Raw genomic sequence first — 56839 nt, 5'->3', positions numbered from 1 at the left:
TTAATCCTGCCAGACCCCACTGACACTCAATCCGTGCCAGCACCCAACTAAGTAGCAGCAAATGCCGTATTGAGCCCTCAGAAAGGCATTTGCTGCTACTTAGTTGGGTGGGCGCAACAAAACGGCGGCCCCCACCAGAAGGTGAGGACCGCCGTCGTACTTGCTATGGGTGATGCAACAGAACAGGGGGCTTAGAAGCCGCCCATGCCGCCCATGTCGTCGCCGCCGGGAGCCGGAGCGTTCTTCTCGGGCTTGTCGGCAACTACGGCCTCGGTGGTCAGGAACAGACCAGCGATGGAAGCAGCGTTCTGGAGAGCCGAGCGGGTGACCTTTACGGGGTCGTTCACGCCGGCGGCCAGCAGGTCTTCGTAGACACCCGTGGCAGCGTTCAGGCCGTGGCCCGAAGGCAGGCCGCGAACCTTGTCCACTACTACGCCCGGCTCAAGGCCTGCGTTGAAGGCGATCTGCTTCAGCGGAGCATCGATGGCAACCTTGACGATGTTGGCACCCGTTGCCTCGTCACCTTGGAGGGTGAGGTTGGCGAATGCCTTGGCGCCGGCCTGGATGAGGGCAACGCCACCACCGGCAACGATGCCTTCTTCAACGGCAGCCTTTGCGTTGCGGACTGCGTCCTCAATGCGGTGCTTGCGTTCCTTGAGCTCAACTTCGGTTGCGGCACCGGCCTTGATGACTGCAACGCCGCCGGCCAGCTTGGCCAAGCGCTCCTGCAGCTTCTCGCGGTCGTAGTCGGAGTCGGAGTTCTCGATCTCAGCACGGATCTGGGCAACACGGCCCGCGATGGCGTCGGCGTCGCCGGCACCTTCAACGATGGTGGTCTCGTCCTTGGTGACAACAACCTTGCGGGCGGTGCCGAGGAGGTCAAGGCCGGCGTTTTCGAGCTTGAGGCCAACTTCTTCGGAGATGACCTGGCCACCGGTGAGGATGGCGATGTCGGCCAGCTGTGCCTTGCGGCGGTCACCGAAGCCCGGAGCCTTGACGGCAACGGACTTGAAGGTGCCACGGATCTTGTTGACGATCAGGGTGGCCAGGGCCTCGCCCTCGATGTCTTCGGCGATGATCAGCAGCGGCTTGTTGGACTGCATGACCTTCTCCAGAACCGTGACGAGTTCCTTCACGTTGGAGATCTTGGAGTTGACGATCAGGATGTACGGGTCTTCGAGGACCGTTTCCTGGCGCTCTGCGTCGGTGACGAAGTAAGCGGAGATGTAGCCCTTGTCGAAGCGCATGCCTTCGGTGAGCTCGAGTTCCAGACCGAAGGTGTTGGACTCTTCAACCGTGATGACGCCTTCCTTGCCCACCTTGTCCAGGGCTTCGGCGATCAGGCTGCCGATTTCCGGGTCGCCGGCGGAGATGGAAGCCGTGGCTGCGATCTCTTCCTTGGTTTCGATTTCCTTGGCGGAGGTCAGCAGTTCGCTGATGACTGCCTCAACAGCCTTCTCGATACCGCGCTTGAGGGACAGCGGGTCGGCGCCGGCGGCAACGTTGCGCAGGCCTTCCTTTACCAGTGCCTGGGCAAGAACGGTTGCAGTGGTGGTACCGTCGCCAGCGACGTCATCCGTCTTCTTGGCAACTTCCTTGACCAGCTCAGCACCGATCTTCTCGTAAGGGTCGTCCAGCTCGATCTCCTTGGCGATGGAAACGCCATCGTTGGTGATCGTGGGGGCGCCCCACTTCTTTTCGAGGACGACGTTGCGTCCACGCGGGCCGAGGGTGACCTTGACGGCGTCAGCGAGGGTGTTCAGGCCCCGCTCGAGGCCGCGGCGTGCCTCTTCATCAAATGCAATGATCTTGGCCATAACGGCGGTAGTCCTTTCGGGACAGTCGTTAAGAAGGTACCTGTCAGGTGGGATGCCCGCGACGGACGGTCCTTCGCGAGCAGCCTCTGTATGCCCCGCGCTCCGGACCTCACCCCACCAAGGTGTTTCTTGGTCCCCCAGCGGTTCCCCACCATTCCGCAACCGGCGTGAGCCGGGCCGGATTAGCAGTCGAACCGTAGGAGTGCTAAATCAATAATTAGCACTCGACCGGTGAGAGTGCAAGCAGAGGCGCCACTTTTCGCGCACACGAAGAGGCTTTCAGCCAAGAGCTGACCGGCCCCCGATAAGCACCGAGGCGTCAGGCGACGCGGACTCCTTCGGCTTGCGGGCCCTTCTGCCCCTCGCCCAGTTCGAATTCGACCCGCTGCCCTTCTTCCAGGGCGCGGAAGCCATCCATCTGGATAGCAGACCAATGCACGAAGACGTCGTCACCGGACTCATCCACAGTGATGAATCCGTAGCCCTTTTCGGCGTTGAACCATTTGACGGTTCCCAATGCCATGATGCCCACACTTTCGCAGTAGCCAAGACCGGTCGCCGGGATCTCCGGACCGGAATTAGTCCACTGTAACCACAGTCACTATCCCTGCGCTTCCTTCAATGGGCAGGGCACTGGTTTTGTTATTGAGGCTTAACCGAGTTTGGGTTTTTGGGCCGTGGAGCCGCGCGGTTACTGGTAGCCGGGTCCCGCTACTACAACCAGTGGTTGCTGCACATCAGGGGTCTCCACGATCGACTGGATCCCCAGGAGCGCGCCCAAAGCCTCGGCGTTGGCTTTCTGCGTGGGAGCGTTGTAGAAGATGACGGAGGTCTGCTGGGGAAGGCCTCCCCAGTTGGCTACCGTACTCAGGGTCCAACCGCCGCCCTGCACCAATCCGGCCACGCGGCCCGCCAGCCCTGCGGTGCCGGTTCCGTTGTAGACAGCGACCGGAACGCTCTTATCCACTGGCGCGGTGGACGGGGTGGACGACGGCGACGCTGACGGCGCGTTCGACGGCGTCGGCTGCGCGCTTGGCTCGCTTGAGGCGGACGGTGCGCTGCTCGATTCCGACGGCGCAGCCGAAGGCGACGTCGAGGCCTGCTGGGGCGCCGGCGTCGTGACGCTTGATGACGCGCTGGGGGCGACAATCCCGAGGTTCGGAAGGATGAGGAACGCCACCAGGCCGAGTACCAAAGCCACGGCTCCGACGGTCAGGACCGGCCACAATGTGGGACGAGTGGCGTCCTGGCTGTCGCGGTGAACGCCCTGCCGGGAGGTGTTCTGTGGGACCTGGTCGAATTCGTCCCTGGCATATTTGGTCATGGTGAAGCGTTGTCCTTGCTGGTTGCTGCTGACGGATCGCACCTGCGAATTACGCGTCCGACCCCAAGCGCCGCGCTGTCCGCGCCCGCTGGCGGGACGTACGTAGTCTACGCAATCTCTTCACGAGCATGGGATCGTGGGCCAACGCGTCCTCGGTATCGATCAGCGCGTTCAGGATCTGGTAGTAATGGGTAGCGGAAAGATCGAAGAGCTCCCTGATGGCCTGTTCCTTCGCCCCGGCGTACTTCCACCACTGCCGTTCAAGCGCCAACATCTGCTGGTCCCGCTCGCTCAAAGGCGGGTCGCTCCGGGTTTCGGCGGCGAGGTCTGCCAAGGCCAGTCCGTCAGCCTGCGGCGCCATTGGTTCCGGTGCTGGTTCTGCCACGGCACACTCCTTCGACGCTTGTTGGGGGAAAATGTCCTACCCCTATGTTACGGGCGAATAACATCGCTGTCATTCGCTCCACCTCCGCCACGCGGGAGACAATGGCCAGGTGACTGGCGAGGATGCTCTCTTTGATCTTGAACCTGCCGGCGAGGCAGAGCCGGGCTTCGCCGCGCTGATTGACCGCCCCCTTGAGGAGCTGATGGCTCCCGATTGGGCCGAGGCCATGCGTCCCGTGGAAGGGCAGCTTCGCGATGCCCTGGCGTATGTCGCGCGTCGGGCCGGGGACGGCAAACACATCCTTCCAGCCTCGGAAAACCTGCTCCGCGCTTTTCGGCAGCCGCTGGCAGAGGTCAAGGTACTGCTCCTGGGCCAGGACCCCTACCCGACGCCGGGACATGCGGTGGGGCTCTCCTTTTCCGTCTCACGACAAACCCGCCCCATACCCCGAAGCCTGGCCAACATCTACCGCGAGCTCCACGATGACCTGGGCCTCCCGCCGCGCGTCCACGGCGACCTCAGCGCGTGGACAGAGCAAGGCGTCCTGCTGCTGAACCGCGTACTCACCGTGGAGGCCCGCGACGCCGGCGCCCACCGCGGCAAAGGATGGGAGGCCATTACGACGGCGGCAGTCACCGCCGTCGTAAACCGTACGGACGGTGCCGGGCGCAGGAAGCCGTTGGTCGCCATCCTCTGGGGCAAGGACGCCGAGACTGTCGCGCCGCTGCTGGGGAACGCGCCGTCGATAGTTTCAGTGCACCCCAGCCCGTTGTCGGCGTCCCGGGGTTTCTTTGGGTCCAGGCCTTTCAGCCGGACCAATGAGCTGCTGGTCGAGCAGGGCGCGGAACCGGTGGACTGGGAACTCCCGGTCCTGTAGCCGCTGGACACGCTCACTCACGTCCCACCCGCTTGCGGCCAACCCTCACTCACGTCGAGCCCGAACATGACCGAGCGTCACGCTCAAACACCGGGAACGTGAGCGAGCGGGTGTAACCTTCGACGCATACCCACCAAGCACCCAGCCAATTAGCTTAGGCTTGCCTATATGACCGCTCTCCCCGTCACGTCGTCCGCCACACGCAACACCCGTCCTCAGGTCAACCTGACCGTCTTGCGGAGCGAGCGCCTTTCGCCGCACATGGTGCGGATTGTGGCCGGCGGACCGGGCTTCAGCGACTACGCGAACAACGATTACGTGGACCGCTACGTCAAGATCGTCTTTCCGCAGGACGGTGTGGACTACGAACAGCCCCTTGATCTCTGGACCATCCGCGAGACTATGCCACGTGAACAATGGCCGCACACCCGGACCTACACCATCCGGTGGGTGAACCTGGAGGCGCAGGAGTTGGCCATCGACTTCGTCGTCCATGGCGATGAAGGCCTCGCAGGCCCCTGGGCTGCTGCGGCCAAGCCCGGAGATTCCCTGATCTTCACCGGCCCCGGAGGTGGCTATAACCCCTCCCCCGACGCCGACTGGTACCTCTTCGCGGGAGATGACGCTGCGATTCCCGCCATCGCCGCCTGCGTTGAAGCCCTCGCGCCGGACGCCCGCGGAACTGTCTACTTTGAAGTCGACAATGAGGCCGATGCCCTTCCGATTACAGCCCCGGAGGGAGTGAAGATCCATTGGCTGTTGCGCAAGGGCACGCCTGCAGGGTCCAGCGACCTTCTCCTCGAAGCCCTCCGCAGCACCGAGTGGCTGCCCGGGCGGGTAGATGTCTTCGCACACGGGGAGCGGGGCTACATGAAGGGTCTCCGGGAGATCTTCTTTGTCCAGCGCGGCCTGGAACGCTCACAGGTTTCGTTGTCCGGTTACTGGGCGCAGGGGCGTGTCGAGGAAGTCTTCCAGGCGGAAAAGAAACTCCCCGTCGGCCAGATATAGCCGAGTTTTTGTACAGGTAATGCCCCTAAAAGGTCCTTTTAGGGGCATTACCTGTACAAAAACTCCGGAGGGGGAGGGGGCGTCTTAGCGCCTGCGGACCCTCCGGCGTTCGTTGCTGGACAGGCCCTTGGTCAGCGGCCGCGCAAGGTTGTCGCCGAGCACGATTCCCGCCGCCACACCGAGCACGATCGCGCCTGCATTGAGCATGCCGCCCGCGCCCAGCAGGATGTCTCCGCCTTCGACAGTCAGGGCATACATCGAGCGGAAAATCGTTAGCCCAGGGAGCAGGATCAGCGCCGCCGGCACGGCGACTACCAGCTGGGGAGCACCCAGCTTCAGCGCCACTACCCGGGCCAACAGGCCAATGACGACGGCTGCGACGGCGGGCGACAATCGGTCGCCGAGGCCGGCCTGGCCAACCCCCCACAAAACGAAGAAGCCCACCAACCCGACTGCCGCCGTCGGAAGCAGCAACCGCATTTGGGTCTGCTCGGTAACGCCAATCGCGACCACTGCGATGGCGATCAGGATGGCTTGGCCCCACAGGGGGTAGGCGTCGGGGAATGTTTGGGTGACGTCCAGGACTGTGCTGCCTATGAGCGTGCCCACCACGACGGCGACGCCGATGCCCGCGACGATAGCGCCAAAGGTCAGCAGCGTCGAAAGGAACCGGCCCGCGGCGGTTACCGGGAAGCCGTTGATCGCATCCTGGACCGATGACACCAGCCGGCCAGTCGGAAGCAGCAGCAGGATGCCGCCCGCCACCACAATGGATGGCGCTATCTCCACCCCCGCCCAGCGAAGCATCAAGGCAACAAAGGTGACGAAGAAGGCGCAGGCCATGGTGTTGAAGAAGTCGGCGGTGCGCCATCTCGCCAGCTGTCGGGATAGCAGGCTGATGACTATGTTGGAGGCGAAGGCCACCGCCGAGGCGCCGATTCCCCCACCCAGAACGCCAACGAAGACCGCGGCAAAGAAACCGAAGGCGATGGTCACCATCCACCGGGGGAAGGGTTTGGCGCTGCGGATAATCTCGTTCAGCCGCCGGACGGCCTCGTCACGGCCCACTCCCCCGGCCACGATGTCCGTGACGAGTTGATGGACCTGCGCCAAGCCTGCGTAGTTGTTGGTCCAGGAACGCACCACACGAAGCAGGGTGATGGGGGTCTGGTCCTTGGGGGCGTAGTTGATGGCCACCGACTGGTTGGTGATGTCCACTTCCACGTTCTTCAAACCGAGCGCAGCCGTGACAGCGATCATGCTCGTTTCGACTTCCAACGCACCTGCACCGTACCGGAACATGACTTCGGCCAAATGGAGCGCGAAATCGATGGTCTTACGGGCCGAGGCATCAACGCCCACCACTTGGATGGTGGGGTTCGCGTAAGGACTGCCCGCGAGACGATCCACGATATTCATGGGGGCCGTCGGCGGGCTATCACCCTGCACCAGGCGCATGAGCATGCGTTTGGCATTGACGTTCTGCCGTACCTGCGACGGGCGCAATGGCTGGGTCTTGGGCAACCCGTCGGTATGGGGCCTGCCGGTGGACCCATCGGGGCGTTCAGTCACGCGGTGATCCTCCTCTGGCTTGTTTGATTAGCGGTTCCCCCGGAGTCTTCCTACTACCGGCAATTTCTCAAGCGGCAATCGTCCCAGTACCGTCTGGGCGGCTCCTGCAAGCTTCCTGGCAACGCGGTACGCGTTGTACTTCACGGGGTTCACGGGAGCAACAAAGTCACCCAGCAACTGAACTACTTCACCGCCGAAGCCCTTCTTGAATTCGTACCCGCCGTGGCCGGTCTCGTCCTGGCCCTGGATTCCGAAAGTGCCGTAGAAGTTGTACCGGGAATATCCGTTGTTCAGCGCATGCAGCATCATGCCCCAGTAGAGGGACGTTGCACCGTTGAAGTAGATGTAGTCCTGGACCGTGCCGCCGATCACGCAGGTGAGTTCGTCGCCCGAGCAGGCAAAATGGATGGCGGCCACAGTTGCGACGCCCACCGAATCCGGGAAACGCTCAATGTCCTTGAGGCTGCGCTCGTAGCTGTCCACAAGGTCCTGGACCACTTTGACGCGGTTGGCCTTCTTCTTGCTGCCGGTTTCCTCGACCTCCCGCTTGAGCTCGGCCAAGGTTTTGGATTCGGCTTCCAGGCGCTCTGTGATCGACGCCCGGTACTCCGGGATATTGATTTTGGCCATCATGAGTTTGGTGAATTCATCGGAAGTGTTGCGGAGCAGTTGCTCGTAGTACTCGCGTTCGCGGTACGTGAAGCCCTTCTCATCGCCCGCGGTCCTTAGGGCGTTGTAGAAGTCGTCCAGAGTTTCCAGCGTGGCCTGCTCCAGGTACACGCCGTTCTTCTCGGCTTTCCTGATGGCCTTGCGGGTGCGATAGTTCATGCCCATGATGAGCTCTTCGGCATCGGCGACACCGTCCAAAGTCTTGATGAACATCCAGTTGATGTTCGCGAAGTTCATGTCGAAGCCCTGGTGCTGGAAGCCCAGGCCCTCGAGTTCCTTGAGCAACGGCCGGTTGTCCTCAACCTCGGGGTGCTCGGCGCCGTCCTCATCGCGCGCGATGTAGCGCAGGTTCGGCGAGATCCGCAGCTCCGCGGCCTTCTTCGAAACCGCGTGCTTTTTCAGCTGCTCGACGACGAAGCGAACCACAGCGGGGTCGCTATAGTCCATCAGTGGTCCCTTTGCGCAGTCGGCGGTTTTGTAGCCGACGCGGTTGGACGTGTAAGTAAGCTTGCCCGCTGCAATGAGGCTCCCCCCGCGGGTCACGCCAAAGAGTTCGACTTCCTGCCCGCGGGCGCGCTGGAAACGTGTCAGGTCCATGGACTGGATGAAACTGCCTTGCGGGTGTCCCTTGGCGAACGTCTCGAAATCAGCGTCGCTGAGCATGACGAATTCCATGTCGGTTCCAGCCTCGATCGGAGTCAAAGAAATTACCTCACCTAGATTAGATTTGCGCCCGTTGGTGGCCGGGGCGGGCCTGTTCGTTGGCTTGCTGGCTTGGGCTGCCGGTCAGTAGAACTGGCCGCCGGTACGCATGGTTTCGAGCCTTCTGAACACTTTCTCCGCACCCTTGAGCCACAGCTTGTACCGGATTGGACCCAGCACGTAGTCGTAGCAGCCCACAAAGTCGGTGACGGTCTTGGTGAAGCTCGTCTTGAAGGACCCAAGGCCGTACAACGGATGGGACTTGTCCTTGATGCTCGCGGCAGGGGGTGTGCCGCAGAAGTCGTACTCCACGCAGCCAAGTTCCTGCATCCGCTGGATGGCAGCCCACTGGACCAAATGCGAGTCACCATACTGCTTGCGGTTCTGGGTGGAGCCGCCGTCTTTATAGGTGGCCTTGGCCCCGTAGTTGATCACGAACGCACCGACGCTCGGCTGGCCGTCTTCGTATACGAAGAAAAACTGGCCTTGGCCCCTGCTGCTGAATTCGCCCCAGAACGCAGCGTAGTACTCATAGCTCCGCAGAGGCATGGCACCTTTGGCATTTACCGTGTTCTGCATGAGGGCATAAAGCTTGCGGTAGCTGTCCTCACCGGCTTCTTCCTGGATGACCTCGCAGCCTTCCCGCTCAGCGCGGCGGACGGCGTTGCGGGCACGGGAGGAGATGCTCCGCAGGACCTCGTTGGCGGGTGCAGAGATGTCCAGTACAGCTGTGAAGTCGTTGGACTGGATGTTCGGGGCCTTAACCAGGCCCGCCGCCTTCAGTTGCGCAGTCACCTCAGGTGACTCCACGACGTCGGGCTCTATCTTGATGGTGAAGACGTTCAGCCTCTGCTCGCTGGCCAAAGTGGCGACGGCGTCCAGCATCGGCTTGATGTCGTCGACGGACTCGGCGTCGGGGCCTTTGATCAGGTACCAGAGCCGGCCGAGTACGGGGAACTTTTTCTCCAGCAAAAGGTTGTAGCTGGAATAGTCGGCAGTCTCGACGACGAGCCGGCGGACCAGCCAGCCGTTGCCGTCCTTGACTGCCGCGTAGGCATCCGACTGCAGCATGTTGCCGCCGTTCGGGTTGGCAGTGACGTGCTTGTCCCAGTTATCGGTTTCCTCGGCAGTGGCAAAGCGGGCGGTAAATTCTCGCAAGGTGGCCGTGTCCAATCTCAGGGTTTGGTGCAGTGTTCAAAGCGGTGTTCAACAGAAGTGCGCATGCGGACATGCAGGATCAAGTCTATCGGGGGCACGTCAATACGCCCGATTCCTGCTGTTTTCCGAGGAGATTCCTGCCCTTTACGGTGCACTTACAGCCGGATCTGATCCATGCTCTCGAGCTGGATCGCCCTCGGGGCCTTACCCAGCTCGCGCTGGCCGCTGGCGAGCCGGTCGGCGTTCGTGAGGCGGTTGAGGCTAAGCCCGGTGAGGTCGGCAATCTCGCCGATGGGAACCTGGAACGTCCGGAAAGGACCCAACGGGGGTGGTTCGCCTCCAAGCAGTCGCTCGGTGATGGCTTTCTTGAGCTCTACTTTGCCCAGGAGCGGCGACTGGTCAAGGATGAAGCCGGCAGCTCCCAGTTTCGCGTCGTTGGTCCACACCGCGATCTTCCAGAACTTTCTCGGCACCTGAACGCCCCGGTAGGGAGGATCGTCATCCAGGAGGACCGGGCCGGTGAAGACGCTGAGCTTGGCATCGAAAGAGTCCGCGTGCTTCAGGACGTGGTCCTCCAGCCCGACCCACAGTTCCTTGCCCTGGTTGAAGTCATCAACCTGTGGTGCCGCGTTGGTGAAGGCAAACGTGTCCTGGTTGGCCTTCTTGGCCGTCGCTTGGTCGCCCCAGACCGGATCCAGGCGCCGAACCAGATGCCCACGATCGAAGGCGTTGTTTTTGTAGACGTCAGGGCCGGCCTGCTGCTCTTTGGGCAGCCGCTCGTCAAAATGCCAGGTTCCCTCGCGTGCCAGCGGGTTCAGTTCGCTGCCGCTGATGTTCACACCCACGATCGCCGCAAGCTTCCGGTTTGCCCGGAAGCGTACGGAGAAGTGGGTGTAATCCAACAGAATCGTCGTTGCCGACGGACTGGGCAGCTCGACGCGTGCCCGCAAAAAATCCCTGTCATATCCCCCGCTCATGCATACAGCATGGCACCAGGGACTGACAGCGAACAGAGACTATGCCTTGTTAGGCCCGATTTACGTGCTTCTCTTGGGTTTTAGGGCGCAGAGCAGGCCCCGCAAGACAGACCACAGGAATGCGAGGCCCGCTTTACGTGCTTCTCTTGGGTTTTAGGGCGCAGAGCAGGCCCCGCAAACGGGGGGGTGTCCTAGCATTCGACGACGTTGACGGCGAGGCCGCCCATCGCTGTTTCTTTGTACTTATGGGACATGTCCTTGCCCGTTTCCCGCATGGTCACGATGACCTCATCCAACGAGACCCGGTGCGTCCCATCACCCCACAACGCCATCTTCGCGGCGTTGATCGCCTTCGCCGCAGCAATCGCGTTCCGCTCAATACACGGAATCTGCACCAACCCCCCAATCGGATCACACGTCAACCCCAGGTTATGCTCCATCGCGATCTCCGCCGCGTTCTCCACCTGCGCCGGGGAACCACCCATCACCTCAGCCAACCCCGCAGCAGCCATCGACGACGCCGAACCCACCTCACCCTGGCACCCCACCTCAGCCCCCGAAATCGAAGCCTGCTCCTTATACAAAACCCCCACCGCACCCGCAGCGAGCAAGAACCGCACCACCACATCGTCCTTGTCCTGCTGCGTGGCCTTGTCCATGCCCGGCGCATAATTCAACGCGTAATACAAAACCGCAGGAATGATGCCCGCCGCACCATTGGTCGGAGCCGTCACCACCCGGCCCCCGGAAGCGTTCTCCTCATTGACCGCCAACGCGATCAGGTTCACCCACTCCTGCCAATACTTCGGATCGTTCCGGTCCTTGTCCTCCTTCAGGAGCCGCTCCAGCCAGTCAGGAGCACGACGACGGACCCGCAACCCGCCCGGCAGCACCCCCTCACGCTTCAGGGACGTTTCAACACAAGCCTCCATCACCGACCAAATATGCAACAGCCCTTCCCGGATCTCCTCCTCCGACCGGGACGCCCGCTCATTGATCAACATGATCCCGCTGATGGCCAGGCCCTTCGACGAGCACCGGCCCAACAACTCAGCCGCCGTCCTAAACGGCAACGGCAACTCCTTCTTGGACTCCTCCAACTCAGCCTGCGCCGCGTTCTCCTCACCCTCACGGACAATGAAACCGCCACCCACCGAGAAAAACGTCGCCTCCTTCAGCACCGCCCCCTCAGCATCAGAGACCACGAACTTCATCCCGTTCGTATGCCGCGGCAACACCGTCAACGGATGCAACACCATATCCTCCACCGCATACGGCAACTCCACGCCATCGCCGGAAGCACCTGCAAGGTTCAGCACCCCTGTCTCGGCGATCGCGGCCAGGCGTTCCTCCACTTCCTCGGGAAGGATCAACTCAGGGTGAAAGCCCTCCAGGCCCAACAGCGTGGCAGTCATCGTCCCGTGACCACGGCCCGTCGCGGCCAACGACCCATACAGGTCCACCCGCAACGACGCCACCGAGCCCAGGACACCACTGTCCCTCAACTCGCCGGCAAACACCGCACCCGCCCGCATCGGCCCCACGGTATGCGAGCTCGACGGGCCAATACCCACGGAAAACAAATCGAAAACACCAACAGCCATAGCCGGGATCCCTTAAATACAGCTTGAAAACGGTCCGGCAGATGGTCCTGCCGGATGGCCTCCCCCGCTTGTGGCGAAAGACGACCGAAGCGCGACGCCGGATGGCCCCCAAAGGCGGCAACCCGGCGTCGCAAATTATTCAGTTACTACAACCACGCTACGCCCGTATGTCCAGTCCGGAACCCGGGCAACTGGCAACTAGGCCAAGTCTCCGCCGTTCTTGGAGGCGTATTCCTCGGCCGAGAGCAGCGGGCCGTCGGACTCGGCGGCCACCTTGAAGAGCCAGCCAGCGCCGTAGGGGTCGTTGTTGATGAGGGCGGGATCGGAAACAACGGCGTCGTTGATCTCGGTGACCTCGCCGGTAACGGGCGAGTAGAGGTCGGAAACGGACTTGGTGGACTCAACTTCACCGCAGGTCTCGCCCGCGGTTACGGTCGAACCGACCTCCGGAAGGTCCACGTACACGATGTCGCCGAGGGCATCGGTGGCAACCTCGGAGATGCCAACGGACACCGAGTTCCCTTCGCCGCGGGAGACCCACTCGTGTTCGTCGGAGTACTGAAGTTCGGGCGCTACTTTGGGCATTCTGTTTCCTTTACGTGTGCTGAATGAAAATTCATGGAGTTTTTGTACAGCTAATGCCTTTATAGCTGGCTTTTGGGGTCATTAGCTGTACAAAAACTCGCTACTTTTGGCGCTTGTAGAACGGGAGCGCGACGACTTCGAAGGGCTCGGCCTTGCCGCGGAGGTCCACATCGAGGGCAGTCCCAGGCTCAGAGAGGGCTGCGTCGACGTACGCCATCACTACGGGGTACCCCAATGTGGGACTCGGCTGGCCGGACGTCACTTCACCTACAACGGCTCCGTCCTTCGTCACCGGGTAGTGGGAGCGGCCGGCACGGCGGCCGAGGCCCTTGAGACCCACGAGCTTGCGGCCGGCAGTAGCGCCGGCACCCTCGGCCTTCAAAGCAGCGAGGGCTTCCTTGCCAACAAAGCCGCCCTCCTTGGACAGCGCTACGACAGGCCCGAGCCCGGCAGCGAAGGGGTTGCCTTCGCGGGAGAGCTCGTTGCCGTACAGGGGCATGCCGGCTTCCAGACGGAGAGAGTCGCGCGAGGCCAGGCCCGCGGGGACCAGCTCGCCCTCTTCGGCGACGGCGGTAATCGCCTGCCACAGCGCGGCGGCGGATTCGTTGGGAACGAAGATCTCGAAGCCGTCTTCGCCGGTGTACCCGGTGCGTGCCAGGAGCAATTCCTGGCCGCTGCCGGCCACCAGGAAGGTGACCTCGACGGCGGCGTAGTACTTCAATCCGGTGACCAGCGAGTGCTGCTCAGCCGGAACCAGGCGCAGCAGAATCGCTTCGGCAAGGGGACCCTGGACGGCGATGAGCGAAGTCTCGGGCGAAGCATCCTCAACCACGACGTCGAACCCGGCCGCACGCACCAGCAGTTCCGCAGCAACAACTGCCGCGTTGCCGGCATTCGGCACTACCAGGAACTTCTCCGCACCGCGACGGTAGACGATCAGGTCATCGATGATGCCGCCGTCTTCCTGGCAGATCAGCGAATACTTGGCCTTGCCTTCTGCCATGGCAGAAATCTTGCCCACCAAGGCGTAGTCGAGGAACTCGGCGGCCTGTGGGCCGGTGACCCAGACTTCGCCCATGTGGGAGAGGTCGAACAGGCCGGCGGACTTCCGCACGGCGTGGTGTTCGGCGAGCTCGGAGGTGTACTTGAGGGGCATCTGCCAGCCACCAAAATCGGTGAACGACGCGCCAAGCTTCTTGTGCTCTTCGTAGAGTGCGGTGTATTTCCCTGTCATGACCAGTCCTTAGTTCTCGAAGTCTTCGATCGGAGGGCAGGAGCAGACCAGGTTGCGGTCTCCGGCTGCGCCGTCGATGCGGCCAACGGGCGGGAAGTACTTGTCCTGCTTGAGGTGGTGGACCGGGAAGGCGGCCTGCTCGCGCGGGTACGCGCGGTCCCAGTCGGAGCTGACGACGGCGGCTGCCGTGTGGGGCGCGCGGCGAAGCGGGGAGTCCTGCACGGAGAAGTCGCCGGCAGCAACCTGCTCGATCTCGGCCCGGATGGTGATCATGGCTTCGATGAAGCGGTCGATCTCCACGAGGTCTTCGGATTCCGTGGGCTCCACCATGAGGGTGCCCGCAACCGGGAAGGCCAGGGTCGGAGCGTGGAAGCCGAAGTCGATCAGGCGCTTGGCCACATCCTCGGCCGTGACACCCGTGCGGGCCGTGAGTTCGCGGAGGTCCAGGATGCACTCGTGGGCAACAAGTCCGCCTTCACCGGTGTACAGGACCGGGAAGTGCTCGTTGAGGCGGGATGCGATGTAGTTCGCAGCCAGCAACGCGGACTTGGTGGCTTCGGTGAGTCCCTGGCCGCCCATGAGCTTCACGTAGGCCCAGGAGATCGGGAGGACACCGGCCGAGCCGAAGCGGGAGGCCGAAATCGGAACGTCATTGCCCTCGGTCCAGGACGCTGCGTCGCCGGGCATGAACGGTGCCAGGTGTGCCTTGGCTGCGACCGGGCCAACGCCGGGTCCGCCGCCGCCGTGCGGGATGCAGAAGGTCTTGTGCAGGTTCAGGTGCGAGACGTCGCCGCCGAACTTGCCCGGCTGGGCAAGGCCAACGAGGGCATTGAGGTTGGCACCGTCGATGTACACCTGTCCGCCGGCTTCGTGGATGGCGTCGCAGACTTCGCGGACGTCTGCGTCGTACACACCGTGCGTGGACGGGTAGGTGATCATGATGGCCGAAAGGGCGTCGCGGTTGGCTTCGATCTTGGCCTTCAGGTCAACGTGGTCGATGGTGCCATCGGGAGCGGTGGCCACGACCACGACCTTCATGCCTGCCAGCACTGCCGAGGCGGCGTTGGTGCCGTGCGCGGAGGCGGGGATCAGGCAGACGTTGCGCTGGTCATCGCCGTTGGAGAGGTGGTAGCCGCGGATCGCGAGGAGTCCGGCCAGCTCACCCTGGGAACCGGCGTTCGGCTGGATGGACACTTGGTCGTAACCGGTGATCTCGGTCAGCTGGGCTTCGAGGCCGGCGATCAGTTCGCGCCAGCCGGCTGTCTGCGAATCCGGAGCGAACGGGTGGATCGAGGCGAACTCCGGCCAGGAAATGGCTTCCATTTCAGCGGTGGCGTTGAGCTTCATGGTGCACGAACCCAGCGGGATCATCGTGCGGTCCAGCGCGAGGTCGCGGTCCGAGAGCTTGCGGATGTAGCGCAGGAGCTGGGTCTCGGAGCGGTGGGTGTTGAACACCGGGTGCTGCATGAACTCACTGGTGCGCTCAACGGCACCGTCCAGCGCGAAGCCTTCCGCGGACTCAACCACGGAAGCACCGAAGACCGCCGCGACATCGGCCACAACCTCGGAGGTGGTGGTTTCGTCCACCGAGATGCCCACCGTGTCCGTGTCTACGCCGCGCAGGTTGATCCCGCGAGCCTCGGCTGCCGCCACGAACTCTGCGGCCTTGCCCGGAACGCGAACGGTGACGGTGTCGAAGAACGAACCGTGAAGGACCTCGACGCCGGCAGCCTTCAGGGAGGCGGCCAGGGTGCGGGCGTGGCGGTTGGCGGTCTCGGCGATCGCCTTCAAGCCCTCGGGACCGTGGTAGACGGCGTACATCGAGGCAACGATGGCCAGGAGTGCCTGCGCGGTGCAGATGTTGGACGTGGCCTTCTCGCGGCGGATGTGCTGCTCGCGGGTCTGCAGCGCCAAGCGGTAGGCGGGGACACCGGCGTCGTCCTTGGAAACGCCAACCAGACGGCCCGGCATGGAACGCTCAAGACCCTTCTGGACGGCCATGTATGCGGCGTGCGGGCCACCGAAGAACAGCGGCACGCCCAGGCGCTGGGCAGAACCTACGGCGATGTCGGCGCCCTGCTCGCCCGGAGGGGTGATGAGGGTGAGGGAGAGAAGGTCGGCAGCGACGGTAACCAGCGCGCCGCGCTCTTTAGCCTCGGCGATGACGGCTGAGTGGTCGAAAACACGGCCGGAAACGCCTGGCTGCTGGAGGACGACGCCGTTGATGGCGCCGTCGGGCAATCCGGCGGAAAGGTCCGCGACCTCAACCTCGAAACCGAGGGCCTCGGCGCGGCCCTTCACGATGGCGATGGTCTGGGGCAGGCAGTCGGCGTCAAGGACGGTCTTGCCATCCTGGGCAGCCTTGTTCTTGTTGGCACGGCGCATCATGAGGACGGCTTCGGCCACTGCAGTGGCTTCGTCCAGCAGGGAGGCGTTGGCGATCGGCAGGCCAACGAGGTCCTGGACCATGGTCTGGAAGTTCAGGAGCGCTTCGAGGCGGCCCTGCGAGATCTCCGGCTGGTACGGCGTGTAGGCGGTGTACCAAGCCGGGGATTCAAGGATGTTGCGACGGATCACCGGCGGGGTGATGGTGTCGTAGTAGCCCTGGCCGATCATCTGCACGGCGGTCTTGTTCTTGGAGGCCAGCTTGCGCAGTTCCGCGAGGACTTCGACCTCGGAAAGGGCGTCCTGCAGGGTCAGTGCAACTTCTTGGCGGATGTCGTTGGGAACCGCAGTATCCACAAGGGCATCCACGGAGTCGTAACCCACGGACTTGAGCATGGTCTCAATGTCGGCCTGGCGGCGCGCGCCGATATGCCGATCAACGAAGGTGGTGGAGGCAGAACTAACCGTCACGAAGGAACTCCAATACTTGGGCGGCGTTTGGGTACGCCACAGCGGCTCGGGTTCCTCCCCGCTCTGTATTGGACCTGAGAGTTTCCGCGACTTGTCAGAACAACGACTCGCTTGCACCGTCGGTGAGCACAGCATCCCATGCCAAGGGCACGGTCGCCTGCTGCTTTCCAGAGTTGCCTCGCCGCGGCGGTGCGTGGGCCTGAGAGATTCCTGGGGAGGGTTTGCTCCTACGGCGCCTGCATCACGTGCTTGCAGGACTCTCCCGCCGCAGATCAAAGGCTTGTTCAATTGTGCGTGGCCGCCACACAGGGCACGCCACAAGGGTTAATTGTCCTACGTGCAAGCCCCCGCGGCAAATGGACGAAGCGTCACTTCCGCAAACGGTCCAGCACGCCCAACAGGATCTCGACGTCGGCCTCCCGCCCAGCGTTGCCGGCCTCCTGTCCGCCCTCAAACATCGCATTGAAATACAGTCCGTCACCCATATAACTGACGGCCTTGGCGACCTCCGGGCCGACGTCCTCAGCCAGCACTCCCAGCCACTGCTCCTGGATTCCGGCAAAGCGGCGGCGGGTCTCTTCGTGGGCCACCTCGGCCAGGCGGGTTGCGGCTACGAAGGCACGGTCCATGGGGGTTCCGCCCCACAGAGAAGTGCGTATGAAGTATGAAGCTGCCCCGTCCGGCGCTGCCTTCATCTGAACTATGTCCTGCTCCGCCAGTTCATCGAGGCGTTCGAGCAAGGCGCTGATCAGGGCCTCCTTGTTGGGGAAGTGGTACAGCAGCCCGCCTTTGGAGACCCCGGCCCGCTTGGCGACGGCGTCCAGGGTGGCTGCCCGCTCCCCTACCTCGATGAGGAGGGCTTCGAAGGCATCCAGGACGGCGTCCCGGGCAACTGGTTTTCGTGGCATATGTACATCATTCCCTAAAGCTTTACGGTTCCTGCATTTGTAACTATACCGTCTGGACGGTATAGTTACATGCATGTTCTCGCCGTCCTCAACCCAAGCACCCCGTTCCGTCAACCCCACCCAGGGGCAGGCAGCACCGTGGCGCGACTGGACGGCCCTGGCACTCCTGATGTTCCCTGTGCTGCTGGTGGCCGTCGACAACACCGCGCTCACCTTCGCCTTGCCCGAAATCGCCCGCTCCCTGGACGTCGGCGGCATCCAGCTCCTGTGGATCATTGACGCCTACCCGCTGGTTTTGGCGGCGCTCCTGGTGTCAATGGGCAACCTTGGCGACAGGATCGGACGACGCCGGTTGCTTCTGATCGGCAGCACAGGCTTCGCAGCGGTTTCGGCTGCTACGGCTTTCGCGCCCTCTGCTGAGTGGCTGATTGCCGGACGCGCCGCACTTGGCGTCTTCGGCGCCATGCTCATGCCCTCGACGCTGTCCCTGATCCGGAACATCTTCACCGACCCCAACCGCCGCCGGCTCGCGATCGCCGTGTGGGCTGCCGGCTTCTCCGGCGGCGCCGCACTGGGCCCGATCTTCGGCGGCTGGCTGGTGGAGCACTTCTGGTGGGGCGCCGTCTTCCTGGTGGCAGCTTTCCTGCTCCTGCCCCTCCTTGCCTTCGGCCGGGTCCTGATTCCCGAGTCCAAGGACGCCAAGCCCGGCCGCGTCGACGTGCCCAGCATCGTCCTGTCCGTAGTCACCATGGCGCCGTTCGTTTACGGCATCAAGGAGTTCGCCGTCCACGGCTTCGGTGCCTCGGCGGCCGCTTTCATGGGCTTCGGCCTGGTGATGGGCATCGTGTTCGTTCGTCGCCAGCAAAGGATCGAAAGCCCCATGCTGGATGTCGCCCTGTTCAAGAACAAGGTGTTCAGCACAGCAATCGTGGCCAACGTTTTGTCCTTGTTCTCCATGACGGGCTTCATCTACTTCTTTGCCCAGCACCTGCAGCTGGTCGAAGGGCAGTCCCCCATGGAAGCCGGAATTGCCATGATCCCTGCACTCCTGGCCACCGTCATCGCCGGGCTGCTGGTGGTGCCTTTGGTCAAGCGCGTGCGGCCTGGTTTCGTTGTGGCCGGCGGACTGACACTGAGCGCCATCGGGTACCTGGTGGCTGTCATGGGCGACCACGGCACCGGACCGGTGTTCCTCTTGTCCGCCCTGACTGTGCTGGCCGTGGGCGTCGGCGCAGCCGAGACCATCTCCAACGACCTGATCCTGGCATCCGTGCCTGCGGACAAGTCCGGAGCGGCCTCGGCGATTTCCGAGACCGGCTATGAACTGGGATCACTTTTGGGAACGGCCGTGCTCGGCTCGATCCTCACGGCGTCCTACCAGCACAACCTCGTCATTCCCGACGGCGTCCCCGCCGAAGCTGCCAGGAAGTCGGGTGAAACGCTGGCCGGTGCCGTGGACGCAGCCTCCGGCCTTCCCACCCAGCTGTCCGAAGCATTGACCACTGCCGCCCGGATTGCTTTCGACTCCGGAGTCCACATCACTGCGGCGATTGGGCTGGTACTGATGGCCGGAGCGGCAGTGATGGCCGCCGTCGTACTCCGCAAGGTACCCAAGGCGAAATAGGAAGCTACACCGCTTCGGTAGGTGCGGCCTTCTTGTCGACGCCGGCAGTCAGCTGGTCGATCCGCTCCAGCGCGTCGCTGAGGCGGCTGACCGTCTTCCACAGTTCCGGATGCTGCTCCCTGACCTCCTCAAGCCCAGTCCCCGCGGAGGTCAGGGACGCGAGGTCGAAGCTCACGTTGGTCCGCGCTCCCGCTATGGCGGCGCGCAGCGCACCAAAGCCAACCACGACGTCGGCGATGAGGGCAGGGTTGCCGTGGGAAGCGAGCCAGCCGAGGTCCTCGATGGCGTCGATCGCCCGCTCACCCAGCACGGCAGAGGCCTTGGCCGCGTCTACCGAAGCCCGGTGGATGGCCTTTTCGCGTTCCGGACCCGGGTCCAGGCGGAAGGCAGCCCCGAAAGCATCGGAAGCCGAGGCATCATCGTCTGCCAGTTGCAAGGCAGAGTTCCTCAGCTCGTGGGCCCGGGCATGAATCCCGGAAAGCTCCTCCCGCTGGTGGTCTTCAGGCTCCGTATACCCTGCCACCATGGAGGTCAGCGCGGCCGCGATCGAGAGCATGACCCCCGTTCCTGCGCCGCCACCGGGCGAACCGTTCGACTCTGCCAAGGCCTTCGTCCAGTCCTCGACGGTGGATTGCTGCGTGGTGGCGGGTTCGGAATTCTTCATGGCATCCAGTCTGCCGCGACTGTTCGGTCTTCGCACACACAGGCTTCGCACACACAGGCATCGCACACTGCCGGTGGATACACTGGCCGGACCGAAGGCGTCGAACGAAGAGGGTAAACCCATGACCATTGACCTCGAAGAGCTTTACAAAGACCTGCACGCCCACCCGGAGCTGTCCTTCCAGGAGACCAGGACAGCGGAGATCGCCGCCGGACACCTGGAAAACCTCGGATTCAAGGTCCACCGCAACATCGGCAAAACCGGCGTGGTGGGCATCCTTGAGAACGGCTCCGGGCCAGTGGTGATGCTCCGGGCCGACATGGACGCCCTGCCCGTCAAAGAAGCCACGGGATTGGAATACGCAAGTACCGCCGCCGGCGTCGATCATGAGGGCAACGATGTTCCCGTCATGCACGCGTGTGGCCATGACGTCCACGTCAGCTGCCTGGTTGGCGCGGCGGAGTCACTGGCCGCGCAACGTGGCAATTGGCAAGGCACGTTGATCGCCGTTTTCCAGCCTGCGGAGGAATGGGGCGGTGGCGCGAACGCAATGGTGGCTGGCGGCCTGTACGACGTCGCGCCGAAGCCGGACATCGTTCTCGGCCAACATGTCGCGCCGTTCCCGGCCGGCTGGTTCGGCATCCGGGCCGGCGTCACGATGGCTTCAGCCGACTCCCTCAACATCACCCTGCACGGACGCGGCGGGCACGGCTCGCGCCCCGAAACCACGGTTGACCCGGTCCTCATGGCCGCAGCTGCCACGGTCCGCCTGCAGGGCATTGTTTCGCGTGAGCTCGCTGCCAGCGACTCGGCAGTGGTCACCGTGGGACAGATCCATTCCGGGACAAAGAACAACATCATCCCCGAAACCGCCACGTTGGGCCTGAGCGTACGGACCTTCAGCGACTCCATCCGTGACAAAATCCTCGGATCGATTGAGCGCATTGTGCAAGGCGAATCTACGGCTTCCGGCGCTCCAAAGGATCCGGAGATCCAGTTCGAGGAGCACTTCCCGCTCACCGTCAACGACGAATCGGCGGCCGGCAGAATCGCAGCAGCCTTCAAGGCCGAGTTCGGGGCGGCACAGGTCATCGATCCCGGACCCGTATCCGGCAGCGAAGATGTCGGGGCCTTGGCAAAGGGAGCCGACGCACCCCTGGTGTTTTGGTTCCTTGGCGGCGCAGACCCCGCACTGTTCAGGGAGTGGGCAACCACAGGCCGGCTCCCGGAGGACATTCCGTCCAACCACTCGCCGTACTTCGCACCCTTGATCCAGCCCACGCTGGCCAAGGGAACAGAAGCCCTGGTCACAGCTGCCCTGGAGTATTTGGGCACAACAGAACGAAACCAACCCGGGGAAAGCTGACCTGGGAGCCCATGGAAAAGGCGCCGGTGGTCCCGGCGCCTTTTGCGTGGATTCAGTGCTCGTTCCAGTCGGGGAGTGATCCCTAGACTTTCTCGTGGATGCGGTCCACCTTCGGTTCGTAAACCGCAGGCTCCCTGCGACGACGTGCCAGGAAAGTCCACAGCGTGCCTTCCGTCCCTGGGCGGGTCTCCGCCGGGGCAGCAGGCTCTTTTGCCTCTGTGGTGCGGGTCTCGGGCTTGCGCGCGGAGTCCTTCTTCGTGCGCCGCTCGAAGTCGTCATAGTACGCGTAGCACATGCCAACCTCCTTTAGTGGCGATCCTTTAATGATCCCCGCACTTATGCCGAACGTCGACCACTATTTTTCCGGGCCGCTTCCACCGCGAGCCTGGTTTCCCCAGTTATCAGGTGGGCATTGATTGCTGCTCCCGCCATGACACCCGAAGCTGCCGATGCCATGACCTGACCCATGAGGTCGACGACGTTCCCGGCCGCCCACACGCCCGGCACCGAAGTGGCACCTCCCATGGGATTCACTTCGACATGCCGCCCCACTCCCATAGGGTGCTCCACCACCTTGACCCCAAGGGATTCCAGCACTCCGGACCGGGCCTCCAGACGGGTACCCGTCACCATGGCCTCGACTGGAATGACCTTGCCGGAAGCCAGGACCACCCCGCTCACAGCGTCATCCGTGACCTCAAGGGATCGCACCTTGCCCTCAACAACGTTGATGGAACGTGCGGCAAGCTGTTCCCACTCTTCATCCGTGGGCTCAACGACGTCGTTGAGGAACAGCGTGATGTCCGGGCTCCACTGCCGGAACAGCAGGGTCTGGTGGAGGGCCATCGGAACCGTCCCCAGTATCCCGATCGCCTTGTTCCGCACTTCCCAGCCGTGGCAGTAGGGGCAGTGCAGCACGTCCCGACCCCAACGTTCGCGAAGGCCTTCAATGCCAGGCAACAGATCTGTCAGTCCAGTAGTCACCAGGAGCCGCCGCGCCTTGACGGTGATGCCCTCTCCCAGGTCCACCTCAAAGGCGGGTTCGGCGCCCTCGTCTTCCGACGCCGTCGAGCGCGCCGCAACGGCCACGCCGTCGACGATATCCACCCCGTAGCCGCGCGCCTCTTCGCGTCCTAGCTCCAGGAGTTCCCTGGGGTCAATGCCGTCCCTGGACAGGAAGCCGTGGACCCCCGCGGCAGGAGCATTCCGGGGTTCGCCGGCGTCGATCACCAGCACCGACCTGAGGGCCCTGCCGAGCGTAACGGCGGCACTTAACCCAGCTGCGCCACCTCCAATGATGACGACGTCGTACTCCTTGATGCTCTGTTCCTTGACCACTTTGCCTCCGTGATTCCCTCGCGGCCCTGTGCCACTCCTTCCATGGTTGGCCAGCCCCTCCAGGATCAGCAAGCAATTTTGCCGGTATGGCAAACTGGAACCATGACCCAGGACTTCAGCGCAATGCTCGACGCCGTCGGCCCGCGCCTGCGCGCGCTGCGGACCCAGCGCAACCTGACGCTGGCGGAAGCTTCGGAGGCAACGGGCATTTCCGTCAGTACGTTATCCCGCCTCGAATCGGGGCAGCGGAAGCCCACCCTGGAACTTTTGCTCCCGATAGCGCGGCTTCACCAGATACCCCTCGAAGAGCTGATAGATGCCCCCGAAACCGGCGACCCCCGCATCCACCTCAAACCACATGTCCACCACTGGGGAACCGCACTCCCCCTCACCCGCCGGCCCGGCGGAATCCAGGCCTTCAAGATGGCGCTGAAGAGTGGCACCGGCAAGGAGATCCCGGAGCCCCAATCCCACGAGGGCTACGACTGGATGTACATCCTCAACGGCAAATTGCGGCTGGTCCTGGGCGAGAACGACTTCATCCTCAAACCCGGCGAGGTAGCCGAGTTCGACACAAGGACTCCGCACTGGTTCGCCAGCGCCACATCAGAGCCAGTGGAGCTGCTGACCCTGTTCGGCCAACAAGGCGAGCGCATGCACGTACGGGCACGTCCCAAACGTCAGGGCTAACAGGCTTACGAGGCCAGGAACTCCCGGGCGCTTCGGCGCGGCGCACTTGGGTCCGTACCGGCGTCCGGCTGGTTGATCTCCGCCCAGACTTCATCCAGGGACAGTCCCAGGACGTCGGCAATCGCAGCCACCGTGGGAAAGGCCGGCGTCGCTACCCTGCCGGACTCGATCTTGCGGAGCGTCTCGGGGGAAACACGGGCATCGAGAGCGATCTCCAGCATGGAGCGCGTACCCCGTGCGCGGCGCAACAATGAGCCGAGGCGTTGTCCGCGCTCGGCCTCTGCGGGTGTGAGAGGCAACCTGACCATGGCTCCAATTGTAATACCGGGATAATATGGCCGGGATAGTTATTGGACGTACAACAGAAGGGCTGCTCATGATTGAGATCCTCAGCGCCAACGAACTGCTTCGGGCAAAGGCTTCCGGCGCCCTCGTGGCCAACATCCTGCACACCCTCAAAGAACGTTGCGCCGTGGGCACCAATCTCTTGGACATCGACTCCTGGGCCAAGGAGATGATCCTGGAGGCCGGAGCCGTGTCCTGCTATGTCGACTACGCCCCCTCCTTCGGGCGCGGGCCGTTCGGCCATTACATCTGCACCGGCGTCAACGATGCCGTCCTCCATGGACTGCCACGGGACTACGCACTTGCCGACGGCGATCTGCTCACACTCGACCTGGCCGTATCCCTGCAGGGAATCGCCGCGGACTCCGCCATCAGCTTCATCGTCGGCGACACCAAGCCCGCCGAGAGCGTGGCCATGATTGAAGCGACCGAACGAGCCTTGCGCGCCGGCATCGCAGCAGCCCGGCCCGGCGCCCGCATCGGCGACCTTTCCTACGCGATGGGATCGGTCCTCAAGGAGGCCGGCTACCCGGTGAACACCGAATTTGGCGGCCATGGCATCGGCTCCACCATGCACCAGGAGCCACACGTGCCCAACATGGGCCGGCCTGGACGCGGCTACAAGCTGCAGCCCGGATTGCTCCTGGCGTTGGAGCCGTGGGTTATGGCAGATACGGCCCAGCTGGTCACGGACGCCGATGGCTGGACACTTCGCAGTGCCACCGGCTGCAGGACGGCCCACAGCGAGCACACCATCGCGATCACCAACGACGGGGCCGAAGTCCTCACCATGCCCACCCTGGCGGACTGAGTACCATGGCGGGCTGAAGCCCCCTATCAGGCCAATTCAAGGGCGTCCGGCAGGCCGTCATAAATGAGCACCATTCATTTGCCTCTTGCGCTCCGACGTGACTCGCGCCATACTAAATGAACGCTATTCATTTAGTGATTGTCGTCTCACCGGAGTACATGCCCCCATGATTGAAATTACCTGCCTCGAAGCCCCCACTTCCCTGGCCCGCACCGAGCCCTCCACGCGGACGCCGCTGCGCGTCGGCGTCGTCCAGCACCGCTGGCATGCCGACGAAGCGGCCCTCCGCGCCGAACTCTCCGAAGGAATCGAACGCGCAGCCAAGCTGGGAGCCACCGTTGTTTTCCTGCCTGAGCTGACGCTCTCCCGCTACCCCGCCGACACCAAGCCGGAGAACAACCCGGCGGCAGGCATCCGTCCGTCGGACATCACCGAGGACCTGCTGACCGGCCCCACCTTCACCTTCGCCGCAGAAGCCGCCCGCAAGTTCGGAGTCTCGGTCCACGCCTCCCTGTACCAGCGTGCAGAGAACCCGGATGGCACGGACGACGGCCTCGGCCTGAATACGGCCATCCTGGTCTCCCCCGCCGGCGAGCTGGTGGCCCGCACCCACAAGCTGCATATCCCCGTAACCGCCGGCTACTACGAGGACAAGTTCTTCCGCAAGGGCCCGGACGCCGATGATGCCTACGCAGTGCACGCACCCGCCGAACTGGGCGGCGCACGCCTTGGCATGCCCACCTGCTGGGACGAGTGGTTCCCGGAGCTCGCCCGCATGTACTCGCTGGGCGGCGCGGAAATCCTGGTCTACCCCACGGCCATCGGCTCCGAGCCCGACCACCCCGACTTCGACACGCAGCCGCTGTGGCAGCAGGTCATCGTGGGCAACGGCATCGCCAACGGCCTGTTCATGATCGCTCCCAACCGCTACGGCAACGAGGGCACCCTGAACTTCTACGGCTCCTCCTTCATCTCGGACCCGTACGGCCGCATCCTGGCCCAAGCTCCCCGCGATGAGTCCGCCGTCCTGGTGGCCGACCTCGACCTCGACCAGCGCAAAGACTGGCTCACGCTCTTCCCGTTCCTGGCAACCCGCCGTCCGGAGACATACGGCCGCCTCACGGAACCCGTAAACCCGGACGCTCCCCTCGGTGCGAGCCCCGCTTCAAGCACCCAGCCCCAGGCAGTCTCCGCGTGAGCGCCTGGCGCATGCCGTCCGAGACGGCACCACAGGACCGCGTATGGATGGCCTTCCCCACCGGCGGCTACACCTTGGGGGAGACCGAAGAAGAGGCGCACGCAGCGCGCTCCACTTGGGCCGCCGTCGCGAACGCCATCCTTGAGTTCGAGCCGGTCACCATGGTGGTAGCGCCCGACGACGTCGAAACGGCCGCGCGCTATCTCGACCCTCGCGTTGAGGTGCTTACCGCTGAGCTCAACGACGCCTGGATGCGGGACATCGGGCCCTCATTCGTGCTGGATGCCAACAAGCAACTGGGCGCCGTGGATTGGATCTTCAACGGCTGGGGCGCCCAGGACTGGGCTGCCTGGGACAAGGACTCCCTCATCGCCGGGTTCGTTGCCGGCCGGGCTGGAGTCGCACACCTTCCCTCCGGGATCGTGAACGAAGGCGGCGGTATCCAGGTTGACGGCGAAGGAACGGTCCTTGTCACCGAGACCGTCCAGTTGGACCAAGGCCGCAACCCTGGCCTCACCAAAGCCGACATCGAAAAGGAACTGGCCCGCACCATCGGAGCGACCCACGTCGTGTGGCTCCCGCGCGGCCTGACCCGCGACTCGGAGAAGTTCGGCACCCGCGGCCACGTCGACATCGTGGCGGCCATTCCATCGCCCGGGACATTGCTGGTCCACTCCCAGCAGAACCCCGAGCACCCGGACTACAAGGTTTCCCTGGAAATCATCGACTTCCTGCGCACCACCCATGACGCAGCAGGCCGGGAATGGAACATCATCGAAGTTCCGGCACCGGAAATCCTCACCGACGAGGAAGGGTACGTGGACTACAGCTACATCAACCACCTGGTAGTCAACGGCGGTGTCATCGCCTGCAGTTTCAATGACCCCATGGACGAGAAAGCCCTCCGCATTCTCGCCGATGCCTACCCCGGACGCTGCGTGGTCAGTGTTGACGCGCGCGAGCTCTTCGCCCGGGGCGGGGGCATCCACTGCATCACGCAGCAGCAGCCTTCGGCCATCTAGAAAGGGCCCCTCATGAGCCAGACAATCCGCGCCGGCGCTTCCAAAAGCGCCGCAGAGTCGCACGACATCAGCGGCAAGGGACTGAAGACGGGGCAGTTGGGGCTCCTCGGCGTCGTCGTTCTTGGCATTTCAACCATCGCCCCGGCGTACACCCTCACCGGTGCGCTCGGTCCGACCGTGAATGAAGTCGGGCTGCAGTTGCCCGTTATCTTCCTGATCGGGTTCATTCCGATGATCCTGGTATCGCTGGCCTACAGGGAGCTCAACGCAGACTCCCCGGACAGCGGCACCACCTTCACCTGGGTCACCAAGGCGTTTGGCCCGTGGGTGGGCTGGATGGGCGGCTGGGGGCTGCTCGCCGCCAACATCATCGTCCTGTCCAACCTGGCGGGCGTCGCCGTGGACTTCTTCTACCTGTTCCTGGCGCAGGCCACCGGATCTCCAGAGCTGGCCGAGCTCGCTTCAAACAAGCTCTTGAATGTGGCCACGTGCTTCGTTTTCGTGGCACTGGCCGTCTGGATCAGCTACCGGGGCCTGCACACCACCAAGATCGTGCAGTACGGGCTGGTGGGTTTCCAGCTGCTGGTTCTGGGACTCTTTGTCGCCATGGCGTTTGCCACCTGGTCCGCGTCCGAAACCGCCGTTCCCTTTAGCTGGGACTGGTTCGATGTCACCAAGGTTGAGACGTTCGGCCAGATCGCGGCCGGAATCTCGTTGTCGATCTTCGTTTACTGGGGCTGGGATGTCTGCCTCACCGTGAACGAGGAAACCGCCAACGGCAAGAAGACCGCGGGAGCTGCCGGTACCCTCACCGCCGTCATCGTTCTGGGCATTTACCTGCTGGTCACCATCGCCACGATGATGTTCGCCGGCGTCGGCGATACGGGTATTGGGCTGAACAATCCTGAAAACCACGCCAACGTGTTTACGGCGCTGGCCTCACCGGTCATGGGACCGTTCGCGATCCTGATGTCCCTCGCGGTGCTGTCCAGCTCCGCGGCTTCCCTGCAGTCCACCTTCACCTCGCCCTCGCGCAGCCTGCTCGCCATGGCGCACTACGGCGCCCTGCCGGAGCGCTTCAGCCACATGAGCAAGAAGTTCTCGACGCCGGGCTTCGCCACTGTTGCGGCCGGTCTACTGTCCGCGGGCTTCTACGCGGTGATGCACGTGATCAGCGAGAACGTCCTCAACGACACCATCCTGGCCCTGGGCCTGATGATCTGCTTCTACTACGGGCTGACGGCCATCGCTTGCGCCTGGTACTTCCGCAATAGCGTGTTCAGCAGTGCACGCAACTTCTTCCTGCGGTTGCTGTGCCCGGTACTGGGCGGCGTGGGATTGTTCGTGGTATTCATCCAGACCGCCGTGGACAGCTGGGATCCGGAGTTCGGCAGTGGATCGGAGGTCTTCGGGGTGGGACTCGTGTTCATCCTGGGCATCGGGATCCTGGCCCTGGGTGCCGTGGTCATGCTGATCCAGGCCCGAAGGAAGCCCGGCTTCTTCCGCGGCGAGACCATCCGGAAGGACACCCCGGCGCTGGTGGTTCCCGAGTAACCCTGATGGTGTAGCGCCGAAAACGCTGGAAAGCTGCCAGTCCGTCCGGAAACTTCCGTGCGAACTGGCAGCTTTCCCGCTATCTGGGCGCCAGGGGTTCTGGGTGCCAGGTGTCACCAGTGGTGGGCGACGTCCACCACAAGCCGCGAACCGCCGTCGGGTCCGTCCAAAACGAAGACCCGGAACGGAAGCCTGGCCCGGACGCCCAGCCCAACGCTCGTCGTGCCCTCGAAGCTGCCCGCGTAGACCACCTGTCGGAAAGTCTGGTAGCCGGAGACATTGGAAAGCTCCGCCTTGGCTGCCGGCAGGTAGGTGGAGTGCCCCTGCTGGTCATAGGAGGGCGCTGTGACCATCACTTGAAGGTCCGCACCTCCCAGGACCGGGATAGGGAAGCCGGTAGGATCCTGGATTACCACCGGAACGTACTGCACGGAGTATCCGGCCACTTTGCCGCTGACGTCGATCACCAGACGGTCGAAGCACGCCTGCTGCCCTGTACGCACCGCAGTGACGTTGCCCGAACTCATATCCGGATCCGCCTTGGCCAGCGAGCCCCAGGTGATGCCGCAATACGACGCCGCCGAGGCTGGCCCCGGCACTGCCAGACCGAGCCCGGCAGCTGCCAGGACAACCGCCAAACCCGCTCCAATTTTCCTCATTTTTTGTGCCCCCTTCAGGCGAAGTTGATACTTCAACTGTAGGAGTGCATTCAGTCCGTTGGACCGGTTGTGGCCGCTTCGGCGCATAACCGTTAAAAGGACGGCCAGCTGATCACAGGAGGATTATTAAAGGCCGCGCCGAGCACCCATACGGGCTGTTTCACACCGCATCTGCCACGTTTTCGTGATCGAAGATAACGTGATCAGCGCGTTATTCAGCCTTCACAGTCCTTGCAGAACTTGAGGCCATTCTTTTCCAAGGCGATCTGGGACCGATGCCGGACCAGGAAACAGGAGCCGCAGGTGAATTCGTCGGACTGTTCCGGGACCACAACAACAGTCAATTCCTCGCCCGAAAGGTCGGCGCCGGGAAGGTCGATTCCTTCGGCAGTATCGACATCCTCAACGTCGATGACAGCAGTCTGGGCGCCACCCCCGCGTGACGCCTGCAAAGCCTCAAGCGATTCAGCGGGAGACTCTTCTTCTGTCTTGCGCGGGGCGTCGTAATCAGTAGCCATTGAGGATTCGCTTTCGTTGCTGCATAGTGCCCATTCCGGCACCTCAGTGAAGGAGTTTAGGGCATACTACCCGTCAATAACGAATAGTGTGCTCAACGCAACACAGTGCAGCTTCTGATGCGGCTTCTACCTGGCTTTTGGCGCGCGCCGTACGTGGGATTGGATGGCCTGGGCGCCTGCGACGGTGACCCCACTCAGGGCAGGCAGCCAGGTCCAATCCGGAGCCACGGCCAGGGATTCATCCTCTTCAGGCCCCGCACAGTCCAAGACGTATGCTGCCTCAATCCAGCGCCCGCAGGCCTGGCCCATCCGGGTCGCCAGTGCGGCCAGTGAAGTGATCATGGGCCAAAGCTATCCACACGGGATGTGGACGCCGTTTCCGGGCGATCACAGGCTTGTTAACTCGCGTTCGTCAGTCAGCCAGCGCTCGCTCCACGATGTACTCGGCGATCGCCATGGACGAAGTAGCCCCGGGCGACGGCGCGTTCCGCACCAAAACGGTGTCCCGGCGTCGTGCGATCACAAAGTCGTCCACCAGCGATCCGTCACCGTTCATGGCTTGGGCGCGCACGCCCCGGGTTGCGGGGAGAACGGTGGCGCCCTCCAGCGACGGCACAAAGCGCATGGCCTCGCGGATGAACTTCTTTTTACTCACGACGGTCTGGAATTCCCGCACCGCCGAGGGCACGTTCTGCCGGGCGAAATTCCAAAAGCCGGGGAACAGCGCGTAGTCAAGAACGTCGCGGAGCTGGACGTCCGTCCAACCGTAGGATTCACGCCCGAAGGAAATGAACGCATTAGGGCCCAGCATCATTTCGCCGTCGATGCGCTTGGTGAGATGGACGCCGAGGAAAGGATGCCTGGGGTCCGGCACCGGATAGATCAGGCCATTCACATGATGGCGGGCTTCGCGACCCAAGAGGAAGTACTGCCCAAAGAAAGGCACGATTTTTGGGGTGGCCGGCTCGCCTGTGGCCTCGGCCAGCCGGTCCGATTGCAGGCCGGGACACGCCACCACCAGGTCAAAGTGTTCTTCGCCGTCCTTCGTGCGGACCACTACACCCTCCGCCTGCTGTTCCAGCGCAGTGACTTCCTGCCCGAGCCGGATGGTCCCGCCCGCGGCGCGAACGTCGTCGGCGAGCGCTTTGGTGATTGCCGTGTAGTCCACGATCGCCGTTTCCGGCGAGTGCAAGGCGGAAAGCCCGACGGCGTTCGGCTCCACCTCGCGTATTTGCTCGCCGTTCAACATCCGCACTCCCGGCACTCCGTTGGCCGTGGCACGCGCAAAGATGGAATTCAGGCGTTGCTGCTCCTCCGCGGTCTGGGCGATCACCAGCTTTCCGCAGGCCTCATAGGGCAGGGCCTTCCCGGCGCAAAATTCCTGGAGCAGCTCGACCCCCCTGCGGCACAACCGGGCCTTCAGCCCGCCAGGCTCGTAGTAGAGGCCTGCGTGGACCACCCCGGAGTTGTGGCCGGTTTGGTGTGCGGCCAGGCGGTCCTCCTTCTCGAAGATGGTGACCCGGGCGCCGTCGAGCTTTTTGGCAAGCTCCCGCGCAACCGCGACGCCGATGATTCCGCCGCCAACCACCGCGCATCGTCTGATCGTTCCCATGGCTGGCACTCCTCGTCTTTGGGTCGGTCCGCGTCAGTGACAGCATTTCACGGTGCGGTTGTACCCGCGCCCAGGCACGCAAAAGGGGCGGCACAATCTGCGCCGCCCCTTTTGCCAATGCGTGACGTGCTAGGCCGTCGGCTGGTCGAATCGCTGGCCCGCCGGGTTGGACGGCAGGAGTGCGAGAACCAGGATTGCCAGGCCGCCCACGAACGGGACGAGCCCAAGCAAGGCAAGCCATCCGCTGAAGTTGCCGTCGTGCAGACGACGAACCAGAAGCGCGATGGACGGAACCAGGACCGCCAGGTAGAAGACGACGATCAGGATGACACCGACCGCAGCACCAGGACCGGGAACGGTTCCGCTGCTTGTCGTGGTGGCGCCTGCTGCACCCAAAATGCCAGTGAGGATCTGCAGGATGAGGCCGATGACACCCAGCGCCAGGGCAACCCACCAGTATTCACTGCGGCTGGCCCGGCCAGTGAAAGTGGCGTATTTCTTGAAGAAACGCTGGATAGCCGCGCCAATCGGGGCGCCGTAGTAGGGAGCCCACAGCGGCGGTTCGCCCGCCTGGGTGCCGTAAGGCTGGGTCTGTTGCGGTTGTTGCGGGTAGCTCATTGGTATATCCCCCGGTTTCGTTGTGACCATGCGTACTCAGAGAAGAGTCGTGCCAATCGTAATGCCCCGGAAGCTATTTAGGCAGTTCGATGGACAAAGTTAACCCGAATTTAGTCCATTAACGGATTGTTTCGACCGTGACGCCGCCCACAAACCGGGGGATGTGAGCGGCGGTCCCGCCCAAGCCTGGGGGATGTGAGCGGCGGTCCCGCCCAAGCCTGGGGGATGTGATCGAGCGTCGGGAGGAAGCCCGTGGGATGTGAGCGAGGGTTGGGCTACTGGGCGTATTGCTTGCGGAGATCGGTCTTGCGGATCTTCCCGCTGGCGGTTCTGGGCATCTCCTCAACGAAGACCACGGACTTGGGAATCTTGTACCGGGCCAGCTTTCCTGCCAGATGCGAGCGCAGTTGCTCCTCGGTCAAGGACGTCCCCTCGCGCAGCGTGACGATGGCGCGGGGCACTTCTCCCCATTTTTCGTCGCTCACCCCGATGACGGCCACGCTCCCCACAGCCTGGAGCTCCGCAATGGCTGCTTCCACCTCAGCTGGATAAATGTTCTCGCCACCGGAAATGATCATGTCCTTCAGCCGGTCCGAGACGAACAAGAAGCCGTCACCGTCCTGGCAACCCATGTCCCCTGACCGGAACCAGGACGAGTCGGCATAGCTTTCTGCCGTGGCCTCGGGCCGGTTCCAGTACTCCTTGATGACATTGGGCCCGGAGATCTGGATCTCCCCTACCTGCCCGGCCCCCACGATCCCGCCGAACGGGTCGACGATCCGCACGTCCGTGAAGAAATGCGGCAACCCGGCCGAGCCGGCTTTCTCCCTCGAGGCGGAAACCGGCAGCATGGTCGCGCCGGGCGCCGTTTCGGTCATGCCGTAACACGCCGTAAATCCGATGCCGCGTTCTTCATACGCGTCCAGCACGCGCTGCGGAACCGCCGACCCGCCGCAGGTGAGCTTGTCCAGGGAGCTGAGGTCCGCCGCCGACCATTCAGCATGGTCGCAGAGCATCTGGAAGGTGGTGGGGACGCCGCTGAGCGTGGTGACTTTGTGCCGGCCGACCAGATCCAGGACGCGTGCGGGGTCGAACTTGGACTCGAGGATGACCGTGGCGCCTTTGAGCAGCATCGGCAGCAGGCCCATGTCCAGGGATGCCACGTGGAAGAGCGGCGAAATCATGAGCGCTACGTCGTTCCGGCCCAGGTCCATGTCCACCACGGTGTTGATGCAGTTCCATGTGATGTTGCCGTGGGTCAGCAGGGCTCCCTTCGGTTTGCCCGTTGTGCCCGAGGTGTAAAGGATCATGGCATCGTCGTCCAGGGTCACCGCTTCATCCAGCGGGGCAGCGTCGGCGCGCTCAATCACCTCCCCGTACTGTTCGACGCCGGATGGCAGCTTGGCAGCGGCACTTTCAGGGCCGTCGTCGGGCGCCACCACAAGACGGTGGGTTACCACTGTGTCCGTCACTGATGCCGATGCCACACCATCCAGGGCTTCGGCGTTGACCAGGACACTCGCGCCGCAATCCTGAAGCTGAAATTGCAGTTCCGGTGCGGCCAGGCGGGTATTGAGCGGAACGAAAATCGCTCCGAGCAGCCCGCAGGCGAAGAAGGTTTCCACGAAGGACGGATGGTTCTCGCCAAGGTAGGCCACGCGGTCACCCCTGGCCACTCCCCTGTCCTTGAGCGCGTTGGCAAGGCGATCGGTCCGGTTGGCGAGCTCGAGGTAACTCAGGCTCTGCTCGCCATGGATGAGGGCTGTCTTGTTCCCGGACTTGTTGCGGCGGCGGTGCAACCAGGATCCAACTCCGTTGTTGTCCATGTGCGTACTCCTAACTGACCGTGGAAAGGTCGTTGTTCTTAGACTCCCGCGTCAGCAGGATGAAGACAATTGACATCAGGGACATAGCGGCCAGGAAGACCACCACGGGGACGATGCTCTGGCCTGAGTCCTTGTACAGGCCCGCAACGATGCCAGGGGTGAAGCCCGCGCCGATCAACGTCGCAAGTTGGTAGCCAACAGCCGCACCGGTGTAACGGTTGGTGGTGCCGAACTGCTCGGAGACAAACGCCGCAAGTGGCCCGTAAAGCGAGGAGTGCAGGACGAGTGCAACAGTGAAGGCCAGGAAGATCAGGGCGATACTGCCCGAGCTGAGCATCCCGAACATGGGGAACAGGTACAGGATGAACAACGCCAGGCCAGTGACCATCACTGGGCGGCGACCGAAGCGGTCGGACAAGCGCCCGCCCAGAAGCACGAAGAGGATGGAAATGGCCGAGGCTCCCGCAAAGGCATAGAGCACGCCTTGCTGGGGAGCGCCCTTGGAAACGGCGTAGGTGACGGAGAACGTCGGGAGCACTACCTGGAGACCGAATCCGGCGGCTCCGGCAAACATGATCATGATCAGTGCCTTGGGACGCTTCAATACTTCCAGCAGCGGAACCTTGCGCTTGGCTCCCAGCGCACTTTCCTTGGCCACAGCTTCGGCGAAGATCGGACTCTCGGAAACCCGCAGCCTAACGAACATGCCGACGATCAGCAGGAGGAAGGAAAGCAGGAACGGCACGCGCCAGCCCCACGCCAGGAAGGCGTCCTGCGGAAGTGCGGAGAAGATGCCCATCACCACGGTGCCGAGCACAGCTCCTGTTGGTGCACCCGCGTTCACAAACGATGCCGCGAAGCCGCGCCGCTTGGGATCGGAGTGTTCCAGCGCCATCAGTGCGGCGCCGCCCCATTCACCGCCGACGGCGATGCCCTGGAAGACCCGAAGGATCACCAACAGCACCGCTCCCCACGGACCGATCACGCTGGAGCCCGGGATCAGGCCGATCAACGTGGACGCGATGCCCATCATGGCCATGGACACGATCAACATGCCCTTGCGGCCAATCCGGTCACCGAAATGGCCGAAGATAATGCCGCCCAGTGGCCGTGCGACGTAGCCGGCGGCGAACGTTGCATACGCCGCCACTACCCCTACCCACTCGTCCGTTCCGGCGAAGAACACCTTGGGGAAGGCAACCGCTGCCGCCGTCGCGTACAACAGGAAGTCGTAGAACTCGATGGTGCTGCCCAGATAGCTGGACATGATGACCGTACGCGCTTCTTTACGCTTGGCGGCCGTGCTCGACGGTGCGAGTGCAGTGTGTCCTGACATGGCTGTTCCTTGGAAGAGGAGGGACTTGTTGTGGAGGGTTACTTACAGGGGCTGGTTACTTGCCGACGCGGCTGACTTACAGAACCGGCTTACTTGTAGAAGCGGGCCAGGAATTCGGCGACGACGGCGGGGCGCTCCTGGCCTTCGATCTCGATGGTGGCGTTGACCTTGATCTGGGCACCGCCCTTGACTTCGCTCACCTCGGCGATGCTTCCCTGCATGCGGACCTTCGAGCCGACCTTGACCGGGGAAGTGAAGCGGACTTTGTCCAGGCCGTAGTTGACCTTGGTGGTGACGCCGTCGACGTCGAAAAGTTCGCCCCAGAAGGGGATGATCAAAGACAAAGTGAGGAAGCCGTGCGCGATGGGGGCGCCGAAGGGGCCGTCCTTGGCGCGCTCGGGATCAACGTGGATCCACTGCTGATCGTCCGTGGCATCGGCGAACAGGTTGATCTGCTGTTGGGTGATTTCCCGGTAGTCGGTTGTGCCCAGGTCCTTGCCGGACATGGTGAGCAGGGTGTCGAAATCGACGACGAGATTGGGCATCGTTGCCTCCTGTGTTGTTGTGTTTTGTGAGCGTGGTTCAGCGGGTGAAAGCACTCTCGCCCGTGAGGGCGCGGCCGATGATCAGTGCGTTGATCTCGTGGGTGCCTTCGTACGAATAGACGGCTTCGGCGTCGGCATGGAAACGCGCGACGTCGGCGGCCAGCGTGATGCCGTTGCCGCCCACGACTTCGCGGGCCAGGGCGACGGTTTCGCGCATCATGAGGCTGGTCTGCATTTTGGCCAGTGCAGAATCCTGGTCCCGGTAGATGCCTTGGTTTTGTTGTTCGTTCAGCCTGACCACCAGGGACAGGGAAGCGGTGAGGTTGCCGAGCATCCGCGCCAGCTTCTCCTGGATCAGCTGGAACGAACCGAGGCTGCGGCCGAATTGCCGGCGTTCCTTCACATACGCCAAAGCCGCGTCGAAAGCCCCGGCCTGGATGCCCGTGGCGATCCAGGCGACGTCCGATCGCATGGCCCGGAGCATGGCGGCAACGTCCTTGAACGAGTTCACGTTTTGCAGTCGCATTGACTCCGGAACCCGGACACCGGCCAAAGTGTTGTGGGCGTTCTGCATCATCCGCAGGGAGGCTTTGCCGTGGATCTTCTCCACCGTGACTCCGGGCGCATTCCGGTCCACAAGGAAACCTTTGACTTGTCCGTCGGCCACGTCACGGGCGAACACACACAGTACGTCCGCCGTGGAGGCGCCACCAATCCATCGTTTGGCGCCGTCCAATACCCAGGTTCCGCCGTCGTTGTCAGTTCCGCCGTCGGGATTCCTCTCAAACCTTGCGGTCGTGGCCAAGCCGCCGGCGATGTCCGACCCATGATCGGGTTCGGTCAGCGAGAACACGCCCTTGAGCGAGAAGTCGATCACGCGGGGCATCCATTCGCGTTGCTGCTCCGCCGAGGCGCCCACCCGGATTGCCGTCCGGAAAAGGCCGGCCTGGGCGGTGTACCACGTGGCGAGGGAAGCATCAGTCCGGGCCAGTTCGAAGATCCGGAAACCGTGATAAATCCCGCGGGCCGGCGCGTCAAACGGCTCCGTCAGGTCCAGGTCGATCAATGGTTGCGCCAGTTGCTCCGGGAATTCCCCGCGTTCCCAGTAATCGGCCAGGAGCGGCTTGGCTTCGGTGTCCAGGAAATCCCGCAGCTGGGCCAGCACTGCGCGCTCGTCAGGGCTGAGGAGCCCTTCGGCGTCGTACCAATCCGCCGTCGGGTAAAGGCGGGCACCCACGCCGGTTTCCGTCGTCGTGCTTGTTGTCACCTCAGCCACCCAAGCCCAGAAGGCGGACGGCATTGTCCTTGAGGATCTTTGGCCGGACCTCGTCCTTCAACGGCAGGTCCGCGAACGCGCCCAGCCACTTCTGCGGCGTGATCAGGGGAAAGTCCGTGCCAAACAGCACCTTGTCCTGCAGCACGCTGTTGGACAGCCGCACCAACGACTCCGGGAAGTACTTCGGGGACCAGCCGGACAAGTCGATGAAAACGTTGGACTTGTGGGTCGCGATCGAGTTCGCCTCGTCCTGCCACGGCACCGACGGGTGGGCCATGATGATCTGCAGGCCCGGAAAATCGGCCGCAACTGCATCCAGCAACAGCGGGTTGGAGTACGCCAACTTGATCCCATAGCCGCCCGGAAGACCTGCACCCATACCGTTTTGGCCGGTGTGGAAAATGCACGGTAATCCGAGCTCCTGAAGCGTCTCCCAGAGCGGGTAGAACTGCTCGTTGGAGGGGTCGAATCCTTGGAGCGAGGGGTGGAACTTGAACCCCTGGGCGCCGAGTTCAACCGCCTGCTGCTTCGCGCCGGCGATCGCGTCCTCCCCCGTCCGCGGGTCGACGCTGCCGAAGGGAATCAGCACGTCGTTGTTCCGGGCCGCACCTTCGATCAGTTCCGGGATGCTGTTGGGTTCATGCTTCAGTTGCGTCCGCGCGTCCACAGTGAAGACGACGGCGGCCATGTTCAGTTCGCGGTAGACCTCGGCGATCCTGTCCAGCGACGGTGTCCTGTCCTCAGACTTGAAGTACTTGGCAGAGGCCTCTGTCAGCGCGTCCGGAAGCGAGCCGTGACCGCAGCTGTCCACTTCAAGATGGACGTGCATGTCGATCGCGTCCAGCTTCGTGACATCGAGGCCTGGTTCATAGCGGGTAGTCATGGTCAGCGGGCCTGTGCCGGTTCGGGCTGCAGTTCCTCGGGCAGGGGTAGGAATTCCTCGCCGTAGCTTTGCAGCGTTTCCTTGCTGAACAGTTCACCAGAGCTCTCAACCAGTGCCTCGTAGCTCCAGCCGCCCTCGCGGTATTCGGTGGTTGCCGGCGTCGGGTGCGTCCAAACCTGCAGCCGGTCACCTCCGGCACCGATCGCCTGGCCGGTGATTTCCGCAGCCGCATCGGAGGCGAGGAAGGCAATCAGCCCGGCGACGTCGTCGGCCGTTCCAAAACCGAGGTCGCGACGGAAGAAGGACGGCATCGCGTCGCCTCGCTCGTCTGCCTCAACGGCCTTCTGGAAGTACGGGACGGTCTTGGTCATGGCGGTCGCAGCCACGGGGATGACGGAGTTGACGGTTACGCCGGCCCGCTTCATTTCCAGGGCCCAGGTGCGGACCATGCCGACGATTCCGGCTTTTGCCGCGGCGTAGTTGCTCTGACCAAAGTTGCCGCGCTGCCCGGTCGGCGAGCCGATGGTGATGATGCGGCCGGGGATGTTGTTTTCCTTGAAGTAGGCGAAGGCCTCCCGTACGCAGGTGAACGTGCCCTTCAAGTGGACGTTGATGACCAGGTCGAAGTCCTCGTCGGTCATCTTCAGGAGGCTCTTGTCGCGGAGGATACCGGCGTTCGTGACCAGGATGTCCAGGCGGCCGAACGTGTCAACAGCACCGGCGACCAGCGCCTTGGCGGCGTCCGTTGAGCCAACGGGGACCACCACCGCCGTGGCTTTTCCGCCGTCGGCTTCGATCTGCGCGACCGCTTCCGCCGCTGTCTCAGCGTTCACGTCATTAATAACGACGGCGGCACCCTGGCGGGCGAGCTCCCTCGCGTAAGCGAGTCCAAGGCCCTGTCCACTTCCAGTGACGATTGCAACCTTGCCGTTCAAGCTCATGGCGTGCTCCTTCGCATGCAGTAACCGGCCGGAGCCGGTGGGGCCGATCCCACTGCGGCGTGAGATCCTTGTCATGATCAATGAGAATACGGATCATTGAAAAAGTCAACGATTGTTTTTCATTACTATTGGAGTTGTCATGAGCCCGCAAAGCACCGAACTGGAAACCCCGCGCCTTGCTGCGGCCAAAATAGCCAGTGACGTCGGGCTGCTGCTGGCCAAGCTGCACGCCACCGGCTCCCTGCTGAATAACAAGGCGTTGGCGGACTACGGCCTCCGCGAGCGGTCTTTCTCGGTGCTGACTTTGGCCTGCAGCGGGCTGGAGCCAACCCAACGCGAACTTGCCGATTTCCTCAGCCTGGACCCCAGCCAAGTGGTCAGCCTGGTGGACGATCTTGAACACCGCGGTCTGGTGAAGCGGGCCCAGGGCAAGCAGGACCGACGCGCCAAGATCATCGTCTCCACATCCGAGGGCCGGCGGATCCACAACAAGGCGCGGGCCGCACTTGAGCAGTGCGAGCAGACGCAGCTGGCTGCCCTGAACGAGGAAGAGAACGCTCAGCTGAGGGCACTGCTGAAGAAGGCGCTGTGGGGGTAGGTTGGACCGGTACTGCGCGACTTTAATGCTCAAAATTAAGAGCATTAAGCTCTTTAGTGGTCGCTTTCTTGACCATTAGCAAGGGCTCGAAGCCGGGCCGGGAAGCTCATCTTCCCGGCCCGTTCGCGCCGGACGCCAGCAAGACCACGCCCTAGGAAACCAGTTGCACCGCGAACCTGTGGTGCCCGGAAGCTACTTCCGCGGGCACTTGGCCAGGCAGCTCGACGCGCGCTGTGGCGCCGGTGGGAACCTCGACAACGGCGGTCAGGTTACCGTCGTCGATCTTCCATTGCACCGAAGCGGCACCGTAGGGTGTCTCATGGCGGGCTGAGGCCCAAGTGAGTCCGCCACCGGGCTGCGGCTTAACGAGTATCTTGCGGTACCCCGGTTCCAGGGGCGAAAGTCCGCCAACCACCCGGTGTATCCAATCCGCCACGGCGCCCAGGGCGTAGTGGTTGAAAGACGTCATCTCGCCCGGGTTGATGGAACCGTCCGGAAGCATGGAATCCCAGCGCTCCCAGATGGTGGTCCCGCCCTGGCCCACGGCGTACAGCCAAGAAGGACATTCCTTTTCCAACAAAAGATCGTATGCAACCTCAATCTCCCCAGAGAGAGTCAGCGCATCCGACACCACCGGCGTGCCTGCGAACCCCGTTCCGATCCTGTTGCCGTTCGCCCGCACCAACTCGGCCAAGCGGGAGCCGGCCCGCGATTTTGAAGCAGCATCCGGGAACAGATCGAACACAATCGCGAGGGCGTAGGCCGTCTGGGCGTCGCTGGTCATCCGGCCATCGGGGTTTATGTACTTGGCTGCAAAGGCCTTGCCAACGGCGCTGGCCAGCGAGATGTAGTGCAATTCGTCGTCGGACTTCCCCAGCACGGCCGCAGTCATGGCAAGCTGCCGTGCCGACCACGCAAAGTAAGCAGTCGCCACGAGGTGCGGGTCGGTCATGGCCTGGGTTGGGTCTTCCGGAGGAGCAGCCGGATCCAGCCAGTCACCAAACTGGAAGCTGCTGTTCCAGATGTGGCTCTTGCCCGCCAACCGGTCCAGCAGATCCACCCAGCCTTTAGCACTTTCGTACTGTTCAGCCAGGATTCGAAGGTCACTAAAGCGCTGGTAGAGCACCCAGGGCGTCAGCACTGCGACATCGCCCCAAACAGCGCTGGGTTGAGTGGGTGACCACGGATCGTCGACAGGTACTACCGGAACAAACCACGGCACCGTGCCATCCGGGAGCTGTTCGGCTGCCACGTCTTTCAGCCATGAGGACAGCATGCCGGAGCAGTCGAAGAGGAAGCTGGCCGTCGGGGCGAACACCTGAATGTCGCCGGTCCAGCCCAGGCGCTCATCCCGCTGCGGGCAATCGGTGGGGATATCCACGAAATTGCCCTTCATGCTCCACAGCACATTGTCGTGCAACTGGTTCAGGTCCTGGTTGGAGGATTCGAACCAGCCCGTCCGCTCCATGTCGGTGTGGTACACCCGTGCCACAACGTTTTCGGCGACATCACCGCCCGTCCAACCTGTGATCTCGGCGTAGCGGAAGCCATGGATGGTGAACTTTGGTTCCCACGTTTCGTCCCCCGCACCGGAGAGCGTGTAGAAATCGGTGGCTTCGGCATGACGGAGTGGCCGAGTGTAAACCTCGCCGTCCTGCAACACTTCGGCGTGGCGAAGCTTCACCGTGGAACCGGACTCACCGCTGACGGTGATCCGGAGGCGTCCAACCAAATTCTGGCCGAAGTCCACCAGCGTCTTACCCGACGGGGACGTCCACACACTAACCGGACGAACCTCATCAGTGCAGCGGACAGGCGGACCTTCCGGGGCCACCAGCGTCATAGGATCGCGTTCGACGGCGGCCACGGCCCCCCAGCCGGTGTCATCGAATCCGGGGCTGCTCCAGCCTAATGGCAACTCTCGCGCATCATAGTGCTCCCCTTTGTAGAGGCCCGAACTGATGATCGGACCGAAGTCAGCCTTCCATGCGCTGTCGGTACCCACCACGGTGACAGTACCGTCGTCGTGCGTGACGTGGAGCTGAGCAAGCAGTGCGACTTTGCCTCCGTAGAGGTTGGTTCGGCCACCTGCGAAACCGATACGACCCCTGTACCAGCCGTCGGCGAGCCAGGCGCCGATCGCGTTTTCGCCGTCGGACAAGTGGCTGGTGACGTCATAGGTGTAATAGCGCAGGCGCTGATCGTAGACGGTCCAACCCGGGGAAAGAGCTTCATTGCCTACGCGGACACCATTGATTTCAACTTCGTACAGTCCGTGCGCGGTCACGTAAAGCCGAGCCGAAGCAATTGGACGACCAAGCGAGAACCCGTGCCGTAACAAGGGTGGTCGCCTATCCAATTCCGCGTCTTCGTCCCAGGCGGGTGCGATCGCGTTCGCAGTCCAGTCTCTCGGCGTCATAAGACCACATTCGACGGCGGATGGCTGGCTCCACTCGCTGGGCGCCGAATCACCAGCCCCCCAGACACGAACGGTGACTTCAGCTCTTTCACCGGATCGAAGGGGCGCTGCTGGCCAAGGGACCAGCACCGACTCCGCAGAATGAACCGGCTCACCATTCCACTGTCCTTCAGGGGTGGTCACTGATATCTGGTAGGCCTCCTGAACCCATCCGGGATCAGCGCTGGTCTTCCAGGAAATGCGCGGTTTGGCGGAGCCGATGCCTAAAGTTCCAACCCCAGGAGTGGGGGGCAAATGCTCGAAGGTCGCCGGATGCACGATGGCAGGCATAAATAGAGTCTCCTTGGTAAGTGAGTCAGCGAGGCAGTGCTGCTAGCCCTTGACGGCGCCGGCTGTCATGCCTGCAACGATCTGGCGATTGAAGAACAGGTACATGACGAACGGTGGAATGGTGATGAGCAGGATGTTCATGAACAGCAGGTTGTAGTTGGTTGTGAACTGGCTTTGAAAATTGAAGAGCGTCAGCTGCACGGTCGCGTTGGCGTCTCCGGGAAGGAAGTACAGGGGGTGCTGGAAGTCGTTGAAGATTGCCACCGACTGAACCACGATCACCGTGACGATGACCGAGCGAAGCAAGGGGAAGATCACGCGGAAGAACAACCGAACAGGTCCACAGCCGTCAATCACAGCGGCCTCGTCAAGTTCCCTTGGAATTGAGGCAATAAAGGCGCGGAACAGCATGACGCAGAACGACAGGCCGAAAGCTACTTCAATCAAAATCAGGCCCGGCAAGGTCTTAAACAGTCCCATGCTTTGCAGGACCCAGATGGTGGGAACGATTGCTGGTGGAATGATCAAACCGGAAAGGATAAGGAAGTTGGCCACACCGTTCCACCGGGACTTTCGTCGTTGCAGCACCCACGCCACCATGGCAGCGAGGACCACCAGGATGGCTACACTCACCACGGTCAAGATGGTGCTGTTGATGAACGCAGTGACGAGCATGAACTTCCGGGCAGACAGCACTTGGGTGAAGTTCTCCACCAATTGGAAGTTGGTGGGCCATGAGAAGTCGAGTTTTGCAGCTTCTTTCCTGTCCTTCACTGCCGTCAGAGCCATGAAGACCAGCGGCACGATGAAGACAATGATGGTGGCAGCGATTGCCAGCAGGCCAAGTCCATACCGTTTCAGAATGGCAGTCACTGATCAACCTCCTTGCGATTAAGGAACATGGACAGGGGAAGGATGATCGCCGTGACGATCAAGAACAGCACAACGTTTCCGGCCGTGGACAGGCCATAGAAACCTGCTTGGTATTGCTTGTAAATAACTGAGGCAATGACGTCGGAAGTGAAGCCCGGGCCACCTTTGGTCATCGCCCAGATGAGGTCGAAGGACCGCAGACCACCGATCAGCGACAAAATGATGACCGTCGCGGTTGCTGGGCGAGCCAACGGCAAGGTGATGCTGAAGAAGCTCTTGACGGAACTGGCTCCGTCCATCTTCGCGGCCTCGAAGTATTCCTGAGGGATGGATACGATGCCTGCGATATAGATCACGGTGGCAAGGCCTACACCTTTCCAGACGTCCACCAGTGCTACAGAAATCAGTGCCCACGCGGGGTCGGTCAACCATGCCGGACCTTTGATTCCGAAGGTTCCCAAGGCCTCGTTGATCATGCCGTTCCTGGGATCCATCAGTACCGTAAAAACAATGCCGACGCCGATGCTACTCAGCAATACCGGGAAGAAAATAACCGAACGGAGGTATCCGCGGGCGATGATTTGCGATGTCAGCATGACTGCGAGCAGCATGCCCAGGACGACCTTGAGACCTGAGGTAACTACGCCATAGACAAACGTGTTAGTGAGGCCTTTGAGGAGCGCAGGCTCTTGGAAGAATTGAATAAAGTTGTCAAATCCGATGAACGTGAATTCGGTGAGGTTCCACCGTGTGAAGCTAAAGAAAAACGATGCGAAGGTGGGAACCAGAAATAGGGCGGCATAGATAACCGCCGCCGGGAGATAAAACCAGTACGGATAGCTCGACTTACCCTTCCGGCGCGTCGTTCGCGGCTGTTGCGGAAGCTGCCGTGCCGCCGTCGGTGTTGCTGCGGTGTTCAGTGTCATGAGAATCTCTCCAGGTTCCGCCCGGGCCACAGGTGACCCGGGCGCCCACTAGGTTTACGCGGTTAATTCCAACCGGGCAGATTGAGCTGCTTGGCCTGCTTCTTGACGTCCTCGTCATAGAGGGCAGCTCCATCCTTCGCGGAGCGAATACCCGAACCGACTTCGACGGTGATCTGCTCGAGGGCTGGGCCCTTCACCGGGGAGAGGAACTCCAAGGCCGGGCTGTTCTTGGATTCATCGGCAAAGAACGGGAGCATGTCCTTGACTGCGTCGGGGACATCCGCAGGAAGCTCACAGCTCTTCACCAAGTAGGGTCCTTGGGCGCCGACTGCTGAAGTCTGCGCATCACACCCCGCCTTGCTGGCAATGAACTCCTGAAGCTTCTTGGCTTCTTCGAGGTTCTTCGTGGATTTAGGGATGTACGTGGCGTCGGGCATCCAGACCGTTAGTTTGTTTTTTGATGCATCATCACCCGGAAGCGGAAAGAGTCCCAACTCGTTCAGCTTGTCCGGAAAGGTTAACTTGATGTTGGACAAGGCGAAGGTCAGGATCGGGTACTGGGCACCCTCACCATTGATGAGCTTCGCCTGCGCCTGCTCAAATGTTGTGGACGCGAAGTCCTCGTTGAAAAGGCCGGCCTTTCCAGCCTCCTCGAGATGCTGAAAACCCTTGACTGCTGCTGTACTGGTAGCATATTTGGCCTTATTGGCGGTGTAATCAGCAGCGAAGTTCGGTTCGGCGGCCATAACATTGGCAAAGTCTCCCAACACGAACAGCTGCGAAGTCCAAGTGGTCTGGTAGGACTGGATGATCGGCGCGATTCCGGCGTCTTTGATCTTCCTGCTGTTGTCCATGAATTCAGCCCAAGTCTTAGGGACGGACAGGCCCAGCTTTTCGTAAACCTTCTTGTTGTACAGGACACCTCCCGCCATACCACTGCCGAAGGGTACGCCGTACATTTCGCTGCCTGAAGTCACCACTGGCTTGAATGAATCCGAAACTTCACTGACATACGACTCGCCCGTGATGGGCTGCAGGTTCTGTTCAGGTCCAATCTGCTGTAGGAGCGAACCTGTGTTGTAGTTGAAAACATCGGCCATGTCGCCTGTGGAAAGCCGCGTCTTAATGATGTTGTCACCTTCGGCGCCCCCAGGCCGAGTTTCGACCTCGACTTTGATTCCCGGATTTGCAGCCATAAATTCCTCAGCGACTTTGTCCGCGGACGCGACACTGTTTTCCGTGTTGCCGACAAGCCAAGTGATTGTTTTGACGCCTTCGCGGTCGTTACTACTCCCGCCGCCGGAACACCCAGCTAGCGCCAGGGCAAGAATGCTGACGCCTCCAGCCACAGCCGCCCAACGCCGACAATAGGATCCTGCCATCTTTACCTCCTTGTAAAGCCACAGACATCCGCCTATGGAACGTTTCAAACGCCGATCAAAGTCAATTATGCGACTTCGAAGGGGTTGTGTAGATCGGTCTACGTTAAACACTGTAAGGGATGTCACAGCCGATGCCAAGGGGTTTGTGTAGATCAATCTACAATGGCAAGGGGCAAGCATCGAAAAGGGGCTGGAGATGGCGGAGCCGAACAGGCGCGCAACCATAAGTGACGTTGCAAAGCATGCCGGAGTATCGAGAGCTGCTGTGTCGAAAGTTCTACGGGATGCCTACGGCGTAAGCCCGGCCATGAGGTCAAAGGTGGAGAAGTCTATTGAAGTCCTCAACTACCGCCCGCTGGCTCTAGCGCGGGGCATGCGCGGCAGCAGTTACACAATCGGGGTTTTTTTAGTCGACCTGTCCAACACGTTTTACTCGCTGCTTCTGGACGGCGTCCGGGATGTAGTAGAGCAACCCGGGTACCAAGTGCTTATCGGACAAGCACGTCACGGGCTGGAAGCTCAGAGAAAACTCATAGAAGCGATGCTGGACCGACGCATGGACGGGCTGTTGCTAATCGCGCCCTTCGGACCAAATAAAGAGTTGGAGGAGCTCGGCAAGATAATGCCAGTTGTAGTTCTTGGCAGGCATGGCCCGGCGGATTCATACGACACAGTTGCGAGCGACGACATCGCCGGCAGTGCCCTGATCGTCGAGCACCTCGCTTCACTCGGCCATCAGCGCATCTCGTTCATGGGCAGCACGCTGTCGGATAACGAACCGAGTATGCCCCAGACAGTCCGCGCTCTCGGCTATGACCTGGCAATGGAACGGCACGGTCTTGCGGAGTGGATCGACCACATCCCTGGATTATGGGCGACGGCGGGCGGCGCCGAGGCTGGCCGGACCATTGCCGAACGAAGCATCGCTGAGCGACCCACGGCACTTCACGGTGGCGCCGACATCGCCGCACTGGGAGCCTACACCAGCCTGCTTGAAGCGGGGATCACGGTCCCCGGCGACATGTCGATCGTCGGCTACGACAACATTCCAGTGTCAGCGCTTCCACCCATCGGTCTAAGTACCGTTGATCAGTCAGGTGTCGAAATGGGCCGGCAAGCTGCGGAGTTGCTTCTCTCCCGAATTGAGGGCCGCACAGGGTCGGAACACGTCCTCCTGCCACCAAAGTTGATCATCCGGAAGACCTCAGCGCCGCCACGCCCCTAGCTCTGGACAGTTGCACAGCCACTCCCGGAGTCCGTATGCGATTGTCCATTTCGGCGGACGACGGGTTGTGTCAGGATCAGGGATCATGAGCTTCCCTCTCTTCCACGATCCCATTCAGGGCACCGTCACTGTTGACGCCCAGCCCGTGCGTGATCCCCAACTTCACCGCCCCTCCCGCACCGCCACGCAGGCGCCACGGCCGTCAACCCACGGGACAAGGACGACCCGGAGCGCACGCCAGCGCGAAGTAGCAAAGGTTGCCGATGACCTCCGAGCACTGATGGCCAGGACCGCCGGAGGGCGGTAACCAGGCACCAGCGCTCGGCTGCGGCGGTTCGGAAGGTAGTATCCAGACAAATAGTCTATTTGTTGGGGGAACCGAGCCGTGGGCTTGAACATGTGGTACCTGGTGAACTTATCCGCTTCTGCGCTGGAAGCGCAGAACGCCGTGCCTCGGCTGAGGGCCTGGCTCGAAACAACAGGTTGGGCCGGCGCCGAACGGGAGCCCGACTGGGTTGAGGGCCTGTGCCTTACACCTGGTCCACGACCGCTCGAACACGGGCACGCGCTGCCCACCAGTAACCTCACACTCATTCATGGCCGTGACAGCTACTCCATGGGGGAAAACTTCGGCCCACCACCCTGCCCGGTGTGCCGGGAGGTTTTGGACGAGGACATCCTCTTTGAGGCCTACAGCGACTGGTCCGACAACGATTGGACGCTTGAGATGCAACCGTATGTCTCCTGCGATTCGTGCGGCGAAGAGAGGCCTGTCCTTGATTTCGCCGATGAAAACTCCCGCATGGCGCATGGTGACCTGGCGATTGCCCTTTATGAGTGGGATCACCAAGACCTTTTCGCGGCTGTCCAAGAGAACTTTCCCGGGCATTGGCGCGCGATTTGTAGTCACACCTAGTCCTAAGCGACATAAGCAGGCCACGTCACCACCGAGCAGGACGTACCTGCGAAGGGCACGTGACATGACCGGCGCCCCTCCCCCGGCTAGTATCACTGGTTGGAGAGCGTCACTAGATGCACAGCGGAATATCGAAGGGTACAACGATGGAACTGGGGGCCACACGCGTCGAAGTGTTCGCCGACGGCAGGGTAACTGTAGGCGGGGAAGCCATCTCTCCGCCTGACGGAATGGATCCCTATTCCGCGGCAATCGCTGTTCTTGCGGATTACGCCAAGTCGTCCGGGGCACCAGTGCTTGCGAACGCGATCGACCACGTCAAGGGGCAGGAGGGCCGGTTCCACGTGCACCCGGACGGGCGCGCTGAAGCCGTGACCGGTTTCCCGGGCACCGCAGACTCACCGGCCGCGGAAGCATCCAGGGCTCCAGAAGCTCCGACCGCTGCAACCACCGCCTACGGTTCCTCACATCTGGAGACGCAGTTTGTCAGGCCGGACAAGCCCCGGCCCACCACTGGCTTCAGGGGCGCCCTGTACTCGGCAACTGGTGGCCTAGTGAACCTCGGCCCGAGCGCCAAGGACCAGGACGAGGCCGAGCTGGAACGCAGGATCGCCCGCCCGCTCTCGGGAAGTTTCAACACTGCCATCCTCAGCCTCAAGGGTGGCATCGGAAAGACATCCACCACGGTGGGCGTGGGCATGATCCTCGCCCAGTACCGCGGTGACCACCCGTGCGCGATTGATGCGAACCCTGACAGCGGCGACTTGGCAGAGCGTGCCCTGGGCGAAATGCTCTATCAAAAGGTCAAGCCGCGCACCATCACGGACATCGTCCGCGACATCGACCAGATCACGTCCTTGACCATGCTCACGGACTACATGCATCATGCCAACCGGCTGCACCTTGTGGCTGGCGAGCAGGATCCCGCTTTGTCCGATGCCTTGACGGCCGCTGAATACTTGAAGATCAAGAAGTTGGTGTCCCAGTACTATTCAGTGACTCTCACCGACTGCGGGACCGGCGTGTCCCACCCAGCCATGGCCGGCGTGCTCCCGGAGGCCACCAACCTGGTCATCGCCTCCGGCTATGCAGTGAGCGGCGCCAAGCGCGCCCGCAATACCCTGCAATGGCTGGCCGATCATGGGTACGAGAACCTCGCCAGGAACGCCATTGTGGTGGTTACGGACAAAGACCAGGTGTCCAGCCGCGTGAACAAACGGGCCATTGAGGAACACTTGGCCGGATTCTGCCGCCAGCTCATCACGGTGCCGCACGACCGTGGCGTCGCAGACGGGGACCGCATCTCGCTGGACAAAATCACAGGGGGAACGCGCCGGGCCTACAAGGAGATCGCGGCCGCGATCGTTGACGGCTACGTTTAGGACCGCAGTGGGCTAGCCAGAGCTGGCCGGACCCAAGGCCCGATGCTGCAGTCGGCGGGCCTTTCCGCCGTCCCAGGAGGATGACTCCGGGTACCGGATAGCCAAATGCTGGAACGGCGAGGTTCCGAGGATTTCGGTCTCAGCACCGCCATGCCCATTTGCCTTGCCTTGATGGAGCGCCGGCCCGAGCACCAGCAGTTGCGGCACCCTGAATCCGTCTCCGCCCACAGGGATGCTGAGCCCTGCGGCGCCGAAATGAAGGTCGATTCCGAACTCCTGTGCGTTGGCATCCACTGCCGCCGCTTCCAGACGCGCCCGCCCGGCATGAGACGTACCGGGGTGTGCCGCCACCAACACATCAAAGGACTCCACCACACCGGCTTCACTCCGGTAGGCGGACAGGACTCCGGCAAATCCGTTGCCCGACAGAAGTCCGATTGCCAAGGGCATCTTTCCACGTAGCCCGGCGGTCAGCAGCTCCGGATTCCAAGGCTCTTGCAAGGGCTCCGTATGACCCATGAATTCCGGAGTGCATCCGGCTGCTGCCAACATCCCGGAGGTAAAGGCACCCAGCACCAAGTCGCTGGCGGCAGCGTGCAACACACTGCCATAGATCACGACGGCGGGGCTCGGCCGGGGCGCGCCACTCGCCCCAAAGGCATCGAGCATCGCGCCATCGGGTCCTTCCACAACCCAAGGGAGTCCTGCGGCCTTGAGGAAGGCCACCAAGGGGTAGCTCGCGATCGCATCGGCGGGCGTCTGCAATGCCAGGATGCCTTCCCCCGCCGTTTCAAGTGCGGCTTGCTGCAAGTCCCTGCGCAGCGTCGCGCTCAGCCAGGGGCGCCCGACGGGAGTCATTACGGGGACCAAGGGCAGGGAGGTCATGATCCCCATTCCGCGTTGATGACCTCATTGGACTGCGGATCAATGAGGACTCCCTTGGTGCCGATCACCGTAATCATGAGGAAAGCCCGAACGGCTTCGGCAGTGTCCTTGTCATAAGGGCAATTGACCTCGGAAACCCAGCCGTCACCACCGATCTGCTGGGCCACCTCTTCACCAAAAATCCGGCGAACCTCCGCGTTCGGGATCTTCAAGGGCGCGCTGATCAGTCCCAGACCCTCCCCGGCGAGGTTAACGATCAGATCCCCGGTGGCTTCAACAGCGGTCAGTTGGAACTTGTTCTCGAATTCCGCGCACGCGTAGTCGAAACGGCCTTCCCGCGGATCCTGGTCACAAATCAAGTGAAAGTCATAGCTCATGGGTTGCAACCTCGTAGTCATAGTGGAAAGTCTGAACGGTCACCGGTGGCCGGCTTGTACGCAGAATCCGGGCCCGCCCGGTAGGTAGCGGGACGGGCCTCTCACCATTGGCTATCACTCCTTCCGAGCGGTCCCCCGAGAACATGACCACAGGGGCGCCGGCGGCCCGCAGGCTGGCAATGAATGGGTCGTGCATCATCATGCCGCTGCCCGTTGTCCGGCTGGTGACCACGGCGAAAAGGCCGATGTCGGCACCGGAGGGGAGATAGCTTGCCAACGCACGCAGCGGCTGGTTGCCAGTGGCGGCGAGAATGTCGTAGTCATCCACCAGCAGAACTACTCGCGGAGTGCGGACCGGCGCGCTGCTGCCATCGCCCAAACGCTCCTGGGCTTGGCCGGCAACGAATTCCGCCAGCTGTGCCGCCCGCTGTCCGTTCGCGGCATACTCACCCAAGTACGCCTCCGGAATGAAATCCTGCAACTGTTGTCGCGGGTCGAACACAGCAAAGGCCAACTCCCCCGGTGCATGGGAAGCCATCAACTGCGAGGCAGCTGTCCGCAACAGGTTGGTCCGGCCGGTTTCGGGATCTCCAAGGATCACCGCTCCCCTGTCCACGCCGAAAAGATCAAGGTTCTCCACGCCGGCGTCCTGCTCCCGTACCCCCAGTGCAATGCTGCCGGGCGGAGTTACGTGGCCTTCCGGGAGCCGCGCCAGGCCGGGCAGTACGCGCACAGGAGGCGCACTGATGGTGGCGTACTTCTGGAGGACCGCGGCCAGCTCCGAGAGTTCCTGCCCTGTGTTGTCACGGTCGGGGTCCGCAGCCAAGGACGGAAGGGAAAAGTGTCCGATCGTCTTGTCCATGGTCAGGGCCCGGCCCGGCCTGTTGGCGCCCAGTGTGGTGGCGAGTCGCCGATCAAGGGAGTCGGCAGGATCCGCTATATGCAGCTCGATCCTGGTTCCCAGCAGCGACTGCCTCGACATCCTTACCTCGGACCAGTTCCGCATGCTGACGATCACGTGGACGCCCAAGGTGCTGCCGCGGGTCATGACATCGTGTACTGCCTCTTCCAGTTCAGGAAATTCCGAGGTCAGGCTTCCGAAGCCGTCGATGAAAAGGAAGGCGTCCGTGCAAGCCAAACCGTCCAGCCCACCCCTGGCACGCAAAGCGCGCATCGCTTGGAGCGAGTCCAGTTTGTGGTGATCGAACTCGGCTTGTCGGTCATTCAAGAGGCCTTGGACTTCTTCGATGGTCCGTCGGAGCAACTCCCGGTTGCCGCGACCCGCAACACCGCTGCAGTGCGGGAGCGCCGACAGGCCGGCGAGCGAATTCCCGAGCAGGTCCACCGCGTAGATGTTGACGTCCTCCACCCTGTGGCTCAGGGCCAGCGACGCCGCGATGGTCCGCATCGCCGTCGACTTCCCGCTTTGTGGTGCACCAATGATCGCAAGGTTGCCGCCCCGGGCTGTTAGGTCAAGGTGCCATGGCCTCTGCCATTGCCGGGCGGGGTCGTCCAGGATTCCGACGGCGGGGCTCAAGTACCGCGGTTGGGCGAGCCTGGGGCCGCTTGAGGTGAGGTCCAAAGAGGCACCCGTCCCGGCCAGCGAGACGGCCTCGGGCAACGGCGGGAGCCACACCGGTTGCGTCAGCCGCGGCTGCGCGGCGGTGAAACCCACGACGGCGGACAGAATGGTTGCGCTGTTTGCCTGGTCCTGGGAGCGTGTAGCTTCGACGCCGGTGCCACTCGCCGGGAGCTGGTCAGGCAGCACAGTGTCCGTTTGCTCAGAGAGGCTGAATGGCCGCACCGGGACGGCCTCCGCAACGGCAGGGACGGCGTCGTCATCCTGCGAAGGCAGGGCCCCGGAAACGTAAGCTGCCCGGAACCTTTTGAAAACGGTGGTGTCCACTTTGAGGATGCCGTGCCCGGGAGTGCTGGGCAGGTGGTAGGCATCGGGGACGTCGATGATGCTCCGGCTTTCGCTTTCCGAATTAGTGTGGAGGGCTATCCGGTAGGCGAGGTAGGTGTCCAGTCCACGGAGCATGCCTTGCTCCACTTTCTGGGAGGCCAGCAGCAGATGGATGCCGATGGAACGGCCGATCCTGCCGATGGACAGCAGCAGGTCGATGAAATCCGCACGGGCAGTGAGCAGCTCACCGAATTCGTCGATGCAGACAAAGAGGTAGGGCAACGGTTCTGCGAGCGCAGGGTTGTCCGGGTTCCTGCGGCGGGCGTTGCGGTAATCGTTGATGTGTGCGAAGTCGCCACCGTTTTTCAGCAGCTCCTGGCGCCGCTTAACCTCCCCGGCCAGGCTGGAATAGATCCTGTCCACCAGGCTGGCGTCGCTGACCAGGTTCGTGACGAGACCGGCCACATGGGGCGCGTCCTCGAAGGGAGCAAACGTTGCACCGCCTTTGTAATCCACCAGGACCATATTGAGATCCTCTGGCGAGTGGGTGGCGATCAGGGAAAGAACGATCGTCCGCAGCAACTCGGACTTGCCTGATCCCGTTGCTCCGACGCAGAGGCCGTGCGGTCCCATGCCTTGCTGGGCGGGTTCTTTCAGGTCGAGGTGGACAGGTGTTCCGTCTTCATCTTCTCCGATGGCCACCCGGAGGAAATCGGGCCCTCGTTGGCTCTTCCACAGCTCAAGCATGGCCTCGGCCGTGTAGTCGGAGAGGCCCAGTGCTTCGGCGTAGCTGCGCGAGGACTTGTGCTCTCCAAATTCGTGGGACAGCTCCGACAAACGCAGCGGGGCCAACGCCCTGGCTACAGATTCAGCAATTACCGCGGACACGTGGTCCGCCACGCCATGGGTGACCTGTCCGGTGGCTGTTGCTTCCATGGTCAATGCCTCCGGGGAGACCATCAGGCGGAGGTCAACCCGCTCCGGCTCGTGCTGCTGCTCTGCCAAGACATGGATACGGGTCACAGCGAGCTTGGACAATGGAAGGTCCGCAGGAACGCCCGGCATATTGCCGGCGTTCCTGCCCGGCAGGTCGGAGATGACGATGAGACGGGGAAGGGCGTCTGCCGGGACTTGTTGAAAGTTCCGGGCAGCACTGCTCAGGGCCGTCAACCTGGTTCCCAGGGAACTTTCCAACAGCGCAGCCAGTTGGGCCGGGGACCCCGCCCTGCGCAGGGTTGCCCTGTCCTGGAGATGGGGCAACCATTTAGTCCATTCCCATTCCTCCAGCTCAGGGTCGTCCACAACAATCGCCAGTTCAACGTCCTCGGGTGATTGTGCCGAGGCCAGCTGGCAGACCAGGCTGCGGCACACCATCAGAGCAGTCTCCCGGTCCCCCACAATGGAGACGTCCGACACCGCGGCCAGCGGCAGAGTCAACGGCATGTCCGGGTTGGTGCCGAAACGCTGGCGAAGCTGTTCGGCTTCGGAGAGCATGAAGGCGTCCGGTTGCTCCACGGCATCACCGCTGTCCTGCACCATGATGGGCCTGCGGGGAACGCTGCCGGTACCAAAGCGCGTCATGAGGAAGTCCGGGCTGGTCCGGCGTCGCTCCCAGAGCCGGTGTGGATCATTCACTACCCGCTGTACAAGGCGATCGACGGGCGGGTGGGCGGCGTTTGCCGCGGCTCGGGCCAGGTGCTCTTCTGCCTCGAAATCCGCACGGCGGCGCCGAAGGTAGTCCATGTACAAACGGCGCTTGGTTGCCCTTTGCCGTGTGGCCTTGCCGCGCTGGGAGAACATGAGCACCACCGACGCCAGGACAGTGGCAACCATCATGATCGCCCCAATGCCCGCCAAGGATGATCCACGGAAGAGCATCATGACGGTCACCGACGTTGCAGCACCCAACATCGGCACCAAAGCGAGCAGGTTCATCCCGCCCGCTCCCCCGGCCAGCTGGGGCGGCGCATCCAACTGCGCGGCCTCAGGAATCCTCTCGGGAAGGGTAGTCCGGGCAGGACGATGAACGATTCTTGTTGTCATATTCGCCTATGCCCTGTTGGCGGCCATCAGGGCCTTGCCTGTTAGTTCGGTGGCGGCGATCCGGGAACGGAAGCCGAGCCGCTTCAGTTGCAGCGTGCCGCCACTGGCCAGATGCCGGTCAAAGGGAAGCGCATCATCGGCAGTTCCCTGGTCATGGTTCTGCCGGGAACGGACCACGGCCGGGACCTGCTGTACATCCGGGAACTCTTTGGCCAGGGAATCCCGGATGGAGGCGGCCTTGCTTGCCTCGGGATTGCCTGGAGGCGAAACCAGCACCACTGCGTGGGCAGTAGCCAGCAACGCAGCCGCGTGACGTGACAAGGGCGAGCTCCCGCCGTCGACAACCGTCACCGACATGAAACGCGACAAGGTCGACGAAACATCTGTCCACTCCTGCAAGGCAATGGGTGCATCGGCCAGGGCGGGTACGTCGGAGCGACCGGTGGCGAAGACCTGGTTTCCACAGGCAGCGGCATTGCTTACGGCGTCGGGCAAGATACGGACGGGCTGGGTGCGGAACTGCTGCATCAGCGCAGTCAGCGGCGCGGAGCGCGCCGCCCCCAGGTACTGCAAGAGGCTTCCGTAGTGGTCGGTCGTGTCCACGGCAATAACCGGTTCCTGCCGGATACTGCCCAGCAATCGGGCAAGCAAAGCCGCCACGGTGGTGGTTCCGGCTCCCCCTGCCGTTCCGAGAACCACGATGCGCCGGCCGGTAGTAATGGGAGCTTCAACCGCTGAACTCGCACGGATCAGGCGCTCGGACAGCGCGCCGGAAGTCACGGCGTCTGTCACCTCAAACCGGAGCCGCTCCCACCAGGTGTCGCCGCTTTTCCGTACTGGACCAGCTGGCGCCGCTGGGGGCTGCGGGGCAGAAGGATTCGACGGCGGCAGCAGCGGCGCATTGGCGCCCATCCCCGGGAAGCCGCGGGCCGGCGTCGTGCTTGTTCTCATCCCGACAGTTTCCTGACGTGGCGAGTCAGCCAACGATTCGCCGAGGGGGAAACCGGAGCGCGGTTGTTCAGCCAAAAGTTTGTCCTAGTTGTGTGTAGGCACCGGAGAGTCCCAGAACCAGCGGAATGGTGGCGAGGACGCACATGAGTTCGATGCGCGCTGCAATGACACGGAGCCGGGCAGCGGCCTGATCGCGAACCTTAAGGACCGCGGCAAGGAGCACCAGTCCAGCCAGGACTGCAGCGACAATGAAGAGCAGCGGCTGCTTGGTGGCCAAAGCAAAGACCTGGATTGCGCCCCAACATCCGCCGGCGGCGGCGATATAAAGGCCGGCACGTTGCGCAGCCAGGGGCAGCGCCAGGCCGCGGAAGGTCAAGGCACCCAGCAGCGCAACCGACAACAGGACGGCCCAGGTGGGCCGGTCCTTCGCAGTTGCAACAACCACGACGGCGACGCCGGCAACGGCCGCTGCGGTCAAGGTCCAGCCAGTTAAGGTGGCGTGAGCGGCGTGGATGGCGTCCAGGGTTGTGCTGCGGGTGATCCGTTTGCCCTGGCGTTGGTCGTCGTCCAGCCCGCTCAGGCCGGTGAGTACGGTCGCCAGACGGGGCGCGACTCCAAGCGCGAAAATGGCCGCGATAGCCGTGATGCCTGCCGCCAGCGGTTGATCCCTGGTACTGAAGCCCAGCACCGCCCACAGACCTCCCAAGGTCAGGAGCAAACCCCCGCTTGCGAGGAACGGCACATATTTTCCTGTGGCCACAGCTGAGGCAGCCAAGGCCGCGACCAATGCGGCCGATAGGAGCAGCGCGCCCGTGGCGAACGGAGCCACGAGGAAACTCGTTGACGCGGCCGTCGCCAAGCCTGCAAACAACAGTGCCAGACCCGCCGGGACGGATCGTATGCGGCCTGTCAGGGCACCGGCGATCATCAGGCCGGCGGCGATCGCAATGCCGATCAGGGCGGCACTCTTGTTTCCTGTTCCCCGCAGAACCATCACGAAGGAGGAACCCGCAGCGGCCATCAGCAGTCCAGCAACAGTGGACAGACCTACAGTCCTCAATGGTCCGGTCCACAATGCGGGGAGGTGTTCGGTTGATTCCGCAGCGAAGGACGGAACATCGTACACATCCGGGGCGGCCGGAACATCGCGTTCCTCGCGCAGGTACAGCATGGAACCGTCGGAGACGTCAGCCTCACGGAGCGTCGTGGCACTCTCCAAGGTGACACCCAAACTGGTGGTCAGCACGTAGGAAGTGAGCAGTACCGTGCCCGTGCTGCTGGCTGGTCCGGCGTCGCTGTCCTCATTCATCAGGTCCAGGATCTGCGGCATCAACCAGGCGATGGGTTCATCGGACGGGAGCCGTACATCGAGGTGGCGGTGGGCCGCAATGACCGTGACCCGGCTTAAGGCCGTGCTCATAGGGTTCCTTTGGAGAGAGATACTGATGCAGTCGGCACTGTTTGTTTGGCCGCCTGTTCGCTGAGCAGATGCTGGACAAAGCTGAAACCCACACAGATCGCGGCGATGAGCGCGGCAATGAGCAGCGACTGCATCAACCTCGTCGTCGCCGTCGCGTAAGTACGCTCCTGCAGGTTCCGTCCAAAAAGGACGGAATCATCGAGCCTATGCTTCCTGACCCGCGCAGACTCAAGCAGGCGGGAATCGTAATCTTCAGCCAAGTGGCCTCCCCAATCAGGCTCCTGTACGGCGTCATCGTGGCACCAACCCTAATCCACGGCACCGACTAAATACCGTCCAGACCCTAGCATCCGATTGGACGGGAAGGATTTTAGAGGTTGCTGCGTGCACTTAGTTGGGAGGGTGCGTGTGGTCGGTATTGTCTCGCAAACACCTAGGTGGTGGCTGGTGAGCACTCATTTTGGGGGTTTTTTGGGGGTTTCACCACCTAGATTGGGCCTTTTCAGCACCTAGTTTGGCTGTACCGCCACCTAGTGTCGGTGCTGTGGGGCATGCTTGGTTGCGGTCGCACAGCTCGCCGGACCACCCGGCGTGTGACCGACCCGTCACAAAAGATTCAACAGCTTGTTAGTGCATCGACTGGACTTAATAAACGGTTTTCAGGATGCTGTTAAGGTGCTCCGGCACCGCCGACCGATGATCAA

At 62.5% G+C, this 56839-nt stretch carries 52 protein-coding genes and 1 riboswitch; of the genes, 14 read left to right on the top strand and 38 right to left on the bottom strand.

Going from position 1 to position 56839, the window contains the following annotated elements:
• Window positions 1-191: 191 nt before the first annotated feature.
• The 4 genes from groL to ACFUOZ_RS06915 all read right to left on the bottom strand — a co-directional run bounded on the left by groL (window position 192) and on the right by ACFUOZ_RS06915 (window position 3526).
• Window positions 192-1817: a chaperonin GroEL gene (gene groL, locus ACFUOZ_RS06930; RefSeq protein WP_262277555.1), complete on the bottom strand. Its 1626-nt coding sequence runs from the start codon at window positions 1815-1817 to the stop codon at window positions 192-194.
• Window positions 1818-2136: 319 nt separating this feature from the next.
• Window positions 2137-2340, bottom strand: a complete 204-nt coding sequence (locus ACFUOZ_RS06925) for a cold-shock protein (RefSeq protein ID WP_011773737.1) — start codon at window positions 2338-2340, stop codon at window positions 2137-2139.
• Window positions 2341-2508: 168 nt separating this feature from the next.
• Window positions 2509-3141: a LytR C-terminal domain-containing protein gene (locus ACFUOZ_RS06920; RefSeq protein ID WP_377546100.1), complete on the bottom strand. Its 633-nt coding sequence runs from the start codon at window positions 3139-3141 to the stop codon at window positions 2509-2511.
• A gap of 49 nt (window positions 3142-3190) precedes the next feature.
• Window positions 3191-3526 (bottom strand): DUF3263 domain-containing protein, encoded by a 336-nt coding sequence (locus ACFUOZ_RS06915; RefSeq protein ID WP_377546098.1) that lies wholly within the window; start codon window positions 3524-3526, stop codon window positions 3191-3193.
• Between the two features lie 109 nt (window positions 3527-3635).
• Between ACFUOZ_RS06915 and ACFUOZ_RS06910 the strand changes: the two genes are divergently transcribed.
• Window positions 3636-4403, top strand: a complete 768-nt coding sequence (locus ACFUOZ_RS06910; protein WP_377546096.1) for a uracil-DNA glycosylase — start codon at window positions 3636-3638, stop codon at window positions 4401-4403.
• 168 nt (window positions 4404-4571) lie between these two features.
• On the top strand, window positions 4572-5411 hold the full coding sequence (locus tag ACFUOZ_RS06905; RefSeq protein ID WP_377546094.1) for a siderophore-interacting protein: 840 nt from the start codon (window positions 4572-4574) through the stop codon (window positions 5409-5411).
• A gap of 84 nt (window positions 5412-5495) precedes the next feature.
• Here the strand turns inward: ACFUOZ_RS06905 and ACFUOZ_RS06900 are convergent, their stop codons facing one another.
• The 9 genes from ACFUOZ_RS06900 to ACFUOZ_RS06860 all read right to left on the bottom strand — a co-directional run bounded on the left by ACFUOZ_RS06900 (window position 5496) and on the right by ACFUOZ_RS06860 (window position 17676).
• On the bottom strand, window positions 5496-6983 hold the full coding sequence (locus tag ACFUOZ_RS06900) for a threonine/serine exporter ThrE family protein (RefSeq protein WP_377546092.1): 1488 nt from the start codon (window positions 6981-6983) through the stop codon (window positions 5496-5498).
• A 27-nt stretch (window positions 6984-7010) separates the two neighbouring features.
• A complete protein-coding gene (locus ACFUOZ_RS06895; RefSeq protein ID WP_377546440.1) occupies window positions 7011-8327 on the bottom strand; it encodes a peptidoglycan bridge formation glycyltransferase FemA/FemB family protein in 1317 nt (438 codons plus the stop codon).
• Window positions 8328-8438: 111 nt separating this feature from the next.
• Entirely contained in the window at window positions 8439-9527 is a 1089-nt protein-coding gene (locus tag ACFUOZ_RS06890) for a lipid II:glycine glycyltransferase FemX (protein WP_377546090.1), read from the bottom strand.
• A gap of 140 nt (window positions 9528-9667) precedes the next feature.
• Window positions 9668-10489: a DNA/RNA non-specific endonuclease gene (locus tag ACFUOZ_RS06885; RefSeq protein WP_377546088.1), complete on the bottom strand. Its 822-nt coding sequence runs from the start codon at window positions 10487-10489 to the stop codon at window positions 9668-9670.
• A 191-nt stretch (window positions 10490-10680) separates the two neighbouring features.
• Entirely contained in the window at window positions 10681-12093 is a 1413-nt protein-coding gene (locus ACFUOZ_RS06880) for an L-serine ammonia-lyase (protein WP_377546086.1), read from the bottom strand.
• Between the two features lie 198 nt (window positions 12094-12291).
• Entirely contained in the window at window positions 12292-12678 is a 387-nt protein-coding gene (gene gcvH, locus ACFUOZ_RS06875; RefSeq protein WP_377546084.1) for a glycine cleavage system protein GcvH, read from the bottom strand.
• 100 nt (window positions 12679-12778) lie between these two features.
• Window positions 12779-13912 carry a glycine cleavage system aminomethyltransferase GcvT gene (gcvT, locus tag ACFUOZ_RS06870; RefSeq protein WP_377546082.1) on the bottom strand — a complete coding sequence of 378 codons (1134 nt, stop codon included), beginning with the start codon at window positions 13910-13912 and terminating at the stop codon, window positions 12779-12781.
• A gap of 9 nt (window positions 13913-13921) precedes the next feature.
• Window positions 13922-16768 carry an aminomethyl-transferring glycine dehydrogenase gene (gene gcvP, locus ACFUOZ_RS06865; protein WP_377546080.1) on the bottom strand — a complete coding sequence of 949 codons (2847 nt, stop codon included), beginning with the start codon at window positions 16766-16768 and terminating at the stop codon, window positions 13922-13924.
• Window positions 16769-16945: 177 nt separating this feature from the next.
• Window positions 16946-17043: riboswitch (glycine riboswitch) on the bottom strand.
• 93 nt (window positions 17044-17136) lie between these two features.
• Entirely contained in the window at window positions 17137-17676 is a 540-nt protein-coding gene (locus ACFUOZ_RS06860) for a TetR/AcrR family transcriptional regulator (protein WP_377546078.1), read from the bottom strand.
• Window positions 17677-17749: 73 nt separating this feature from the next.
• Between ACFUOZ_RS06860 and ACFUOZ_RS06855 the strand changes: the two genes are divergently transcribed.
• Window positions 17750-19300, top strand: a complete 1551-nt coding sequence (locus ACFUOZ_RS06855; protein ID WP_377546076.1) for an MFS transporter — start codon at window positions 17750-17752, stop codon at window positions 19298-19300.
• Between the two features lie 4 nt (window positions 19301-19304).
• Here the strand turns inward: ACFUOZ_RS06855 and ACFUOZ_RS06850 are convergent, their stop codons facing one another.
• The gene (locus ACFUOZ_RS06850) at window positions 19305-19964 is read right to left on the bottom strand and encodes a cyclodeaminase/cyclohydrolase family protein (protein ID WP_377546074.1); all 660 of its coding nucleotides are present in this window, start codon (window positions 19962-19964) and stop codon (window positions 19305-19307) included.
• A 121-nt stretch (window positions 19965-20085) separates the two neighbouring features.
• On the opposite strand from ACFUOZ_RS06850, the gene ACFUOZ_RS06845 reads away from it, so the two are divergent.
• On the top strand, window positions 20086-21330 hold the full coding sequence (locus ACFUOZ_RS06845; protein ID WP_377546072.1) for an amidohydrolase: 1245 nt from the start codon (window positions 20086-20088) through the stop codon (window positions 21328-21330).
• A gap of 82 nt (window positions 21331-21412) precedes the next feature.
• On the opposite strand, the gene ACFUOZ_RS06840 is transcribed toward ACFUOZ_RS06845, so the two are convergent.
• Together ACFUOZ_RS06840 and ACFUOZ_RS06835 are read right to left on the bottom strand one after the other, a co-directional pair.
• Window positions 21413-21625: a hypothetical protein gene (locus ACFUOZ_RS06840; protein WP_377546070.1), complete on the bottom strand. Its 213-nt coding sequence runs from the start codon at window positions 21623-21625 to the stop codon at window positions 21413-21415.
• A 41-nt stretch (window positions 21626-21666) separates the two neighbouring features.
• Window positions 21667-22668, bottom strand: a complete 1002-nt coding sequence (locus ACFUOZ_RS06835) for an NAD(P)/FAD-dependent oxidoreductase (RefSeq protein WP_377546068.1) — start codon at window positions 22666-22668, stop codon at window positions 21667-21669.
• A gap of 102 nt (window positions 22669-22770) precedes the next feature.
• On the opposite strand from ACFUOZ_RS06835, the gene ACFUOZ_RS06830 reads away from it, so the two are divergent.
• The gene (locus ACFUOZ_RS06830) at window positions 22771-23358 is read left to right on the top strand and encodes a helix-turn-helix domain-containing protein (RefSeq protein ID WP_377546066.1); all 588 of its coding nucleotides are present in this window, start codon (window positions 22771-22773) and stop codon (window positions 23356-23358) included.
• 5 nt (window positions 23359-23363) lie between these two features.
• On the opposite strand, the gene ACFUOZ_RS06825 is transcribed toward ACFUOZ_RS06830, so the two are convergent.
• Window positions 23364-23666 (bottom strand): helix-turn-helix domain-containing protein, encoded by a 303-nt coding sequence (locus tag ACFUOZ_RS06825; protein WP_144662755.1) that lies wholly within the window; start codon window positions 23664-23666, stop codon window positions 23364-23366.
• A gap of 68 nt (window positions 23667-23734) precedes the next feature.
• Here ACFUOZ_RS06825 and map point away from each other — a divergent pair, with 68 nt between their 5' ends.
• The 4 genes from map (at window position 23735) to ACFUOZ_RS06805 (ending at window position 28288) form a co-directional block, all read left to right on the top strand.
• Window positions 23735-24514, top strand: coding sequence for a type I methionyl aminopeptidase (gene map / locus ACFUOZ_RS06820; RefSeq protein ID WP_377546063.1), 780 nt, complete (start codon window positions 23735-23737; stop codon window positions 24512-24514).
• A gap of 166 nt (window positions 24515-24680) precedes the next feature.
• Window positions 24681-25712, top strand: a complete 1032-nt coding sequence (locus ACFUOZ_RS06815; RefSeq protein WP_377546061.1) for a nitrilase-related carbon-nitrogen hydrolase — start codon at window positions 24681-24683, stop codon at window positions 25710-25712.
• The gene (locus ACFUOZ_RS06810) at window positions 25709-26734 is read left to right on the top strand and encodes an agmatine/peptidylarginine deiminase (RefSeq protein WP_377546059.1); all 1026 of its coding nucleotides are present in this window, start codon (window positions 25709-25711) and stop codon (window positions 26732-26734) included. The genes ACFUOZ_RS06815 and ACFUOZ_RS06810 overlap by 4 nt, the downstream gene beginning before the upstream one ends.
• A gap of 12 nt (window positions 26735-26746) precedes the next feature.
• Window positions 26747-28288 (top strand): APC family permease, encoded by a 1542-nt coding sequence (locus ACFUOZ_RS06805; protein WP_377546057.1) that lies wholly within the window; start codon window positions 26747-26749, stop codon window positions 28286-28288.
• Between the two features lie 113 nt (window positions 28289-28401).
• On the opposite strand, the gene ACFUOZ_RS06800 is transcribed toward ACFUOZ_RS06805, so the two are convergent.
• The 11 genes from ACFUOZ_RS06800 to ACFUOZ_RS06750 all read right to left on the bottom strand — a co-directional run bounded on the left by ACFUOZ_RS06800 (window position 28402) and on the right by ACFUOZ_RS06750 (window position 38502).
• Window positions 28402-28947: a hypothetical protein gene (locus ACFUOZ_RS06800; protein WP_377546055.1), complete on the bottom strand. Its 546-nt coding sequence runs from the start codon at window positions 28945-28947 to the stop codon at window positions 28402-28404.
• 215 nt (window positions 28948-29162) lie between these two features.
• Window positions 29163-29465, bottom strand: coding sequence for a DUF4193 domain-containing protein (locus ACFUOZ_RS06795; RefSeq protein ID WP_018780148.1), 303 nt, complete (start codon window positions 29463-29465; stop codon window positions 29163-29165).
• Window positions 29466-29591: 126 nt separating this feature from the next.
• On the bottom strand, window positions 29592-29807 hold the full coding sequence (locus tag ACFUOZ_RS06790; RefSeq protein ID WP_377546053.1) for a hypothetical protein: 216 nt from the start codon (window positions 29805-29807) through the stop codon (window positions 29592-29594).
• 70 nt (window positions 29808-29877) lie between these two features.
• Complete coding sequence (lhgO, locus tag ACFUOZ_RS06785) at window positions 29878-31077, bottom strand: L-2-hydroxyglutarate oxidase (RefSeq protein ID WP_377546051.1); 1200 nt, start codon at window positions 31075-31077, stop codon at window positions 29878-29880.
• Window positions 31078-31206: 129 nt separating this feature from the next.
• Window positions 31207-31695 carry a DUF805 domain-containing protein gene (locus ACFUOZ_RS06780; RefSeq protein WP_377546049.1) on the bottom strand — a complete coding sequence of 163 codons (489 nt, stop codon included), beginning with the start codon at window positions 31693-31695 and terminating at the stop codon, window positions 31207-31209.
• Between the two features lie 275 nt (window positions 31696-31970).
• Window positions 31971-33521 (bottom strand): o-succinylbenzoate--CoA ligase, encoded by a 1551-nt coding sequence (gene menE, locus ACFUOZ_RS06775; RefSeq protein ID WP_377546047.1) that lies wholly within the window; start codon window positions 33519-33521, stop codon window positions 31971-31973.
• Between the two features lie 10 nt (window positions 33522-33531).
• Window positions 33532-34857 carry an MFS transporter gene (locus tag ACFUOZ_RS06770; RefSeq protein ID WP_377546045.1) on the bottom strand — a complete coding sequence of 442 codons (1326 nt, stop codon included), beginning with the start codon at window positions 34855-34857 and terminating at the stop codon, window positions 33532-33534.
• Between the two features lie 89 nt (window positions 34858-34946).
• A complete protein-coding gene (locus tag ACFUOZ_RS06765; protein ID WP_377546043.1) occupies window positions 34947-35402 on the bottom strand; it encodes a MaoC family dehydratase in 456 nt (151 codons plus the stop codon).
• Between the two features lie 37 nt (window positions 35403-35439).
• The gene (locus tag ACFUOZ_RS06760; protein ID WP_377546041.1) at window positions 35440-36702 is read right to left on the bottom strand and encodes an acyl-CoA dehydrogenase family protein; all 1263 of its coding nucleotides are present in this window, start codon (window positions 36700-36702) and stop codon (window positions 35440-35442) included.
• A complete protein-coding gene (locus tag ACFUOZ_RS06755; protein ID WP_377546039.1) occupies window positions 36671-37561 on the bottom strand; it encodes an amidohydrolase family protein in 891 nt (296 codons plus the stop codon). Before ACFUOZ_RS06755 ends, ACFUOZ_RS06760 begins: the two co-directional genes overlap by 32 nt.
• Window positions 37562-37563: 2 nt before the next feature.
• Window positions 37564-38502: an SDR family NAD(P)-dependent oxidoreductase gene (locus ACFUOZ_RS06750; RefSeq protein ID WP_377546037.1), complete on the bottom strand. Its 939-nt coding sequence runs from the start codon at window positions 38500-38502 to the stop codon at window positions 37564-37566.
• A 139-nt stretch (window positions 38503-38641) separates the two neighbouring features.
• Between ACFUOZ_RS06750 and ACFUOZ_RS06745 the strand changes: the two genes are divergently transcribed.
• Window positions 38642-39100 (top strand): MarR family winged helix-turn-helix transcriptional regulator, encoded by a 459-nt coding sequence (locus tag ACFUOZ_RS06745; RefSeq protein ID WP_377546035.1) that lies wholly within the window; start codon window positions 38642-38644, stop codon window positions 39098-39100.
• A gap of 151 nt (window positions 39101-39251) precedes the next feature.
• On the opposite strand, the gene ACFUOZ_RS06740 is transcribed toward ACFUOZ_RS06745, so the two are convergent.
• The 4 genes from ACFUOZ_RS06740 to ACFUOZ_RS06725 form a co-directional block, all read right to left on the bottom strand.
• Window positions 39252-41849, bottom strand: a complete 2598-nt coding sequence (locus ACFUOZ_RS06740; protein ID WP_377546033.1) for a family 78 glycoside hydrolase catalytic domain — start codon at window positions 41847-41849, stop codon at window positions 39252-39254.
• A gap of 42 nt (window positions 41850-41891) precedes the next feature.
• Window positions 41892-42722 (bottom strand): carbohydrate ABC transporter permease, encoded by an 831-nt coding sequence (locus ACFUOZ_RS06735; RefSeq protein WP_377546031.1) that lies wholly within the window; start codon window positions 42720-42722, stop codon window positions 41892-41894.
• Complete coding sequence (locus ACFUOZ_RS06730) at window positions 42719-43648, bottom strand: carbohydrate ABC transporter permease (protein ID WP_377546029.1); 930 nt, start codon at window positions 43646-43648, stop codon at window positions 42719-42721. Before ACFUOZ_RS06730 ends, ACFUOZ_RS06735 begins: the two co-directional genes overlap by 4 nt.
• Before the next feature lie 62 nt (window positions 43649-43710).
• Entirely contained in the window at window positions 43711-45168 is a 1458-nt protein-coding gene (locus tag ACFUOZ_RS06725; protein ID WP_377546027.1) for an ABC transporter substrate-binding protein, read from the bottom strand.
• A gap of 58 nt (window positions 45169-45226) precedes the next feature.
• Between ACFUOZ_RS06725 and ACFUOZ_RS06720 the strand changes: the two genes are divergently transcribed.
• The 4 genes from ACFUOZ_RS06720 to ACFUOZ_RS06705 all read left to right on the top strand — a co-directional run bounded on the left by ACFUOZ_RS06720 (window position 45227) and on the right by ACFUOZ_RS06705 (window position 48553).
• Window positions 45227-46255 carry a LacI family DNA-binding transcriptional regulator gene (locus ACFUOZ_RS06720; protein ID WP_377546023.1) on the top strand — a complete coding sequence of 343 codons (1029 nt, stop codon included), beginning with the start codon at window positions 45227-45229 and terminating at the stop codon, window positions 46253-46255.
• Window positions 46256-46340: 85 nt separating this feature from the next.
• A complete protein-coding gene (locus tag ACFUOZ_RS06715; RefSeq protein WP_377546021.1) occupies window positions 46341-46562 on the top strand; it encodes a hypothetical protein in 222 nt (73 codons plus the stop codon).
• A 78-nt stretch (window positions 46563-46640) separates the two neighbouring features.
• A complete protein-coding gene (locus tag ACFUOZ_RS06710) occupies window positions 46641-47171 on the top strand; it encodes a hypothetical protein (RefSeq protein ID WP_377546019.1) in 531 nt (176 codons plus the stop codon).
• Window positions 47172-47317: 146 nt separating this feature from the next.
• Window positions 47318-48553 carry a MinD/ParA family protein gene (locus ACFUOZ_RS06705; RefSeq protein WP_377546017.1) on the top strand — a complete coding sequence of 412 codons (1236 nt, stop codon included), beginning with the start codon at window positions 47318-47320 and terminating at the stop codon, window positions 48551-48553.
• A 12-nt stretch (window positions 48554-48565) separates the two neighbouring features.
• On the opposite strand, the gene ACFUOZ_RS06700 is transcribed toward ACFUOZ_RS06705, so the two are convergent.
• From ACFUOZ_RS06700 to ACFUOZ_RS06675, 6 genes are all read right to left on the bottom strand, one after another.
• On the bottom strand, window positions 48566-49447 hold the full coding sequence (locus ACFUOZ_RS06700; protein ID WP_377546015.1) for a DUF6177 family protein: 882 nt from the start codon (window positions 49445-49447) through the stop codon (window positions 48566-48568).
• Complete coding sequence (locus ACFUOZ_RS06695; protein ID WP_377546013.1) at window positions 49435-49836, bottom strand: hypothetical protein; 402 nt, start codon at window positions 49834-49836, stop codon at window positions 49435-49437. The genes ACFUOZ_RS06700 and ACFUOZ_RS06695 overlap by 13 nt, the downstream gene beginning before the upstream one ends.
• Entirely contained in the window at window positions 49805-53764 is a 3960-nt protein-coding gene (gene eccCa, locus ACFUOZ_RS06690) for a type VII secretion protein EccCa (RefSeq protein ID WP_377546011.1), read from the bottom strand. Before eccCa ends, ACFUOZ_RS06695 begins: the two co-directional genes overlap by 32 nt.
• A 6-nt stretch (window positions 53765-53770) precedes the next feature.
• Window positions 53771-54715 (bottom strand): hypothetical protein, encoded by a 945-nt coding sequence (locus ACFUOZ_RS06685; protein ID WP_377546009.1) that lies wholly within the window; start codon window positions 54713-54715, stop codon window positions 53771-53773.
• Window positions 54716-54782: 67 nt separating this feature from the next.
• Window positions 54783-56135 (bottom strand): type VII secretion integral membrane protein EccD, encoded by a 1353-nt coding sequence (gene eccD, locus ACFUOZ_RS06680; protein ID WP_377546007.1) that lies wholly within the window; start codon window positions 56133-56135, stop codon window positions 54783-54785.
• Complete coding sequence (locus tag ACFUOZ_RS06675; protein ID WP_377546005.1) at window positions 56132-56395, bottom strand: hypothetical protein; 264 nt, start codon at window positions 56393-56395, stop codon at window positions 56132-56134. The genes eccD and ACFUOZ_RS06675 overlap by 4 nt, the downstream gene beginning before the upstream one ends.
• Window positions 56396-56839 lie beyond the last annotated feature (444 nt).

The organism is Paenarthrobacter sp. NPDC057355 (genome assembly GCF_042667405.1).
Lineage (GTDB): Bacteria > Actinomycetota > Actinomycetes > Actinomycetales > Micrococcaceae > Arthrobacter.
This window is presented reverse-complemented; position numbering and strand designations above follow the sequence as displayed.

Bases quoted from the DNA above. Each gene is read 5' to 3' on its own strand.
- ACFUOZ_RS06885 (WP_377546088.1), bottom strand. From the start codon at position 10,489: ATGAGCGGGGGATATGACAGGGATTTTTTGCGGGCACGCGTCGAGCTG.
- ACFUOZ_RS06740 (WP_377546033.1), bottom strand. From the start codon at position 41,849: ATGCCTGCCATCGTGCATCCGGCGACCTTCGAGCATTTGCCCCCCACT.
- gcvT (WP_377546082.1), bottom strand. From the start codon at position 13,912: ATGACAGGGAAATACACCGCACTCTACGAAGAGCACAAGAAGCTTGGC.
- ACFUOZ_RS06760 (WP_377546041.1), bottom strand. From the start codon at position 36,702: ATGCCGTCCGCCTTCTGGGCTTGGGTGGCTGAGGTGACAACAAGCACG.
- ACFUOZ_RS06815 (WP_377546061.1), top strand. From the start codon at position 24,681: ATGATTGAAATTACCTGCCTCGAAGCCCCCACTTCCCTGGCCCGCACC.
- ACFUOZ_RS06855 (WP_377546076.1), top strand. From the start codon at position 17,750: ATGTTCTCGCCGTCCTCAACCCAAGCACCCCGTTCCGTCAACCCCACC.
- eccD (WP_377546007.1), bottom strand. From the start codon at position 56,135: ATGAGCACGGCCTTAAGCCGGGTCACGGTCATTGCGGCCCACCGCCAC.
- menE (WP_377546047.1), bottom strand. From the start codon at position 33,521: ATGGACAACAACGGAGTTGGATCCTGGTTGCACCGCCGCCGCAACAAG.
- eccCa (WP_377546011.1), bottom strand. From the start codon at position 53,764: ATGACAACAAGAATCGTTCATCGTCCTGCCCGGACTACCCTTCCCGAG.
- ACFUOZ_RS06800 (WP_377546055.1), bottom strand. From the start codon at position 28,947: ATGAGGAAAATTGGAGCGGGTTTGGCGGTTGTCCTGGCAGCTGCCGGG.
- ACFUOZ_RS06905 (WP_377546094.1), top strand. From the start codon at position 4,572: ATGACCGCTCTCCCCGTCACGTCGTCCGCCACACGCAACACCCGTCCT.
- ACFUOZ_RS06860 (WP_377546078.1), bottom strand. From the start codon at position 17,676: ATGCCACGAAAACCAGTTGCCCGGGACGCCGTCCTGGATGCCTTCGAA.
- ACFUOZ_RS06845 (WP_377546072.1), top strand. From the start codon at position 20,086: ATGACCATTGACCTCGAAGAGCTTTACAAAGACCTGCACGCCCACCCG.
- ACFUOZ_RS06685 (WP_377546009.1), bottom strand. From the start codon at position 54,715: ATGAGAACAAGCACGACGCCGGCCCGCGGCTTCCCGGGGATGGGCGCC.
- ACFUOZ_RS06895 (WP_377546440.1), bottom strand. From the start codon at position 8,327: ATGGAATTCGTCATGCTCAGCGACGCTGATTTCGAGACGTTCGCCAAG.
- ACFUOZ_RS06780 (WP_377546049.1), bottom strand. From the start codon at position 31,695: ATGAGCTACCCGCAACAACCGCAACAGACCCAGCCTTACGGCACCCAG.
- groL (WP_262277555.1), bottom strand. From the start codon at position 1,817: ATGGCCAAGATCATTGCATTTGATGAAGAGGCACGCCGCGGCCTCGAG.
- ACFUOZ_RS06695 (WP_377546013.1), bottom strand. From the start codon at position 49,836: ATGACTACGAGGTTGCAACCCATGAGCTATGACTTTCACTTGATTTGT.
- lhgO (WP_377546051.1), bottom strand. From the start codon at position 31,077: ATGGGAACGATCAGACGATGCGCGGTGGTTGGCGGCGGAATCATCGGC.
- ACFUOZ_RS06755 (WP_377546039.1), bottom strand. From the start codon at position 37,561: ATGACTACCCGCTATGAACCAGGCCTCGATGTCACGAAGCTGGACGCG.
- ACFUOZ_RS06880 (WP_377546086.1), bottom strand. From the start codon at position 12,093: ATGGCTGTTGGTGTTTTCGATTTGTTTTCCGTGGGTATTGGCCCGTCG.
- map (WP_377546063.1), top strand. From the start codon at position 23,735: ATGATTGAGATCCTCAGCGCCAACGAACTGCTTCGGGCAAAGGCTTCC.
- ACFUOZ_RS06920 (WP_377546100.1), bottom strand. From the start codon at position 3,141: ATGACCAAATATGCCAGGGACGAATTCGACCAGGTCCCACAGAACACC.
- ACFUOZ_RS06830 (WP_377546066.1), top strand. From the start codon at position 22,771: ATGACCCAGGACTTCAGCGCAATGCTCGACGCCGTCGGCCCGCGCCTG.
- ACFUOZ_RS06925 (WP_011773737.1), bottom strand. From the start codon at position 2,340: ATGGCATTGGGAACCGTCAAATGGTTCAACGCCGAAAAGGGCTACGGA.
- ACFUOZ_RS06795 (WP_018780148.1), bottom strand. From the start codon at position 29,465: ATGGCTACTGATTACGACGCCCCGCGCAAGACAGAAGAAGAGTCTCCC.
- ACFUOZ_RS06730 (WP_377546029.1), bottom strand. From the start codon at position 43,648: ATGACACTGAACACCGCAGCAACACCGACGGCGGCACGGCAGCTTCCG.
- ACFUOZ_RS06745 (WP_377546035.1), top strand. From the start codon at position 38,642: ATGAGCCCGCAAAGCACCGAACTGGAAACCCCGCGCCTTGCTGCGGCC.
- ACFUOZ_RS06720 (WP_377546023.1), top strand. From the start codon at position 45,227: ATGGCGGAGCCGAACAGGCGCGCAACCATAAGTGACGTTGCAAAGCAT.
- ACFUOZ_RS06765 (WP_377546043.1), bottom strand. From the start codon at position 35,402: ATGCCCAATCTCGTCGTCGATTTCGACACCCTGCTCACCATGTCCGGC.
- ACFUOZ_RS06770 (WP_377546045.1), bottom strand. From the start codon at position 34,857: ATGTCAGGACACACTGCACTCGCACCGTCGAGCACGGCCGCCAAGCGT.
- ACFUOZ_RS06705 (WP_377546017.1), top strand. From the start codon at position 47,318: ATGGAACTGGGGGCCACACGCGTCGAAGTGTTCGCCGACGGCAGGGTA.
- ACFUOZ_RS06700 (WP_377546015.1), bottom strand. From the start codon at position 49,447: ATGGGGATCATGACCTCCCTGCCCTTGGTCCCCGTAATGACTCCCGTC.
- ACFUOZ_RS06805 (WP_377546057.1), top strand. From the start codon at position 26,747: ATGAGCCAGACAATCCGCGCCGGCGCTTCCAAAAGCGCCGCAGAGTCG.
- ACFUOZ_RS06825 (WP_144662755.1), bottom strand. From the start codon at position 23,666: ATGGTCAGGTTGCCTCTCACACCCGCAGAGGCCGAGCGCGGACAACGC.
- gcvH (WP_377546084.1), bottom strand. From the start codon at position 12,678: ATGCCCAAAGTAGCGCCCGAACTTCAGTACTCCGACGAACACGAGTGG.
- ACFUOZ_RS06840 (WP_377546070.1), bottom strand. From the start codon at position 21,625: ATGTGCTACGCGTACTATGACGACTTCGAGCGGCGCACGAAGAAGGAC.
- ACFUOZ_RS06850 (WP_377546074.1), bottom strand. From the start codon at position 19,964: ATGAAGAATTCCGAACCCGCCACCACGCAGCAATCCACCGTCGAGGAC.
- ACFUOZ_RS06715 (WP_377546021.1), top strand. From the start codon at position 46,341: ATGAGCTTCCCTCTCTTCCACGATCCCATTCAGGGCACCGTCACTGTT.
- ACFUOZ_RS06790 (WP_377546053.1), bottom strand. From the start codon at position 29,807: ATGATCACTTCACTGGCCGCACTGGCGACCCGGATGGGCCAGGCCTGC.
- ACFUOZ_RS06750 (WP_377546037.1), bottom strand. From the start codon at position 38,502: ATGAGCTTGAACGGCAAGGTTGCAATCGTCACTGGAAGTGGACAGGGC.